The organism is Acidobacteriota bacterium (genome assembly GCA_038040445.1).
Taxonomy (GTDB): Bacteria; Acidobacteriota; Blastocatellia; order UBA7656; family UBA7656; genus Onstottus_A; species Onstottus_A frigus.
Window position 1 is genome coordinate 1 of the sequence record JBBPIG010000008.1, and the last position, 56,280, is coordinate 56,280.

The 56,280-nt window shown below is 56.5% G+C and carries 59 protein-coding genes (1 of these 59 only partly in view); 27 read left to right on the top strand and 32 right to left on the bottom strand.

Annotated elements, in window-relative coordinates; all coding sequences use genetic code 11:
* Window positions 1-305: hypothetical protein (locus tag AABO57_10395; GenBank protein ID MEK6286139.1), on the top strand; the 305-nt coding region annotated here is incomplete at its 5' end.
* Between the two features lie 280 nt (window positions 306-585).
* Here AABO57_10395 and serC read toward each other — a convergent pair.
* The 10 genes from serC to AABO57_10445 form a co-directional block, all read right to left on the bottom strand.
* Window positions 586-1,671: a 3-phosphoserine/phosphohydroxythreonine transaminase gene (gene serC, locus AABO57_10400; protein MEK6286140.1), complete on the bottom strand. Its 1,086-nt coding sequence runs from the start codon at window positions 1,669-1,671 to the stop codon at window positions 586-588.
* 468 nt (window positions 1,672-2,139) lie between these two features.
* Complete coding sequence (locus tag AABO57_10405) at window positions 2,140-2,649, bottom strand: N-acetyltransferase (protein ID MEK6286141.1); 510 nt, start codon at window positions 2,647-2,649, stop codon at window positions 2,140-2,142.
* A gap of 273 nt (window positions 2,650-2,922) precedes the next feature.
* Complete coding sequence (locus tag AABO57_10410; protein ID MEK6286142.1) at window positions 2,923-3,960, bottom strand: hypothetical protein; 1,038 nt, start codon at window positions 3,958-3,960, stop codon at window positions 2,923-2,925.
* A gap of 88 nt (window positions 3,961-4,048) precedes the next feature.
* A complete protein-coding gene (locus AABO57_10415; GenBank protein MEK6286143.1) occupies window positions 4,049-4,837 on the bottom strand; it encodes a hypothetical protein in 789 nt (262 codons plus the stop codon).
* Window positions 4,834-5,634, bottom strand: a complete 801-nt coding sequence (locus AABO57_10420; GenBank protein ID MEK6286144.1) for a sigma-70 family RNA polymerase sigma factor — start codon at window positions 5,632-5,634, stop codon at window positions 4,834-4,836. The genes AABO57_10415 and AABO57_10420 overlap by 4 nt, the downstream gene beginning before the upstream one ends.
* 42 nt (window positions 5,635-5,676) lie before the next feature.
* Window positions 5,677-6,564: a hypothetical protein gene (locus tag AABO57_10425; protein MEK6286145.1), complete on the bottom strand. Its 888-nt coding sequence runs from the start codon at window positions 6,562-6,564 to the stop codon at window positions 5,677-5,679.
* A 113-nt stretch (window positions 6,565-6,677) separates the two neighbouring features.
* A complete protein-coding gene (locus AABO57_10430) occupies window positions 6,678-7,568 on the bottom strand; it encodes a hypothetical protein (protein ID MEK6286146.1) in 891 nt (296 codons plus the stop codon).
* Window positions 7,569-8,003: 435 nt separating this feature from the next.
* Entirely contained in the window at window positions 8,004-8,555 is a 552-nt protein-coding gene (locus AABO57_10435) for an RDD family protein (protein MEK6286147.1), read from the bottom strand.
* Window positions 8,556-8,718: 163 nt separating this feature from the next.
* Window positions 8,719-9,996, bottom strand: coding sequence for an imidazolonepropionase (gene hutI / locus AABO57_10440; GenBank protein ID MEK6286148.1), 1,278 nt, complete (start codon window positions 9,994-9,996; stop codon window positions 8,719-8,721).
* Between the two features lie 156 nt (window positions 9,997-10,152).
* Window positions 10,153-10,677 carry an SRPBCC family protein gene (locus tag AABO57_10445; protein ID MEK6286149.1) on the bottom strand — a complete coding sequence of 175 codons (525 nt, stop codon included), beginning with the start codon at window positions 10,675-10,677 and terminating at the stop codon, window positions 10,153-10,155.
* Window positions 10,678-10,872: 195 nt separating this feature from the next.
* Here AABO57_10445 and AABO57_10450 point away from each other — a divergent pair, with 195 nt between their 5' ends.
* The 3 genes from AABO57_10450 to AABO57_10460 are packed head-to-tail and all read left to right on the top strand — an operon-like array spanning window position 10,873 to window position 13,593.
* The gene (locus AABO57_10450) at window positions 10,873-11,430 is read left to right on the top strand and encodes an HD domain-containing protein (protein ID MEK6286150.1); all 558 of its coding nucleotides are present in this window, start codon (window positions 10,873-10,875) and stop codon (window positions 11,428-11,430) included.
* A gap of 49 nt (window positions 11,431-11,479) precedes the next feature.
* Window positions 11,480-12,088: a hypothetical protein gene (locus AABO57_10455; GenBank protein MEK6286151.1), complete on the top strand. Its 609-nt coding sequence runs from the start codon at window positions 11,480-11,482 to the stop codon at window positions 12,086-12,088.
* Window positions 12,085-13,593: a glycosyltransferase family 39 protein gene (locus AABO57_10460; GenBank protein MEK6286152.1), complete on the top strand. Its 1,509-nt coding sequence runs from the start codon at window positions 12,085-12,087 to the stop codon at window positions 13,591-13,593. Before AABO57_10455 ends, AABO57_10460 begins: the two co-directional genes overlap by 4 nt.
* 35 nt (window positions 13,594-13,628) lie before the next feature.
* On the opposite strand, the gene AABO57_10465 is transcribed toward AABO57_10460, so the two are convergent.
* The 6 genes from AABO57_10465 to AABO57_10490 form a co-directional block, all read right to left on the bottom strand.
* Window positions 13,629-15,515, bottom strand: a complete 1,887-nt coding sequence (locus AABO57_10465; protein ID MEK6286153.1) for a glycosyltransferase family 39 protein — start codon at window positions 15,513-15,515, stop codon at window positions 13,629-13,631.
* 408 nt (window positions 15,516-15,923) lie between these two features.
* Window positions 15,924-16,766 (bottom strand): tetratricopeptide repeat protein, encoded by an 843-nt coding sequence (locus AABO57_10470; protein ID MEK6286154.1) that lies wholly within the window; start codon window positions 16,764-16,766, stop codon window positions 15,924-15,926.
* A gap of 123 nt (window positions 16,767-16,889) precedes the next feature.
* Entirely contained in the window at window positions 16,890-17,099 is a 210-nt protein-coding gene (locus tag AABO57_10475) for a hypothetical protein (GenBank protein MEK6286155.1), read from the bottom strand.
* Window positions 17,100-17,260: 161 nt separating this feature from the next.
* A complete protein-coding gene (locus AABO57_10480) occupies window positions 17,261-18,121 on the bottom strand; it encodes an FhaA domain-containing protein (protein MEK6286156.1) in 861 nt (286 codons plus the stop codon).
* Window positions 18,122-18,293: 172 nt separating this feature from the next.
* Complete coding sequence (locus tag AABO57_10485) at window positions 18,294-19,955, bottom strand: serine/threonine protein kinase (protein ID MEK6286157.1); 1,662 nt, start codon at window positions 19,953-19,955, stop codon at window positions 18,294-18,296.
* Between the two features lie 86 nt (window positions 19,956-20,041).
* Window positions 20,042-21,448 carry a protein phosphatase 2C domain-containing protein gene (locus AABO57_10490; protein ID MEK6286158.1) on the bottom strand — a complete coding sequence of 469 codons (1,407 nt, stop codon included), beginning with the start codon at window positions 21,446-21,448 and terminating at the stop codon, window positions 20,042-20,044.
* Between the two features lie 109 nt (window positions 21,449-21,557).
* On the opposite strand from AABO57_10490, the gene AABO57_10495 reads away from it, so the two are divergent.
* From AABO57_10495 to AABO57_10505, 3 genes are all read left to right on the top strand, one after another.
* Entirely contained in the window at window positions 21,558-21,989 is a 432-nt protein-coding gene (locus tag AABO57_10495; GenBank protein MEK6286159.1) for a DUF5674 family protein, read from the top strand.
* The gene (locus AABO57_10500) at window positions 21,986-22,327 is read left to right on the top strand and encodes a hypothetical protein (protein MEK6286160.1); all 342 of its coding nucleotides are present in this window, start codon (window positions 21,986-21,988) and stop codon (window positions 22,325-22,327) included. Before AABO57_10495 ends, AABO57_10500 begins: the two co-directional genes overlap by 4 nt.
* 129 nt (window positions 22,328-22,456) lie before the next feature.
* The gene (locus AABO57_10505) at window positions 22,457-23,068 is read left to right on the top strand and encodes a Uma2 family endonuclease (protein ID MEK6286161.1); all 612 of its coding nucleotides are present in this window, start codon (window positions 22,457-22,459) and stop codon (window positions 23,066-23,068) included.
* A 6-nt stretch (window positions 23,069-23,074) separates the two neighbouring features.
* On the opposite strand, the gene AABO57_10510 is transcribed toward AABO57_10505, so the two are convergent.
* Window positions 23,075-23,860 (bottom strand): GNAT family N-acetyltransferase, encoded by a 786-nt coding sequence (locus AABO57_10510; GenBank protein MEK6286162.1) that lies wholly within the window; start codon window positions 23,858-23,860, stop codon window positions 23,075-23,077.
* Between the two features lie 181 nt (window positions 23,861-24,041).
* On the opposite strand from AABO57_10510, the gene AABO57_10515 reads away from it, so the two are divergent.
* The 5 genes from AABO57_10515 to AABO57_10535 all read left to right on the top strand — a co-directional run bounded on the left by AABO57_10515 (window position 24,042) and on the right by AABO57_10535 (window position 27,403).
* Window positions 24,042-25,820 carry an acyl-CoA dehydrogenase family protein gene (locus tag AABO57_10515; GenBank protein ID MEK6286163.1) on the top strand — a complete coding sequence of 593 codons (1,779 nt, stop codon included), beginning with the start codon at window positions 24,042-24,044 and terminating at the stop codon, window positions 25,818-25,820.
* Between the two features lie 112 nt (window positions 25,821-25,932).
* The gene (locus AABO57_10520) at window positions 25,933-26,118 is read left to right on the top strand and encodes a hypothetical protein (protein ID MEK6286164.1); all 186 of its coding nucleotides are present in this window, start codon (window positions 25,933-25,935) and stop codon (window positions 26,116-26,118) included.
* A complete protein-coding gene (locus AABO57_10525; protein MEK6286165.1) occupies window positions 26,105-26,449 on the top strand; it encodes a type II toxin-antitoxin system PemK/MazF family toxin in 345 nt (114 codons plus the stop codon). Before AABO57_10520 ends, AABO57_10525 begins: the two co-directional genes overlap by 14 nt.
* Before the next feature lie 229 nt (window positions 26,450-26,678).
* Complete coding sequence (locus AABO57_10530; GenBank protein ID MEK6286166.1) at window positions 26,679-26,897, top strand: ribbon-helix-helix domain-containing protein; 219 nt, start codon at window positions 26,679-26,681, stop codon at window positions 26,895-26,897.
* A 107-nt stretch (window positions 26,898-27,004) separates the two neighbouring features.
* On the top strand, window positions 27,005-27,403 hold the full coding sequence (locus tag AABO57_10535) for a DUF488 family protein (GenBank protein MEK6286167.1): 399 nt from the start codon (window positions 27,005-27,007) through the stop codon (window positions 27,401-27,403).
* Window positions 27,404-27,590: 187 nt separating this feature from the next.
* Here AABO57_10535 and AABO57_10540 read toward each other — a convergent pair whose 3' ends face one another.
* Genes AABO57_10540 through AABO57_10550 form a run of 3 tightly spaced genes read right to left on the bottom strand, consistent with a single transcriptional unit; the run spans window position 27,591 to window position 28,816 of the window.
* Window positions 27,591-27,989 (bottom strand): HEPN domain-containing protein, encoded by a 399-nt coding sequence (locus AABO57_10540; protein ID MEK6286168.1) that lies wholly within the window; start codon window positions 27,987-27,989, stop codon window positions 27,591-27,593.
* Window positions 27,973-28,305: a nucleotidyltransferase domain-containing protein gene (locus AABO57_10545; GenBank protein ID MEK6286169.1), complete on the bottom strand. Its 333-nt coding sequence runs from the start codon at window positions 28,303-28,305 to the stop codon at window positions 27,973-27,975. Before AABO57_10545 ends, AABO57_10540 begins: the two co-directional genes overlap by 17 nt.
* Before the next feature lie 4 nt (window positions 28,306-28,309).
* Window positions 28,310-28,816, bottom strand: a complete 507-nt coding sequence (locus AABO57_10550; GenBank protein ID MEK6286170.1) for a hypothetical protein — start codon at window positions 28,814-28,816, stop codon at window positions 28,310-28,312.
* A gap of 101 nt (window positions 28,817-28,917) precedes the next feature.
* Between AABO57_10550 and AABO57_10555 the strand changes: the two genes are divergently transcribed.
* The 5 genes from AABO57_10555 to AABO57_10575 all read left to right on the top strand — a co-directional run bounded on the left by AABO57_10555 (window position 28,918) and on the right by AABO57_10575 (window position 33,417).
* Window positions 28,918-29,121: a DUF488 family protein gene (locus AABO57_10555; protein ID MEK6286171.1), complete on the top strand. Its 204-nt coding sequence runs from the start codon at window positions 28,918-28,920 to the stop codon at window positions 29,119-29,121.
* 171 nt (window positions 29,122-29,292) lie between these two features.
* Complete coding sequence (locus AABO57_10560) at window positions 29,293-30,567, top strand: DNA methyltransferase (GenBank protein ID MEK6286172.1); 1,275 nt, start codon at window positions 29,293-29,295, stop codon at window positions 30,565-30,567.
* 84 nt (window positions 30,568-30,651) lie between these two features.
* Entirely contained in the window at window positions 30,652-31,563 is a 912-nt protein-coding gene (locus AABO57_10565) for an ATP-binding protein (protein ID MEK6286173.1), read from the top strand.
* Window positions 31,515-32,249: a hypothetical protein gene (locus AABO57_10570; protein MEK6286174.1), complete on the top strand. Its 735-nt coding sequence runs from the start codon at window positions 31,515-31,517 to the stop codon at window positions 32,247-32,249. Before AABO57_10565 ends, AABO57_10570 begins: the two co-directional genes overlap by 49 nt.
* Window positions 32,250-32,265: 16 nt before the next feature.
* Window positions 32,266-33,417 carry a hypothetical protein gene (locus AABO57_10575; GenBank protein MEK6286175.1) on the top strand — a complete coding sequence of 384 codons (1,152 nt, stop codon included), beginning with the start codon at window positions 32,266-32,268 and terminating at the stop codon, window positions 33,415-33,417.
* Between the two features lie 241 nt (window positions 33,418-33,658).
* Here the strand turns inward: AABO57_10575 and AABO57_10580 are convergent, their stop codons facing one another.
* The 3 genes from AABO57_10580 to AABO57_10590 form a co-directional block, all read right to left on the bottom strand.
* Window positions 33,659-33,994 carry a DUF2442 domain-containing protein gene (locus tag AABO57_10580; protein ID MEK6286176.1) on the bottom strand — a complete coding sequence of 112 codons (336 nt, stop codon included), beginning with the start codon at window positions 33,992-33,994 and terminating at the stop codon, window positions 33,659-33,661.
* A complete protein-coding gene (locus AABO57_10585) occupies window positions 33,949-34,110 on the bottom strand; it encodes a DUF4160 domain-containing protein (protein MEK6286177.1) in 162 nt (53 codons plus the stop codon). The genes AABO57_10580 and AABO57_10585 overlap by 46 nt, the downstream gene beginning before the upstream one ends.
* Before the next feature lie 238 nt (window positions 34,111-34,348).
* A complete protein-coding gene (locus AABO57_10590; GenBank protein MEK6286178.1) occupies window positions 34,349-35,311 on the bottom strand; it encodes a hypothetical protein in 963 nt (320 codons plus the stop codon).
* A 254-nt stretch (window positions 35,312-35,565) separates the two neighbouring features.
* On the opposite strand from AABO57_10590, the gene AABO57_10595 reads away from it, so the two are divergent.
* Entirely contained in the window at window positions 35,566-37,269 is a 1,704-nt protein-coding gene (locus tag AABO57_10595) for an amidohydrolase (protein MEK6286179.1), read from the top strand.
* A gap of 65 nt (window positions 37,270-37,334) precedes the next feature.
* Here AABO57_10595 and AABO57_10600 read toward each other — a convergent pair whose 3' ends face one another.
* The 3 genes from AABO57_10600 to AABO57_10610 form a co-directional block, all read right to left on the bottom strand.
* The gene (locus AABO57_10600) at window positions 37,335-38,177 is read right to left on the bottom strand and encodes a hypothetical protein (protein MEK6286180.1); all 843 of its coding nucleotides are present in this window, start codon (window positions 38,175-38,177) and stop codon (window positions 37,335-37,337) included.
* 318 nt (window positions 38,178-38,495) lie between these two features.
* Window positions 38,496-39,377, bottom strand: a complete 882-nt coding sequence (locus AABO57_10605; protein MEK6286181.1) for a ParB/RepB/Spo0J family partition protein — start codon at window positions 39,375-39,377, stop codon at window positions 38,496-38,498.
* On the bottom strand, window positions 39,346-40,128 hold the full coding sequence (locus AABO57_10610; GenBank protein MEK6286182.1) for a ParA family protein: 783 nt from the start codon (window positions 40,126-40,128) through the stop codon (window positions 39,346-39,348). Before AABO57_10610 ends, AABO57_10605 begins: the two co-directional genes overlap by 32 nt.
* Window positions 40,129-40,451: 323 nt before the next feature.
* Here AABO57_10610 and atpD point away from each other — a divergent pair, with 323 nt between their 5' ends.
* From atpD to AABO57_10640, 6 genes are all read left to right on the top strand, one after another.
* On the top strand, window positions 40,452-41,942 hold the full coding sequence (atpD, locus tag AABO57_10615; protein MEK6286183.1) for a F0F1 ATP synthase subunit beta: 1,491 nt from the start codon (window positions 40,452-40,454) through the stop codon (window positions 41,940-41,942).
* Between the two features lie 61 nt (window positions 41,943-42,003).
* The gene (atpC, locus tag AABO57_10620; protein ID MEK6286184.1) at window positions 42,004-42,420 is read left to right on the top strand and encodes an ATP synthase F1 subunit epsilon; all 417 of its coding nucleotides are present in this window, start codon (window positions 42,004-42,006) and stop codon (window positions 42,418-42,420) included.
* A gap of 284 nt (window positions 42,421-42,704) precedes the next feature.
* Window positions 42,705-44,084: a chromosomal replication initiator protein DnaA gene (dnaA, locus tag AABO57_10625; protein ID MEK6286185.1), complete on the top strand. Its 1,380-nt coding sequence runs from the start codon at window positions 42,705-42,707 to the stop codon at window positions 44,082-44,084.
* A gap of 277 nt (window positions 44,085-44,361) precedes the next feature.
* Complete coding sequence (gene dnaN, locus AABO57_10630; protein ID MEK6286186.1) at window positions 44,362-45,477, top strand: DNA polymerase III subunit beta; 1,116 nt, start codon at window positions 44,362-44,364, stop codon at window positions 45,475-45,477.
* A gap of 45 nt (window positions 45,478-45,522) precedes the next feature.
* Window positions 45,523-46,239 carry a response regulator transcription factor gene (locus AABO57_10635; GenBank protein ID MEK6286187.1) on the top strand — a complete coding sequence of 239 codons (717 nt, stop codon included), beginning with the start codon at window positions 45,523-45,525 and terminating at the stop codon, window positions 46,237-46,239.
* A gap of 248 nt (window positions 46,240-46,487) precedes the next feature.
* Window positions 46,488-48,305, top strand: a complete 1,818-nt coding sequence (locus AABO57_10640; GenBank protein ID MEK6286188.1) for a PEGA domain-containing protein — start codon at window positions 46,488-46,490, stop codon at window positions 48,303-48,305.
* A gap of 169 nt (window positions 48,306-48,474) precedes the next feature.
* Here the strand turns inward: AABO57_10640 and AABO57_10645 are convergent, their stop codons facing one another.
* The 6 genes from AABO57_10645 to AABO57_10670 all read right to left on the bottom strand — a co-directional run bounded on the left by AABO57_10645 (window position 48,475) and on the right by AABO57_10670 (window position 54,863).
* Window positions 48,475-49,773 (bottom strand): HD domain-containing protein, encoded by a 1,299-nt coding sequence (locus AABO57_10645; GenBank protein MEK6286189.1) that lies wholly within the window; start codon window positions 49,771-49,773, stop codon window positions 48,475-48,477.
* A 145-nt stretch (window positions 49,774-49,918) separates the two neighbouring features.
* Window positions 49,919-51,427: an amino acid permease gene (locus AABO57_10650; protein MEK6286190.1), complete on the bottom strand. Its 1,509-nt coding sequence runs from the start codon at window positions 51,425-51,427 to the stop codon at window positions 49,919-49,921.
* Between the two features lie 214 nt (window positions 51,428-51,641).
* Complete coding sequence (locus AABO57_10655) at window positions 51,642-52,559, bottom strand: MBL fold metallo-hydrolase (GenBank protein MEK6286191.1); 918 nt, start codon at window positions 52,557-52,559, stop codon at window positions 51,642-51,644.
* Between the two features lie 276 nt (window positions 52,560-52,835).
* Complete coding sequence (locus AABO57_10660; GenBank protein ID MEK6286192.1) at window positions 52,836-53,168, bottom strand: hypothetical protein; 333 nt, start codon at window positions 53,166-53,168, stop codon at window positions 52,836-52,838.
* Window positions 53,169-53,331: 163 nt separating this feature from the next.
* A complete protein-coding gene (locus AABO57_10665) occupies window positions 53,332-54,111 on the bottom strand; it encodes a LytTR family DNA-binding domain-containing protein (protein MEK6286193.1) in 780 nt (259 codons plus the stop codon).
* Complete coding sequence (locus AABO57_10670) at window positions 54,108-54,863, bottom strand: histidine kinase (GenBank protein MEK6286194.1); 756 nt, start codon at window positions 54,861-54,863, stop codon at window positions 54,108-54,110. The genes AABO57_10665 and AABO57_10670 overlap by 4 nt, the downstream gene beginning before the upstream one ends.
* 25 nt (window positions 54,864-54,888) lie before the next feature.
* On the opposite strand from AABO57_10670, the gene AABO57_10675 reads away from it, so the two are divergent.
* The 3 genes from AABO57_10675 to AABO57_10685 all read left to right on the top strand — a co-directional run.
* Window positions 54,889-55,029, top strand: coding sequence for a hypothetical protein (locus AABO57_10675; GenBank protein MEK6286195.1), 141 nt, complete (start codon window positions 54,889-54,891; stop codon window positions 55,027-55,029).
* A 331-nt stretch (window positions 55,030-55,360) separates the two neighbouring features.
* Entirely contained in the window at window positions 55,361-55,780 is a 420-nt protein-coding gene (locus tag AABO57_10680; protein ID MEK6286196.1) for a PaaI family thioesterase, read from the top strand.
* Between the two features lie 89 nt (window positions 55,781-55,869).
* Window positions 55,870-56,280 carry the 5' portion of a Uma2 family endonuclease gene (locus AABO57_10685; GenBank protein MEK6286197.1) on the top strand. 225 nt of this gene lie beyond the right edge of the window, so 411 of the gene's 636 nt are visible here — the first part of the coding sequence; it begins with the start codon at window positions 55,870-55,872; its stop codon lies off the right edge, out of view.

Here is a 56,280-nt window from a genome sequence, read left to right on the forward strand (position 1 = left end):
ACGCAAAAATGAATGGGTTCGTTCATCTTGACGTCAAGTATGGCGATGGAAGTCTTGACAAGCACCGAGCCATAAACCTACCGTTCAATAAGGCGTTCACCGTGGCGCTTGCTGAAATAGGATCCAACTGGCGCAAAAGCATCGTACTTGGTATCTGGAAGGGAGAAGAAAACGATGAAGTGGTGGCGCAGATTTCTCTTTACCAAACATTCGCCACGAAACGAAGCGGAGTTCGTAAGCCTAAACTCTACGCTTGCCGCTCAATTCAATGGCTTCGTCGCGACTCATCTGGGGTGGGCGGCTGACGTTATTCCTGACAATGCGGCGATCCTGATCGAAGTGGAGGGAGATCAGGAATTCAATGAATGGTCACGCAAGCTAGTGCATGCGTCCGTTGAACCGGGGCAGTCAATATTCCCCGTACTCTTCCAGCGCCTTTCGGCCGATGGCGCGAAGATGGAAATTCACCCGGCTATCCTGAAGCGACATCCCGAACGAATCACTGCCGATCTAGCCTTCTAGTCTACTGCCCTTGGATAGCCGCTTTGTGTCCGTGTCATCGTGTCTTTGTGTTTAGCCTCTCGCCTAGCCGTGCGTTCGCTCGAAGTCTTTCATGAACGCGACCAGTGCCTCGACGCCTTCCTTCGGGAACGCGTTGTAGATCGAAGCGCGAATGCCGCCAATCGAGCGATGACCCTTGAGTCCGTCAAGTCCTGCCTTCGTCGCTTCGCCGACGAATTGTTTTTCGAGATCTTCGCTCGGCAGCCGGAACGTCACGTTCATCAGCGAGCGGCAGTCAGCGTGCGCGTGGCCGCGATAGAAGCTGCTCGCGTCAATCGCATCGTAAACCAGTTTGGCCTTCTCTTCGTTACGACGTTCGGCTGCTTCTAGCCCACCTTGCTCGATTAGCCATTTCATCACCAGCCGCATGACGTAGATCGTGAATACCGGCGGCGTGTTATAAAGCGACTTGTTCTTCACGTGCGTGTTGTAGTCCAGCATCGTGTGCATGCCTTGCGGGCTTCGGGCGAGCATGTCGTCGCGAATGAAAACAAGCGTGACTCCTGCGGGCGCCAGGTTCTTTTGCGCGCCGGCGTAGATCAGCGCGTACTTGTTGACGTCGATCGGACGCCCGAATATGTCCGACGAAGCATCGGCCACCAGAGGCACGGCGCCGACCTCAGGGTCGTACTTCCACTCGACTCCGTGAATCGTCTCGTTGGTGGTGAGGTGAACGTACGCAGCTTCCGGGTCGAGTTTGAGTTCATCTTGTTTGGGAACGCGCGTGAAGTTCTCCGCTTCCGTAGAGGCGGCCACATTCACCTGACCGACTCTTTGCGCTTCCTTGATTGCTTTCTTCGACCACGAGCCGGTGCTGACGTAGTCGGCTTTTCCGCCGGCGGGCAGGAGATTCATCGGCACCATCGAGAACTGGAGCGACGCGCCGCCTTGCAGGAACAGCACGTGGTAGTTGTCGGGGATGCCGGCGAGCTTGCGAATGTCGGCTTCGCAACCCTGGATGATCTCGTCGAATGCTTTCGAGCGATGGCTTATCTCGAGCACCGACATCCCGACGCCAGGGAGCGCGACCAGATCACGCTGCGCTTCTTCGAGCACCTCGAGCGGCAGCACCGCCGGTCCGGCTGAAAAGTTGTAGATTCGTTGTGTCATGATTCCCCCGAAATGGGGGATAGGGGGTGGGGCTTAGGGGTTGGAACTGGCCAGCCCCTAACCCCCAGCCCCCAACCCCTCTGGATAGAAAATATACTGATGGGGCTGAATGCGGCCACTTCTGATATTCCTGTTCTCAGCTACGGGTCGAAAGAATCTGTGCTCTTGTGGTTTCAGTTTGAAATACTCATTTTCAGAAATGATAAATACTTCTCTCAATCCGGCTCGTATGCCCTGCCGTATATGAAAAAGATCGGGAACGTAACTCGTTGACGACCGATTCTAACCATTCGGCCAGCACGTCTTCGATTCGGCGCTGCGTCTGGGATGCACCGTAGCCGCGTGACGCACCACTTGGTCGGACACCTGAATTGTTATCTGTTCGCTCATACGTTCACCCTTAAGCTCAGTGCCTCATCAGCATATATCGAGCCGTGTCCCAAGGTCTACCGCCCGCTGCATATCGGATCATACTTTCCCAAACTCTGGATGGTACTTCACCAATCCATGCCGACCCCCGAGCGCATCCGGTTTCAGCTCTGCCACCATGAACACTTCATCACGAACATCATATTCGGATCGAAGCCCTTTCAAGCTGGCGCGAACAAAGCCAAAGCGCGGATAGTACTCCGGATGCCCGAGCACGACGACGATGTCGTGGCCGAGGCCGCTGCACTCTTTCAGCCCTTCTCTCACCAGTTGTGTTCCGATTCCTTGATTCTGATATTCGGGCAAGACCGACATCGGCGCGAGACCCATCGCCGCAAAAGCATGCTCTTCTGATTCAACGGACACCGGGCTAAAGAAGATGTGCCCGACTACCTGATCATCAAGTGTCGCAACCAACGAGATGTATGGCCGCGCTTTCTCGCGAAGCGCGTCTACCAAATCAGCTTCGTTCGGCTGGGCGAAGGCCAGTTGGTTAACGCGGTAGACTGCCGCGTGATCTTCTGTTGTTTCAGGTCTGATGCTTATCAACCGATGCCCTCTCTGAACCTTCCCGAGCTGTGATCTCATTCTATGTGCAGTCGGCCCAGCCGGGGCAAGCCCACCTTCCCGACCTGTGATCTGATTCAATGTGCAGGCGGCCCGGGCGGGTGCAAGCCCACCTACCTACGCCGCTTGATGCCGGAACAAGCATACGCGCCCATTGCGTCGTTTGAGTAGTGGACACAATAGTCAGGCCATGGAAAAAGGCGGAGCGATACGAATCGCTTCCGCCATTTTTCTAATTGAGAGCTCAAGGCTATTCTACTGATCTTTTTTCTCGGTTCCCGGCCTTCGGAGCTCGCTCTCTATCTTGAACCGCATAGGGGACGGCATCCCTTCTTTGATCGTGTAGTCGGACGGCACTTCGAATAGAGAGTGTGCCGGCTCGCTGCGATTGATGCTTGTCAGACGATAGGTGGTTTCGCCCATCCGCGGGTCGCTGTTCTTGCTCATGATCAAGGTTTGCAGCTCGGGTGAGTACCAGCGCTCGGAGATGATATAGATAGGCGCCTCGTTTCCGACTTCGCCGGCAGCAATGGTAGTCGTGAACCTGGTGCCTTCGGCTTCAACGCCCTCGACGGTTTGTTTTCCAAGCGATTCCTTCTTGGTGTTCTTGGGATCTACCCTGGTCTTCATGACTCCAGGGCCGGGTCCCCCCGGTCCAGGTCCGAACCCACCGGGTCTCCCCATCTCGACTCTGATCTCCGTCGTGGCTTTTTGATGCAGTTCGGAGGTCACGCCTCCGTCTTCGCGAGCGCTGACTCTCGCCGATTCGGTCATAAATTTCTTGCCCATGCCGGGGAGGGCGATCTTGCGAGCGATTTTGTTCTTCGCCTCGAGAACATAGTTGACCTCGGCAACCGGATCGTTGATGAAGATCGTCTGCTGCGGTTCGCCTGCCGCGGCATATGCCCCAAGCGCGCCGATCGTCTGCTCGCGGCGCGTGCGGCCTTCGCCATCGCGGTAGACCGCTGCAGTGGTTCGCCGCACTATGCGATTGCCATCGGCTAGCGTTTGCACTGTCTCGGTGACAGCCTGTGCCGAATAGGGCGCGCCCTTTACCAACTTGCCGTCGATACTCATCTCCGAGGAAACGAATACAAACGTGTTGTCACCCTGGCGGGCAAAGGAGGCCTGTCCCGGCTCGGCGATCACGACGCCGCCCTGGGCGACAACGACCTCGCGCGAGGTGGGCGGCGTTCTCTCCTGAACTGCTTGCGCTCCGACGCCGGCGACGCTTGCCAGCACAGCAACAGCGCAAATGATCGTAACAAGCATGCTTCTTCTTTGAGTCGTCATAATGTCCTCTCTTTCAGCGTTATTTTTTCATAAGTCAAAAACAGGCAGTCTGTTAAGGGTGACCAACCGTGGGCGCCCTTACTGGTCTTCAGTGAACAAAGCGAATCGCGCGCGCCAGTCCGTCGTTGCCGACTACGACATCGGCCTTAATGCGCTCGTTGGCTCGCTCCATGTTCATTGGCAACCCGAACGATATGAGCGCGGATCGCGGCAGCTCGACGCGCATGACTTGCCCGCTATCCAATTGAGCAAGGCTATCGCGGTTCATCAGCGGGATGAAGTCCGTTGCTATCTCGAGGTCGCCACTTGACTCGTTGAGACTATCCTCTGCGCGTTGTGATCGACCGTCGTTCTTGATCGCGCCAGGCGTCCCCCTGACGCGGTTCGGCGCGCGATCAACCGCAAATCTCGGTCCGGCAATCGCCGGCGAAGGTAACGGCTTTGGCGCAGCCAGGCGATCATTCGGTGAAGCAGGAGCCGCGGTGCCGTCGGCCTTTTGTGGGACAGGTTGTTGTAGGTCTCGAGATCGCGACGCGCTCAGCCAGAGCGCCATAACGATGGCGGCCGCCGCCGCCACGCCCGCCGCCAGGTACACCCATCTGCGCACTGTTGATCGGGCGCTTGCGAACGGCACAGTCATAGTCGAGTGTTGCTCACGGAAGGCCGCAAGCAGCGCGGTTTCAACGCCCCTCGGAGCTTCTTCAACCGCTTCGGCTACCCGTCGCAGCCCGGTTGTGAGCGCCCGCTCATCAGCGAGCCGCGTCGCACAACCCGCGCACGACGCCGCGTGCGAGAGCGCCTTCTCGCGCAGAGAAGCATCCATCATTTGATCTCTTGCCAGATCGTTGACCACACTGTTTAGCTCGTGACAGTTCATGCGAAACACCTCGCCGGTTTGACTTCCTCTGAAGCCGAGCTGCGAGCACGCGTAGCACGAAGCCGCTCCAGGAGAAGCGCCCGCGCTCGGTGAAGCCGCGACCGCACCGTGCCTACTGCGCAGCCAATCACACCGGCCGCTTCGACGTAGCTCATCTCGTGCAGCTCGCACAACACAATTGCCTCTCGATAGTGCGCTGGCAAAACAAGAATCGAATCACGCAGCTCCTTGATCGTCTCGTTTCGCGTCAGGTCCCCGAGCGGATCACCTTCGGCGATCAAAGCATCGTGAGTGATCGCACCATCCACCTGGGGGTCCGCCAACTGAACAAACAAACGGTCCCGTTCAAGCCTTCGCAAAACATGATTGCGTGCGATCCCGTACAAGTACGCAGCCAACGAGCCTCTGTTCGGATCAAACCTCGCGGCTTCACGCATCAGAACCATGAACACTTCTTGAGTCACGTCCTCGGCCACCGTTTGAGACCCGCTCATCTGAAGCGCGAACCTGTAGACGCCGCCTTGCCGCCGCCGATAAAGCATCGTGAACGCGTCTTCATCTCCGGCCATCATGAGCCGCAGCAGGTCCGGATCGCTGGGAGTCGTTTGCAGAGTCATCTTTTGTCTGTGAACGGCCAGCCCGCCTGCTGACATTATTGATTCACGCCGGCAGGTTGGAAAGTTCCAAAAGGTGGGAGAGACCGGATGTTTCAACCCGATGCGCACGCGGGCATCACGCAGGCGAAGTGCGACGCAAAGCGAGCCGGTGGCGATCGAGCGCATCGCCACCGGACCCATACATGAACAAACATATCTTCACAGCGCGGGAAACGAGCTCATCTATTCTTTCTCGGCAGGCTTCTCGCCCTCGGCGGGCTTCTTTGCGACAGACTTCGGCGCCGGCGGAGGCTTGGGTGTCCAGTATTCACCTCCCGTCTTTGCCCACTCTTTCGACACGTAGCTCATCTTCGGGCTGAATGAGTAGATGGACGTCTCGGTGCTGATAACCGAATCCGCCAGCAGCTTCTGCCGCTTTCTGGCGTTCTCTTCGCCCATGGCTTCCTGGACCGCTCTGCCAACCGCCGGATTCGGGTCCATCTCGGCTAGCGATTTCCGGGGTGTAAAGATCAGATAGGTTCCGTTCGGCATGCCCGCCCTCACCGCGTAGAATACACTGTGGGACTTGGGGTCCGCTTTCTTCACCGCCTCCGCAAGTATCTTTCTTGCTTCCTGGTATTCCTGATCGTGGCCCGGCCTTACCCGCACAGTATTAACCGCGAAGTACCGCATTTGTGAAACGTCGAAGCCGCCTCCAATGGTCAACTCTTCATTCAGAACACAGAGGATGGTTCGCTGGCCGCTCCGGAACTCGGCATCCATCGCGTCCAACCGATCGAAGTCGGCGCTCACTTGCGAGTTCTTCGCGAAATTCTCGCGGTCCTTTTGAAGCGCCGCAAACGAGTCATAGGCACTTACGAACCACGCGTCGGTACCGCCATACGCCGCGGTCATCGCCAAAGAATAGACTGGCCACTTGGCTTTTTGAAACGCGCGAACGTAGCCGGTTTCGAGCTTCTCGTGGGCAGCGCCTCTCCCGGCCTTGATCTCTTCGCGAAAGATCGAAAGCACTTTAGGCGGCCCCGTCGGCGCTGCCTGCTGCGCCGCCGCCTCAAGCGCGGTTGAAACAAACATGCATAAGGCGAACACAAACAACAGACTCTTTTTCATAAGATTCTCCTCCAAACTTTTTCTTCAAGGTTAAGCTGCCTAGTCCTAAGAGGGTGCTTTACGGCCCTCTTTTGCGACGGTCTTCTTCGCAGATGCGCCCTCACGAAGAGTTCCTATCTCTTTTCATCGGTGTTGGCTGGCGCTTTCTTCCTGGCCGGCGCGGGCCCCGGGCTCGACATCGGTTTCAGCGTCCAGTAACCAGGATCGGCGTCCACCCATTCCTTTAACACGTAGCTCAGTTGTGGACTGAAGGCGTAGATGTTGACGTCGTTGAACACGATCGAGTCGCTCGAAAGGCTGGCGATTTTCTTCGTGCCGCTCTCGCCCAACGCGTCCTGATAAGCCTTTCCATGCGGCTGCGGCGCCACTCCGTCTGCCTCCGCGAGAGATTTCCAGGGGATCGCCACAATGTAAGTCCCCACCTGTGCGCCTCCCGTCACCTGATAGACCGCCATGTTCTCATCCACCTTTGCCTTCTCATGCGCGGCTTTGATGATCTTGCGCGCTTCTTCGAATTCGCTCACGTGACCGGGTCTCACACGAATGGTCTCGACTCTCATAAAACGCGAGCGCACTATGTCAACTGGCCCGTTGTAGCTGAGGTCCGGGCGCAGCCGCGCAAGCATATCTCGCTGGGCTGAGTGATAGTCTTCGCCGGCGTGGCGCGTTCGATCGAAGTCGGCTTTGTAGGTCTCGCCGATTTTGTCGAGGTCTTGCTGGGCTTTGCCAAACGCCGCGAATGAATCGAAGGGCCAGAAGTACATCACTTCGTTTTCGTTTCCAGCTACCGGGACCAGCGCCAGGCGGTGATGCGGCGACTTCGCCTTGGCCCAGATTCGGACGGTAGCGTTTGCTTCCATCGAGTGCGCTTCCATCATTCCGGTCTTGATGTCCTCGCGCACTATCTGAAGCACCGGGGGCGGTCCGGGCGGGCCCGTCTGAGCAGCCGCCTGAAGGCCGAACAAGCAAACCACGCACATCGAAAACAAGAATCTCTTTTTCATCGTCACCCTCCTTCGGGTTGTTTGGAATAAAGTTGAAGGGAAAACACAGAATCGCATCCGAAGCGCAGCGTTTCCAGCTTCCACGGTTATGTGCAGAGTCCTCGATGCCGCCCGGTTAATCCTTGACCCCGACGGATCGAGAAATGATTAGCGTGTCTGCTGTGCGAACACCCAGGAGCCGGGCTTCAGCGGGAATGACTAGTGGGTCTACAGCGGGTAGGATTATATCACCAGGTCTGCTTGTCGCAACTTAGCTTCTTCGTTATTCGAAAGTCCCCTTTCTACAGAACAAGGTCGAACCCGCTGTGCGCGGTTTGCTCTGGAACGGTGAAAGATCTAATCACCAGCAAGTGTCCGGCGCTCGCCATTTCAGCGCAAGTGAACGGGCGACGACGGGCTTCAGACGAATGTTCCCACCGTCAACCAGAGCGTGAGTCAGGCCTCGAATACGTGTGTGCTAAGCGCCTTGTCGTGCAGACCCTGTTTCTGGTCGTCAAAGAGTGGCCAAAGATAAAGAAGGAAGCACAGACTCCCTAACACTTGCTTAACAAGCTCGCGCAGGAATGCCTTGCCGAATCCGAGCGGCTGGCCGTTTAAGTCAAGGCACTTGATCTTCATCCATCGCTTTCCGAGCGTCGCCCCGTCTCGGCCGAGCAGATACACGTTGTACAGCCACACGATCAATGTGCCCACAAATATCAGCGCATAGCCAAGAAAGAACATGCCTAAAAAAGCACCCGCAGCGTCGTCGCTTATCCGGCCGCTTGCATCCGCCGAGGACGCCGCGCCAACCATCGCGATCGCAAACAGAATCCAGCCGGGAACAGTCCCAACGAATACGACCAGCCCGTCGAGCAACGCCGCCACGAACCTTTTACCCATGCTTGCGTAGGCGAACTGAGGCGGCGCACCATAAGCTCCCGGCTGCGCGCCGTATCCAGGTGGCGGCGCACCATAACCTCCCGGTTGTTGATATCCGTAAGACATGATCAATTCCTCCCTTTGCTGGATTGCAGTTCGAGTCGCCGGAGGCCCAAGCCTGAGCGCGTCTCATAAACTTTTCATTATCGGGGTAGGGCCTTGCAGCCGCGCGATTATATATAGCGAAACTGCACGCCGCAAACTGTTTTTGAGCTCGACAAACCCGAGTCTATGAGAATGCGTTGCGTGTATCGTTGCGCCTATCCACCACGACGCTGCCCGACTTGATCACAACCGCCGCGTGATTCACCCCGAAAAAGTAAGGTATCTGCCGGTAGTCGGGGCACTCGAACACAACCAGATCGGCTTGCTTGCCTGCCTCTAAGGATCCGAGCCGGCCTCCGCAGTCAAGAGTGTAAGCGGCGTTGATCGTAGCAGCAGTGATCGCTTCCGCTGGAGTCATTCGCATTTGGGTGCAGGCTATCGAGAGGACCATCTGCATCGACGGCGTCGGCGAGCTGCCCGGATTGAAATCAGTGGCAAGCGCTACGGCGATACCTGCTTCGATCATCGCCCGCGCGCGCGCATAGCGAGTGAGCCCAAGATTGAATACCGCTCCTGGAACCAGCACTGCGATGACTCCGGCTCGCGCAAGCGCGGCAATTCCAGCGTCATCGATCCACTCGAGGTGATCGGCGGTCGCAGCCCCAAGCTCCGCCGCGAGACGGGCGCCTCCGCTTAGACTCAGTTGCTCTGCGTGTAGACGAACGCCCAGTCCGAGCTCTTTCGCGCGGACGAGCACCCGGCGCGATTCATCGACGTTGAATACATGCGATTCGCAAAAGACGTCCGCGTAGCGAGCGAGACCTTCGGCGGCGACTCGTGGAAGCATTTCGTCAATCACCAGCCGTATGTAGTCCTCGCGCGCGCTGCGATACTCGTCCGGGATTTCGTGCGCGCCGAGGAATGTGGGAATCAGTTCAAGCGGCGTCTCGGCGTTCAGCCTTTGAATCACCCGCAGGATCTTCATCTCATCTTCGACGGTGAGGCCGTAGCCGCTCTTGGCTTCGACGGTCGTTGTTCCGTGCTCGAGCAGCCAGTGCATGCGCGGCAAAGCCATCTCGAACAGTTCGTCTTGTGAAGCAGCGCGAGTCTTTCGCACCGTCGAGCGGATGCCTCCGCCTTGCGAGGCGATCTGCTGATAGGTGAACCCCGCCGCGCGCATCTCGAATTCGTCCTCTCGGGTGCCGGCGAAAACCGGGTGTGTGTGGGCATCAACGAAGCCGGGCATAACAACTGAGTTGCGCGCGTCAATACGCAGAGCGTCCGGGCGGGCTTGCGGCTTGACCTGGGAAGCGGCTCCCGTGGCCACTATCACGCCATCACGCGCGAGCAGCGCGCCGCCTCTGACAATGGCAAGCTCGCGCATCTCGGCGCCCGTGCGCGGACGCGCTGGACCCGCGAGCGTGACAAGCTGGGAAACATTCTCGATGAGGAGTTCCGCCATCTCTGATTAACCTAACGCAGTAGCCCAGTCCGTGGCCACCGCAGCAGCTTAATATGACTCGGTTTCCCATAGCCTAGGCGTTCACGAGACTGTGTCAAACTCCGGGAATACCACCCCACGGCAGTGGGTGGGATTCCCGGCCTCTTCACAATCCCGCTAGCCGGAGGACGAGAGCTGCACATCCTCACCGTACTTCTTGCCCAGCGCCTTCAAATAGGTTTCGATCGAAGCCGTCGGACTGAAAAACACGCGCGACATGAACCGAAAGATCGGATTGTAGACTTCTCCGTTTTCGGTGATGGTGACGCGGCTTCCGCTGCCGCTCGCTTGCAGATCATAGGTCCAGGTCCCGCCAAACGGCCGGTCGGGATCGGCGATTCGCAACACCAATCGCGACGGCGGGTTCGCCTCGACCGTTTCGAGCGTCATCTTCCCGTTCTTTCCATCTTCTCGCCAGACTCTATGACCGTCGCGATCGGAGATCACTTCAACGCTCTTGACGTCGGCTCGCCACTGTGGAAACGCGGCGCAGTCGGTCATAGCTTGCCACAGAACTTCGGGCGGTTTGTTGATGACGGTTGTCCTCGATGCCGAGTGACCTTTTGGCATGAGAGAACCGATGATAGCCACCACCGCGATGAGCGCCGCGATGACCCCAACCACAATCAGAAACCATTTCATTTCTTTCTCCTTCCATGGGCGTCCCTGGGAGCGCAGGCATCCTTGCCTGCTCGTAGCCTGCTCTTACAGCAACCGGGATTTCCTTGCTTGAGCAGAAGCGGGCAGGCAGGGATGCCTGCGCTCCCAGGCCATTGTGTCCTCCCCCGCTTCTGTGATTATATTGTTCGCCAACAGACAATCAATGGAGGCGCTTGAATGAGCTTTACAAGAATGGACCAGGGCAAGATCGAAGACTGGATGGCAATCGGTCAGGCGGTCACCCAGCGGCAGGCGTCGATGCCCCGCATCATCAAGGCGATGCTGCTTCAACTCGAAGAGCAAGTTGACGGCTTTGCGGTAAACCAGCTCGATCACAGCTTGCAGACGGCTACCCGCGCGCTTCGCGACGGAGCGTCGGAAGAGATGGCCGTCGCGGCGTTGTGTCACGACATCGGCAAGGTGATTTCAGTTGAGAACCACCCGGCAATTGCCGCGGAAATTCTGAGGCCTTACGTCTCGCGCGAGACCTACGAGGTCATTCGCACGCACCAGGATTTTCAGGGGCGGCACTACTACGCACTGATGGGCAAGGACCCCGACGCGCGACGGCAGTATGCGAACGAGCCGTGGTACGAGATGGCTTGCGTGTTCACCGACGGATGGGACCAGTCATCATTCGATCCTGAATACGACACGCTTCCGCTGTCGCACTTCGAGCCGATGATCGATCGCGTCTTCGCAAGTCCAAAAAGAGAGCTGGCCCAAAGCGCATAGACTCGTTGGTTCTTTTGAGCCCGAGCTAACAACTACCGAGAGGTTTCCAATGTTGAGCTTCACCGTCAGAACGAGCATTACGCTGCTTGCCGGCGCTTTGTCCCTGGCGTGCGGGACTCCGCCAACTGTAGTTTCAACGAACGCGCCGCAGGCTGCCGCACCGCAGGCTGCCGCGTCAAGTTCGCAGGGTGAGCTTCGATTAAAGGCCCCTGATGGCTGGGTGAGCGAGCGGCCTTCATCGAGCATGCGCGTGTCGCAATATCAGCTTCCAGCCGCAGAGGGCGACGCAGAAGCAGCGTCGCTCGTCGTGTACTACTTTGGAGCGGGCCAGGGCGGCTCGGTGAACGCCAACCTCGAGCGTTGGATCGGTCAGATGCAGCCACCCGATGGCCGTCCGTCACAGGATAAAGCTAAGACAGAAACGACAAGCGTCAACGGCATGAAAGTCACGCTGTTGGATGTCGCCGGCACCTACGCCGGAGGCGATATGGGCGGAGGCGGAACCGCTCAAAGCAAGCCGAACTTTCGCATGCGCGCGGCGGTCATCGAGACTCCAAAGGGAGCGTATTTCATCAAGCTGGTCGGGCCGGAGAAGACCGTGGCCCGGTGGGATCAAGCCTTCCACGAGTTCGTCAGGTCCGCAGAGTTCAAAGGATGAGCCTTATCAAATGGCGGCTTCTCTTGAGAAGATTTCGCCGTTGGATAGTCGTCGCGCTGGCCACACGACAGACTACACGCGCGAGAACCAAGTTGATTCTCGCCCTGTTGATTTTCGCCCTCGCCTTCGCAGTCCGCTCTCTCCACGCAGTTGATCTTGCTGCCTTGATGTACACGACCGAGCAGCCCTTCAACGGGCTGACTGAGGGCTATGACCTCAGGGCCGTCTCCATTCTAAGAGGCGAAGGTGTACTGGGCCCTTACAACATCGATACCTCAGATACGAAATGGCTGACGCAAGCGCCCGGATATTCCATTTTCCTCGGCGGCGTCTATGCAATACTTGGACGAGATTTCTTCAAACCCCAGCTTGTTCAAAACGCCGTCAACTCGCTCTCGGCAGTGTTGATTTTTCTGATCGCCGGTTCGCTCATAAGCTGGCGCGTGGGCGCCGTCGCGGGCGTGCTTGCGGCGCTGTCTCATCACCTTGCTCACATATCGAATTTCATCCTCCCCGATGCGATGCACGCGCTTCCGGTGCTTGCGGCCATCTATCTTCTGGTGATAGCCCGCCGCGCGCATCACTCGTACTGGCTTTACGCGGCGGCCGGATTGATGATCGGGCTTGGGTCGTGGCTCAGAGCGCAAACGATTCTGCTGGGATTATTCCTGGTCGTGATGCTTGCGATGATCAACACGCGGCGATGGCTTGTGGTGAAGCGCGTTGCGGTGACGGCGATAATTTCGCTTGTTGCGATAGCTCCTATCACGATTCGGAACTATGTGGTATACGGCGAGTTCATCCCCATACAGGTTGGGCTGGGGATTCTTCTCTGGGAGGGCATAGGTGACGCGAGCGGCGATAGATTCGGGGCCGTGAAGCAGGACACGGAAGTAGCGACGCAAGAAGCTGAGTTGTATGGCGACCCACGCTACGCGGGATCGTGGACCACGCCAGACGGCATAAAGCGCGACCGCGATAGAACGAAGCGAAGTCTCGGCATCGCCGTGCGCTATCCGATCTGGTACGCGGGAGTGATGATGCATCGATGCGGCGAGATGCTGAAGTATTCCGCGCACGCGCCGCTGGTGCTTACGGTCTCGCAAGCGAGGTCCGAACAACGCTCGGCTCCGATCAAGCGAGTCTGGAGCGAAATAACACCGGACGACTCCAGCCTGGCCGTTGGCGAAAGCATCTTCTGGATGCGGCCGGTCGTGAGAGGACTTCAGCGAATCGCGAAAGAGACCATGCTGGGCTTCATCATCATCGGCGCGATTATTCTGTTTGCGGCAAGCTGGCGCAGGGCAATGTTCATTTCGATTGTGCCGCTCTATTACTTCTTGTTTCAGTCGGCTATGCACACCGAGTTTCGCTACACGCTGCCAATGCAGTATTTCGTATTCGTGTTTGCCGCGACGGTATGGGTGCTGATTTGCGTCGGCGTGCCGAATGTCATTAAGTCATTCTTCGATAGAAAAGTGAACCGCGCGCCGGCTATCCATTGAACCCCACGGGAGCGGAATAGTAATGGACTGCCTCCTCATATATTGGTGACCGTCCGTTTCAAATACTTCGTGAGTCGAGCCCCCGACATGCCGGTGCAGTAGAGCGCAGCCGCCGCGCATATAAACAAGAAATAATGCATTGGCAGAGTATACCGGTAGTCTATACCGAAGGGCGCATGACTTAATAAATAGTAAACCGGGACCGCGAGCACTATCAGGAGCGTCCGCCACTGGCCAGCCAGTGCCAGAAGCATTATGCCCGTGACGATTAGCAATCTCATATAGGAGGTCTTGAAGAGGTTCTGCTGCAGCGCCCTGATAACTGCGCGCGGCGGACGAGTCCACTGGTAAGGAGTAGGCCCAAGTTCGAACAACTCGGTCCGGCCTAACTTGATAGAGGTTTTGCTCGCTTGTCTCGCATGGTAGCTGATCGCAACCCCGGTGGCGGTTTGATGGCCGCTCGCAAAAGGAATCTCAACAACCGGGATCGCATGCCCGGGTGTCGGAGGGGGTTCGCTTTGTCTCTCGATAGAGCCTGGCTCTTTACTGTTGATAGCGCTTGGTTCCGGCGCCTTCAACAGTACTTCTCGTCCTAACGTAACTCGTTGGTCAGTACTCTTGGCCTCGATAGCCGCTTCTCCTTCCTCAAGTTCGGCTGAGATCTTAAGTATGTAATCAGTGTGCTTCTTCAAAGAACTAGGCGTGCTGAGAAGCAAAGTCTCGTCCGCCCGCCCCGACCCTGAAAGAACAACCTCCTGCCCGTCGTTGGCAAGCGAACCTGCTGCTTTTTGTGAGATTGGGCTGCTCATCCAGTCTTCTGCTGTGATGGACGATATTGGCTGAATCCCGGATGGGACTTCGGTGTTATGTCCAAATGATGGGGTCCAGGAAACGCTAGGAGCTCTGCTGGTGCGAGATGTCAAAGCGGTCGTACGAAAGTCATTGTATCTCACCATGAAAGCCATGCGCTGAATCATGACGCTGACCGCCCATGTGGGATTGGCGCGGAGAACCGCAAGCGCTCTAGCAACGCGCGAATAGTCTCGGTCTATTCCATCTGGGACCCAAAGGCTTTTTCTATAGTCGCGCCTCCCGTGCCATTCCGCATCCTTGATACACACGCCCTGGTCGTAAGCGGCCATCCCGAGTCTGCCTTCAGCATCGTACTCGCCGATGCCTTCGACAAGTAGCACCCCGCTTGCTAGCGTCACCGGCACGAAGCGGTGAAATACAACCCAGTTGCGAATCGTTATAGGTGAAATGACAATCGCCATCGCACAAACAAGCGCTGCTGAGTAGCTCAATCGCTTGCCGCGCTCGAATAACACCGCGATCACCAGAACGAGAAAGGGCGCGAGCAGCAGCGCATTAGACCTCAGCCAACAAGACAGGCCGAGCATAGCGCCAGCGGAAACTACAGTCACCAGACGCGGTCGTTTGTATGCCCTGATGAACAGATAGATTGCAGCTAAAATCGGTAAGATATAGAGAGTGTCAGGGGAGAGCCATAAGGAGTGGTAAGCAAGGTGTGGTGAAATAGCTGCGATTACGCCGGCGATAAACGCTATGGCAAGCGGAAACAACTGGGCGGCGATCAAAAGGATGAACACGTCAGCCAGAGCGGCAAAGAGAATTTGCAGGAGCCTGAGAGCGGCGTAATATCTGTCTGGCGTATCATTACCGTAAATTGCCACAAGCAAGATGGAGTACCCGGGAGGATGAAATAGCATTCGCGCGTCGCTAGGATCGACCGGCTTGCTGGGGAACAGTAGACCTCCGTCATTGAACATCCTCTGCTTCTCTTCTTCGTAGTTGTAGACAAGATTGGTGGCAAGCGATTGCTCGTGAAGAACCTCGCCGCGCATATCTTGAAAGTACAGAAGCCTGACCGCCACAGAAAGAAGAAGCACCGCTGCGCACATAAGGCCTAGCCACCGCCGGTGGCGTCTTTTCCTGAGGCTGCCCTCTGACTCAGATTTCGCAAGCTGCTCAGACAACCAGACTCTTACACTGTTAATTCGTCGCGCGGACATATCTTTAGATTGTATAACGAACTTTGCTCAAACATCCCGCTGACCCGGTTTTGGATTCGAGACAATTGTCGGCAACCTCGCGCTCAGGCGTTTTTCCCGTTCAGCGGGAAATGTTTTACTTGCGGAGCTATGATAGGCAGCTCACTGACCGAAGTGGATATTAAGTTCAGATCAATATGCCACCCGTATCAAGCATCCTCCTTGCTTCATCGCGATAGGGATGAGCCAGAGACTGAATCGTGGAGTCTCCGCGCGCGATTTCGGCTGACGCATCCTGCCAATACAGGAGCCTGACGGCTAAGGCATCCGCGTCAGGTCCGTCTCAGCAGCGATGAATCCGAAGGCGGGCCAGTACTTGCCCGAGGTGATCTTTTGAAATAGCTCTTTCGCCTTAGCCTTGTCGCCGTTGTAAAGATGCCAGTTGGCGAGGCCGTACCCGACAGTCGCAATCTCCAGATCGGTCATCTTGTCGTTGATCAGCTCGGCTTCCTTCTTCAGCCCCTTGTAGAACAACAGCCGGTCAAAGTAGGACCTGTTCTCTTCGACCTTGAGATCGGCCGTGATGCGATCGAGCACCTTCGCGGCGTCTGCGTCTTTCTTTTGCCGGCGATAGCTCATGTAGAGCCAATCGGAAACGGCGATCAGCGAATCGTCTTTATCGACCACCGCCCGGCACCTTTCGTAAGCCGCCGCCGCCTTGTCGAATTTGCCTTTCAGATAGTAAGCGAGCCCCAGGTGATACCAGATGTCATAGTTCTTATCGTTGAGGCGGGCGGCTCGCTCCATATCGGCGACAGCCTTATCGAACTGCCGAGTGGTGATGTAGCGGTGCCCGCGGTGGCGGTATAGCATCGCGTTATTCGGATCCAACTCGAGTCCTCGCGTGTACGTGGCTATCGCATCACGATAGCGCCATACGGTAGATTGCGCGCGGCCGAGAGCAATCAACAACTCGATGTTCTTTGGATCAGCCGCGAGCTTCTTCTCGGCTTCGGCCACTACACCTTTCTCATCAGGCTGCGAATAGAATTTCGCGCCTCGGGGCGAAACAGCTTCGGGTTGGCCCTGCGTCTGGGCCTCGCACACAAGCACAAGCCAAAACATCATCGTCATTGTTGCACGCGTTAATCGAAGGGTCATCTGGCACCTCATAGCCTCAGTCAGGTTAGCCTCGTCTGGGCGAACCACCAAGCCCACCTGCCGCTGTGGCCGGTGAGTTGAACCCTGAAAAGCCGTCATGCCGCCGCGGTCAGCAGCGGATTGTTAGGCACTCGGCGGGCCAGAACCCTCACCGGACTTCCGCCCGCCAGCAACGCCAAGGACGAGGGAGAAGACGAGGAAGACGAGGGAGAGGACGAGGGAGGCGACATTGAGCGGCTCCCCTTTTATGACGGATTTCACCGTTGGAACGAGAAACAGCACGCCGGCGAGTGCGAACAGAATGGTGACGAGCTTATTCTTCCAGACCTTCATGCATTGGCCTCCTGATCACGAACACTCCTGGGGTTGATTCCTGACCCAACCCGCGAGACTGGCCGCAAGGATGGTTGACGTGGTCATTCTTGTCTCCGTAGTTCTCATTGTACCGCGCGCCGCCTAACTCTTTTTTTGCACGGAACCGCTTAACGCGGATATTAAGTCTGGATGGTCAACTCGTAGCTGCAGACCGCGATCCTATCTCCTGGCTTTACAGTCGCGCTCTCGCCAGCGGATATTTCACGGCCATCGTTAATCACGATCGGATTGGCTCCTTTGCAAGTGACGGCGTACTCGTCGCCCTGCTTCGATAACGTCGCGTGCTGGCGGCTCACTTCGAGGTCGCCTTCCAATCTCAGATCGACAGCGACATGCCGCGAGCCTCGCCCGATGGTTATCTCGTCTTTGAAGAACGGCCGCACATCGGGCAGAGCAGCTTCGGCGCCCGGCACTTTGCGGTTGACCCGTACTGAGAAGCTCGCAACGGCAGGTTCGGCAGACTCAGCAGGTTTGCGGGCGCGCACGATGGTAGCCTCATCGTCGACCTTCTCAGTCACCGTGACCAACTCCGCAGGCGCGGGCGCAGCTCGCTTGCGTGGCTTCACCATCGTCTTCTGTGCTTCGGTGTCCCAGACGTGCTGCACGCGGAAGCGGCCCGCTTCCAATCCCGGATCGACGCGAAGCTCAACGGTCAACGTGCGAGTTTGAAAATCGTTGTCGCCGGCAAGCTCTTTTGCGCGTTCGGAGAGCACGTGATGAAGCCCGCGTTCGAGACCTTCGCGCTTTTCGCCCTGCCACTCCCCATCGTCCGCCGGGCTCATGAAGACAATGTATTCGCGGGGCACATAAGTCGGTCCGCCCGGCGGGGTAAACATCTCGCGCTGCATGGAAGCTTCTATCTCGCGCGCCACAGCGACCAGAAAGTCGTCCCATTTGGACCTCGGCTTCGGCTCTCCTTGCTCGTCGAGGTCTTCCTCGCCGTCGATCCATTTCCTGAGGTTCTCTATCCAAGCTCGCATGACTGTCCTCCGAGGGTTTCGGGTTCAGGGTTCCGGGTTTCAGAGTTAAGGGGTGGAGTTCACGGTTCGGGGTTCAGAGTTAAAGTCGGTGGGCTTCCTCAGCGAACCTTGAACCTGAACCTTGAACCTTGAACCTTGAACCCTGAACCCGGAACCCGGAACCCTGAACCGTCTAGTCCAACTTCACGTACTGGCCATCTACCCAACCGCTGTCTGGAGCGTTGTCGGGAGGGCTACCGGCCCACTCCAAGACTTTGACTCGCCGCCATCCTCCACGCTCTTCAACGATCCGAACTCGCGTTCCGGCTGGAAGAGAAACGAGCACCGCGCCCGCCGGATCGCTTCGCAGGTTGACGTTTTGCGCGCCGCCAATTCGCCCGTCCTTCGCCTGCGAACCCGAGAACGGGATCCAGGGCTTCTTCTGATCGGCAAAGTGATAGTAGGTAGACGCGGCAAGTCCGATCAGCGCTGCCGCTAAAAAAATGATGAACACTCGCCGCAACCACTCCGAGCTGATTACAACTCGCAGCTTGCTCAACAAGCCTTGTTCGGCGCGGAGTGTCTGTGCGCTCGTCTGCCTCGCGCGCAGAGTCTTGACGGCGTGACCCTCTCCGGATGATGCAACCGCTACTACTGCATTGCCGTCGCGCGTCTGAATGCGGGGACCGGTCGAAGGTTCGGCGGCGTTCCGAGACCCAAAAGTTTGAGTCGCAAATGAACCGGCATCAGAATCAACGTGTTCCCCCGCTCCCCGGCTCCCCGGCTCCGCGGCTCCCTCATTCGCCAGGCGATGGTAACCGGCGTGACCTGGCAACTCGACAACTATTCTCGCCTTCTGTGGGCGAATGATTTCGCGAGGCACATTCGCCAGCGTTTGGAAGTTGGGAAGCGGGGCAGCCTGCTCAACCATGCTCGTGGCGCTCAAGCGCGCCCGTACTATCGTGGCCTCGTCGTCAACCTCCTCGCCGATGTCTCCAGCCAATCGGACCTTCGCCAGGTTTTCCCAGAACTCCTCCATTGATTGATAGCGGTCGGCGACTCGCGTCGCGGTTGCCTTGGCCAGCACCGCCAGCAGGCGCCCGGACCACGGTTCAGACGCAAGCCCCACGGGAAGCTCGCCGATCGGTTGTCGCGAAAACTGGCGCGGCGCCCGCCCGGTCATCGCGGTGTAGATCGTCTTTGCAAGCGAATAGACATCGGCCGACGGGGTGAGCTTTTCGTTCGCGTCATCAGCCCTGACATCGGGATGATGCTCGGGGGGAGCGTAGACGTTTGTGCCGACACGGGTGATCTCGCTGGCGTCATCGTGAGTCATCTTGGCGACGCCGAAGTCGGCGATTTTCAACACACGGCGGTCCGCGGACAGCAGCAGGTTGTTCGGCTTGATGTCGCGATGAATGACTCGCTCGCTGTGCGCATAGGCGAGCGCCTCGGCCACTTGCTGAAAATAAAACAGCGCGTCGTCTAGACCGACCGGCCGGCTGCGGCACAGTGACCACAAATCTCCCCCGGGCATGTACTCGAGCACGATGTAATGAAAAGGCACGCCTTCAAGATCGGCGGCGGTGCCATGGCCGAGCCTGAGAATTATGTTCGGGTGCCGCACGCGGTCCAGCGCGATGGCTTCGTTCTGAAAGTTCTCAACCAGCGTCTGTTCCAGCTCCGGGTCGGGCGTTCCCTGAAGCGAGGTGTTTAGCGACTTGATGATCACCGGCTCACCGTCGCCCAGTTGATCGTACGCAAGAAAGATCTCAGCATAGCTTCCGCGTCCCAGGCACCGCTCCACTAGGTAACGATCGTCAACCACGCTGTTGTCTAGTCTAAGTTCAGGCACGGATCGGTGTCGAAGATGAGGATCGAGGATAGATGATCGCGTGCGATCTTCGATCTTCGTCCTCTATTCTCTATCTTCGATCCTCCTTATCGTCCGTCATTCATCGTTCCGCGTTCATTCTTGCGTCGTTCTTCGGCGTAGCGCGACAGCGCTGAAGCGGCTTTGGACTTCTCGCCCATCGCTTCATACGCCGCGGCCTGCTGCACGTAAGCATCGTACAACGACGGCTGCCGCGCAGCCGCTTCCTCGAAGCTCTTTGCGGCACTCGCGTAGTTGCGTTCTTCAAGCAGAGCGCGTCCAAGCCAATATAACGCCCGGGCGTTTGAAGGATCGCGCTTGGCTAGCGATTCGAATTCGGCCGCTGCAAATCTATAATCGCCTTTCTCGAATGCCTCTCGTCCGATCAGCAAGGGATCGGCCGCGGCGTTCGTATTCGAATCAGCTTTACGATCCTTGATGAAGTCTGGCGCCCGGAGGCCGGCATAGAATGCTCCGGCGATCAGCACCAGTACAAGCAACGAGTACATCAAGAATCGCGAGCCCGGCCTGCTGCTTTTTGCTTCATAGCGTCCGCTAAGACTGTTGCGGTCGAGCGGGCGGGGCGCTTCGTCCGGATCGGGCCGCGCGCGGTTGAATTCGACCTGAATACGGCCGCCGCGCTCCGGAATTCGCGAAGCCGCCGCAGCTCCGGCGCTCACCGTGCGTTTATCATTCCGCTCGGGGCGCTCGGGCATTCCATCATCAATCGCGATGATCGGGGTCTGGCGTGCGCGGCCCATTTGCACGACGACGGCGGTTAGATTGTCGTCGGCGCCGCGCTGGTGAACTATTCGCTTCAACTCGTCAGCCGCGCGCTGCGGGTCCTTGTGCTCAGCCAGCACCCGCGCGATCTCTTCGTCGGACAAATGACGGTAGATGCCGTCGCTGCATAAGAGGAACCGCGCGCCGTCTCGAGCATCGATCGATTTGATCTCGACTTCTACCATGCTTTCGACTCCAAGCGCGCGATTGATGATGTTGGTGGCAAGCTCGGCTGCCTGTTCGCCAATCATTCGACCGGCTCTGATGTCGTCGTTCAAATCAGTATGATCGACCGTCTCGCGGTGGAAGCGCCCGTTTTCCAAACGGTAAACCCGGCTGTCGCCGACGTGAGCTACAGTGACTCGGCCGCCGTCGATGTGTATCAGCGCGACGGTCGTCGCCATTGTTTTATACGCCGGATCGCTCTCAGCCAGCTCGAACACATCGCGGTTGGCAAAGTCGATCGCGCGGCGTATGAGTTCGGCCGAGGGATCTTTTTTGGAGTTGTGGCTGATGGCTTCTTCGATTGTATCGGCGGCAGTCTGGCTGGCGATTTCGCCTGCGCGCTGACCGCCCACCCCGTCGAACACGGCGAAAAGGCCTCGCTCGGGAATCGCCAGAAAGCGGTCCTGATTGACCGGGCGTTTGGGGTTCAACCCGCGGTCACAGATGTAGCCGACTTTGAGGTCCATAGGTCTCTTAGATGCCGCGAGAATAGATACGCTGGCCGTCAGCCGCTCGTTCGTCGCGTCGAAGCATTTGATTACTCCCCTAGCATCTTAGCACTCCGCAACTGACCGCGTGAACGACGATCAAATGGTGGTGCAAGAGACGATCTTCATTGTCCTATGCCCGGTGTATAATGCCGAGGTGACCGAAGACCCCCACAGCGAAATTGTTATCATCAGCGAGCCTATTAGCACACAGCGCGTAGCCGAGATGGCGGCCGAACGGTTCGGCGATATGGTTAAGGCAGTCGTGGACACCAACCGGCGACTGCTTGCGCTAGGCGGGGAACTGCACTCCGATGAGGAGGCCGCGCTATTGGAGCTGGGTTCAACACAAGCAGACCTGTGGGGTATAAACATCTATCCGGACCAGCAAAGATCAGAATGGATCGAGTTTGACTCCCTCATCAACATCAGGCCAAGACTCGGTAATCGCTCCCGCGGTGTAGAAGACGCCGGCACGCGACAACTGATCTGCGAGATCGTCGATTCCCTCATACGATGAAACCACTAATCCATAGAGAGCTTGCCGATGGACGGTGGTTTACGTTCTCGATATCTGAACAACTGGGCAATGTCGGAAGCGAGTTCGAGCGTGCAGCAAACGCGTTTGAGCGAGGAAACCACGAGCGCTTCGAAAAGGCGTTTGAGCGAATGCTCGAGCTGCTGGACCTCACGGTGGAAGACCCGAAATGGCGAACAGCCTGCCGCCTGCGCGAACTGCTCCGATTGCGCGAGGAGGTGTGCGATGTCTTCCACGGCAATGAAATCTATGGTACGTCAATCGAGACCTTGAAGAAGTACTTCCTGTACTTCGGCATCGCCGCCAGAGCTGATCGATGACAGCCCCGATGTTTCGGTGGTGCTCTTCCTCGCGCAGTTAAGTCGCGCGCGGCCGACAACGCTGTCGTATGACAATTGAGGCTGATAAGGCCGTGTGCTACGATGGCGGCACATCAAGGAAACAAAACCATGTCTACCGCCGAACTAGTCGATTCACAGGTAGCGTTCTCGCCGTTGCTGCGTCACTACACGCTCGGCGAGTTTTGGGAGTTGCCCGAACCGCCGGACCGTTGGCACTACGATCTGATCGGAGGAGTTCTCTATATGGTCCCACCGCCCGATCCTCCGCGCGGCGATCTCGTCTCTAGAATGAATCAATCGCTCGTCGTATTCCTTGACGCGAATGGGAACCTGGGCAGTGTCTACCATCCGCGTGAAGCGATCTACATCGACAGCACCAACGTCGAGCCGGACATGATGTACGTCTCTAGCGAGCTCGCTTCTCGAATGGGGCGGCGGCGAACGTCAGCCGACATCGTGTTCGAATACCTGTCCAAGAGCACGGCGGTTTATGATCGCACCACCAAGGCGGATACCTACCTCGCGCTAGGCGTTCGGGAACTCTGGCTGATCGATCCGACTACACGAACGATCGAAGTGCGGCATTGGACCGCGCCCGTTAGAGATGGTGGTCTGCCTAGATGGGAGGTAGTAGTGTACAGCGAGGGTGAATCAGCGGAGTCGCGGGTCCTATCAGGCTGGCGCGTATCGGTGAACCGGCTGTTCGACGACCTTGTCTAAAGACACTCAATCAAGCCACGTCAGAATTGGCGCCACCGCTCTGTAGCCCTCGCGGTCGGCGATCTCCTCGAGCCGGTCGACCTCGATCTCCCATCGCTCAGCCTCCGACTTCAGCGCGGCTCGCTCGCGGTCACTCACGCCGCCGATCTTCTCGCGTCGCCACAACTCGTGCCGCGCTGCGGTCGAGTACAGCCGGGCGCGCATCAGATCGGGCTCCTCGACGAAACCAAATCGTTGATGCCAGTTCATGCTGGCCTCGTTCGCCGCGTGATAAGCGCTTTTCAAGATCGCCTCGCCGACACTATCAAGCTCATTCATCGCGTCCGACAGCAGAGCCGTCGCGATTCCATGCCGCTGCCAGGCAGGTCGAACGAACAGGAGGTCGAGGATCGAATAGCGCGGCGCGTGCGTGAGCAGCGCGGCGCCCACGATTGAGTCGCAGCCTCGCTCGCGATCGAACCCCATCGCCACCCGAGACGCCAAATGTGGCTTTCCTCGCTCGCCGGCGAAATGACTCCGGATAGCCTTGTCCGCCGCTTCGCAAATCTTCTGTGTCTCCCAGTCACAGTACTCCGTCGAATCGATGAACGCCTCAAGAAATGCCGTCGTCAACTCGGCTGCGTCAGCGCCTGTCGCTCTTCTGAGAACGAGGCTTGTGTTTACGGGTCTCGGCGTAACGGGCATCGCGACGATCACGCCGTGCTCACGCGGCGTGATATGAGCGCGGCCGTCCCAGTACTCGTGCTTCCAGCCGGGCCGCATCGCGAGCAACTCGAACTCTTCAATGCTCATCTGCGGGTGCTCGCTCTTCACAGGCGAATCTTGAATCAAACCGGGCAGGCCACACAACCTCATATCAACGTGTTCGTAGTTCGGCCAACATCCGGGGAGCGCAGACAGGGATGCCTGCACTGGGTAGACCTCCACTTTTGATGAATGGTATTGTCATAATCTCTCAAAGCAGGAGGTAGCCATGGCCAGCCAGCCCAAACAATCGCCCTCGCCGAAGGGCGGCAGCTTTCTAATCGAGGACCGCGCCCCTGAAGACATCTTCACTCCGGAAGACATCACCGAAGAGCAACGCATGTTCGGGCGCACCGCTGAAGAATTTCTACGCAAAGAGGTTGTTCCCCGCGAAGACGAGATCCACGCGAAGGATTACAAGGTTCATCGCGAGCTGATGCGGAAGGCTGGCGAGATCGGGCTGCTGAGCATCGACATACCCGAGAAATACGGCGGGCTCGGATTGCACAAAGTCAGCTCGGCGGTGGTCGGCGAACAGTTCGCGCTTCAGGCTTCATTTGCCGGGACTCATAGCTCGCACGTCAACATCGGCACCCTGCCCATCGTTTTCTTCGGCACCGAGGAGCAGAAGCAAAAATATCTCCCCAGGCTGGCTACCGGTGAGTGGATCGGCGCGTACGCGTTGACCGAACCTCAGTCGGGAAGCGACGCGCTCGCCGCCAAGACCAAAGCAGTGCTCTCGCCCGACGGGCGGCACTACATTCTGAACGGCCAGAAGATGTGGATCACCAACGGCGGCTTCGCTGATCTGTTCACCGTCTTCGCCAAAGTCGACGGCGAAAAGTTCACGGCATTTCTGGTCGAACGCGGGCCGGGTCTGGTCAGCGGGCACGAAGAGAAGAAGCTTGGGCTCGACGGCTCTTCGACGACCGCGCTGATGCTCGAAGACTGTCACGTGCCCGTCGAGAATGTGTTAGGCGAGATCGGCCGCGGGCATAAGATCGCCTTCAACGTGCTCAACATCGGGCGATTGAAGCTGGGCGCGCGATCGGTGGGCACGATGAAGCTTTCGCTTCAGCAGTCGGTTCAGTATGCCAAAGAGCGGCACCAGTTCGGCCAGCCGATCGCCAACTTCGGTTTGATCAAACGCAAGCTCGCCGAAATGACTGCTCTCGCTTACGTCGGCGAGTCGATTCTCTACCGCACGCTTGGAATGATCGACGAAGCTCTCGAGCGAGTAGACAAAGACGACCCAGCTCAAGTGCTCCTCGTTCTCGTGCAGTTCGCCATCGAGTGCTCGATCATCAAGGTGTGGGAGAGCGAGGCGCTCGCCTATGTCGTCGACGAACAGGTCCAGGTGTTCGGCGGCTACGGCTACTCGAAGGACTATCCTGCGGAGCGCGCTTATCGAGACGCGCGCATTGCGCGTATCTACGAAGGCACCAACGAGATCAATCGAATCGTGATCGGCACGCAGTTGCTGCGCCGCGCGGCCGCCGGCGAGCTGCCGCTGTTTGAAGAAGCCGAGCGCGCCGTTGACCTGGGCCGCGCTGCTGATGACACGCTGAATATGACCCGCGCGAACGTCGCTTTCAGCGATGAGCTGCTGCTGGTGAAGGCGGCCAAGGCCATGACGCTGGCGTCGATCGCCGCCGCCAACCAGGCTTATGGCGAGAGCGCTCGCAACGAGCAAGAAGTCATCGCGCTGATCGCCGATATGGTGATCGACGTGTACGCGATGGAGAGCGCGCTGTTGCGGACACAGCGCCTGTTGAACGATCGCGGCGTCGAGAAGTGCCGCGTGCAAGCAGACATCATTCGGGTGTTCGCTCGCGACGCAGCTTTGCGAGTTGAGAGCGCGGCTCGCGCGGTCGCGAGCGAGATCGAAGATGAGAAGTGTGCAGCGTCGATTAGTGAGCTTGCATATCGGTCTCCGATGAAGTCGATAGCGGCCCGCCGCCGCATCGCCGACGCGGTGATCAACACCGGCAGGTATTTCTTGAGTTGATTATCGAAGCGGCTCTCGGAGCGCCGCTGCGACGTGCAGCGCAGCAGCAGGCGGCCTGCGCCGGCTTCGGTCGTGATATATTGAACTTAAATTGAACTTGGGAGTAACCCTAATGAAAACGTTGCAAGAGATCGAGGACGCGATTGAAACTCTGCCGCTGCCGGACCGGTTTCGACTCTACAGCGACTTGCCGCAACTGATCGGTCGTGGCGTTGAGGACCTCGATTGGCAGCGATTGGCAATCGAACACTTCTTCGAAGACGACTCAGCCGACGATGAGGCTTATGATCAAATTTGACGCCGGCGACATCGTTCTCCTGGAGTTTCCATTTTCACACTTGCAGGGACGCAAACGCCGACCCGGATTGGTGCTCGTTAGCGAGGACGCAGATGTATTGCTGGCACGCATCACAACTCAAGCAGCACGGCATTCGTCGGATATCGCATTAGTTCATTGGGCAGCGGTTGGCTTACCGAAAGCTTCGACTGTCCGCCTGACTAAGCTTGCCGCGATTGATCGCCGTTTGGTTCATCGCAGAATCGGCCGGCTGCACCCTGAAGACGCTCGCGCAGTGGCTGAGGCATTGACACAACTCTGTGCGGTCATAGCAGCGGGGCTAAAAACGTAGCTGTGAAACTCGAATCTTGGCGCTTGGAGTTACAAGAGAAGATGAACTACGAACTGTTCACTCGAGTCGCGCTGAATACCGATCTGGCGCAATACCTTGCCAAGATCAAGTTCATGCTGGAAGAGCGATGATGCCAATTACGGAGTGGTGGTCAAAGTACGAACAGCCAGCGTTTTCTTGCGACGCTCCGCTTGACCGCATAGCCGGTTGCCTTTAGGCTTTGACTGTCATGAGCGACACGTTTACGGTGAGTTTGCCGCCTTCAATTCGCAAAGAGCTTGATGCTCTCGCTAAGCGCACAGGCAAGAGCCGAAACCAGGTAGTGCGCGAGGCGGTTCGCCGACAAATCGCCTTGGAGAGGTTCCGCGCGCTACGCGAGCAGCTTGTTCCCAAGGCTCGGGCACGGGGCATCTATACCGACGAAGACGTCTTCAATCTCGTCTCGTGAGAGTCCTCCTCGATACCAACGTCTTGTTCGCCGCCTTTGTCACGCACGGCATGTGTGCGGGCTTGTACAACAAGGATCGAACTACGAAGTCGGCCAGGGTGCTTGGCATGAGTGCGACACATCTCGGGACGTTTCAAGTCGGTTCGCCTCGGAAACGGGGCGAGGGCTTGCGAGTCGGCACAGTGCGCTTTCTGCCGCGCGGGGTGAAGAAAGAAGACTACGCGCGATTGGACTACTTCGACGTCTGGTTTCCGTTGCTTGCCCCAAGCTCAGAGTTGCTCAAGTGGCTGAAGACCCGCGACTGGCCGAGCGAGCAAGCCAGATGGTCGAAGTTCAGAGAGCGCTACGTTGCCGAGATGAACAAGACCGACGCGCGCCAGGCCATCAAGCTTCTTGCAGAGTTAGCCAGAGCTACTCCGTTGAGCATAGGGTGTTACTGCGAGAACGAGTCCGCCTGTCATCGGTCGATACTGCATGAGTTGATCGAACGCGCATCGGACGCTTAGAAGCTCGGCCGGCTTGCTGGCCCTACGAAGTGCGCTGCGTGCGGTCAGCATGTGGATAAACCGCGGATTATGTCATCGAGACTGCTCCGTTTGAAGTCGACCGCTTCTGCAATTGCGTGAAACCGCGCGAGCGACTCGTGCTGAGGGGCACGAAGCGACGTCCAACGTCCTATCTGTTCGGCAAGGTTCACGGGCGAGCCTCCGGCGGAAGTAGGTCCAGAACTGCATCACGAAGCTCTTCGGAGGTGGAGAGGGCATTGGAGACTTCTTCGGAATCGGGATCGAGTGCGTCGTCGTAGCGCATCTCGACTGCGTAAGCGTTTAGTGGAAGCAGCCGTTCGCGGAATCTCTCCAGTTCGGGCGCCTCTTTTGTCGCCAGATTGATCAGCGCGCGCAGGTCATGCGTCCGCGGGTAGTCGACGCCTCGCGACGCCAGCAGTGCCTTCAGCATCTTCGCCGCCGTTTGCTGGGCATGGAAGGCAACCATGTCGAGAGGGGCATCGTGCTCGAATGCGATGCGAGCAATCTTGAGATCGTTTTCGGCCTTTCGGGCAAGGGCTTTCGCCAGGTCAAGATCGCTTTTCATAGAGTACCCTACCCTCCCGAATTGCCCTGGTAGTCACATAGTTCCGGACCCCGGCCCACTCTTCGACCTCCTCAGGCGTTCGCCAGAGAATGTCTATCGGCGTGGAGAGGCCGCCCAGCGCCCGGTAAGCCGAAATGCTCCGTTTGTGGGGGGGCTCCGACGAGTCCTTGATCACGAGGAGATCGACGTCGCTGTCGGGCTTGGCATCCCCGCGAGCTCTACTGCCGAAGAGGATAATGCGGTCAGGATCGATGGCCTCGACCAGCCTGCGGACCATTTCCTGAAGAACGGATTCATCTGCGATGACTTGTACCACGGTCTTATTTTCCCTCCTCGAAGGCGCACTTGGCCAGCAGGTCTCGGGGAATCTTCTTGACCTCAATGTTGTCGGGAATTTTCAGCCCTCTGACGCGGCGACTGCAGTAGATCAACATCGTGTCTTCATGCAGAAAGTTCGTCAGCCATGTTGTTGCTGAGCCACGGACCGTACGCTCGATCTCTGCGAAAACCCGGGCCCGGTGTATAGAGAAAATCAATATCGCTGTCGGGTCAGAAGTCATCGCGAAGTGCCGAGCCAAAGAGATCGAGTCTGACAATGCCCCAACGCCGGCAAAAATCAGACTGTCTCTTTTTGTGGTAGCTCGATGGTCATTTCTCGCTGTTTTCAGCGACTCGCGAATAGTATGCTTTGCGTTCCACGGATCGTCAATTTCAATGGAGTCCCATCGCTCGAACTCGCGATGATTGTTGACCGCTGGAACCCACAGACTTTTCGCGGTGCTGACCTCTGCCGTCTTGTCTTTCTTCAGCTCACCCGATACTTCCACAATCTGATGAAAGAAGACTATGCGTAATTGAACTACTTCGACGTCTGGTTTCCGTTGCTAGCCCCGAGTTCCGCGTTGCTCAAGTGGCTGAAGAGCCGTGAGTGCCGAGCGAGCAAGCGAGATGGTCGAAGTTTAGAGAGCGCTACATTGCCGAGATGAAGAAGACCGACGCGCAACAGGCGATCAAGCTCTTGGCCGAGTTAGCCAGAGCTACTCCGTTGAGCATAGGGTGTTACTGCGAGAACGAGTTAGCCTGCCATCGCTCGATACTGCATGAATTGATCGAATGCGCAGTGGACGTTTAGAGACGCAGCACGCTTGCCTGCATCAGTCTGCGTATGCTTCGGGACGGAAGCATTGTATGACCAACTATGCGACTAACGAGACAACCGTCGTGACGCTGTTGGATAGCAGATGTTTCCAATCCAAGCGATCCTACAGTACAATGCGGCTTCCAATCATTGGGAGCGAATACTGTGCACAAGGCTTACCGGTTCGTACTGGGATTTGACGACGACCTTGTCGCTAGCACACTTGAGCGCCTTGGCGCCTCGAAGAGACATTCTGTCCTAGATCCTTTTTCCGGGACCGGCACGACACTAGTCGAGTGCAAGAAGAGAGGTATCGACTCAATCGGGTTCGACGCGAATCCGGTCTGTGTTTTGATCTCCAAAGCCAAGCTGGATTGGGGCATAGGGGCCCGCCGAATCGAAGAGTCGGTCAAGGACATCGTCAAAGCATTTGATCGCAGGTATGCAGCTTATCTCCGGGCTTATAGACTACGAAAGAGAACAAACCAGTACTACTCACCACTTGAGCATCCGTTGTTCGAGCGAACGACCGCTGGAAGATTTCTTATTGAGTCGGGTATTCTGAAGCGCGGCTGGATGAGCCCTCGCCCTGCGCTCAAAACCCTGCTGCTTACGACTGTGATCAATGAACGCGTCGGAGATACTCGAACTCAGCGGTTCCTGCTGACGTCTCTTCTTGATTTGTTAGTGCCCGAGATTAGCAATATGCGGTACGGACCTGAGATTTACAGGGCAGTAAGAAGGCGAGATGTCGACGTGATAGGTCTATTCAAAGAAAGAGTGCAAGCGAATCTTTCGGTTCTGAATGAACTGCGCCAGGGGTGCCGCGCGTTTCCTTCATCTAGCGTCTCTCTGGGGGATTCAGTAAACGGCGGCCTAAATACCATACGAGATAGCTCGTTAGATTTCGTGGTCACCTCACCTCCCTACCCTTCAGAACATGATTACACTCGCCTAACAAGGCTTGAGTTGATCTTCAGTGGCTTTGTTTCTGAGAAAGCGGACATTCGAACTATTAAGCAGAGATTGCTGCGTTGCTGCACGCGCAACATATATTCGGGAGACAATAAGTACAAAGACATCTCACGATTCCGCAGTGTTCGGGGTCTTGTAGACAGAATTAGCGAAGAGGCCCAGAACCATTCCCATGGCTTTGCCAAGCTATACAGCCGCGTAGTAGAAGAATACTTTGGGGGAATGTTTTGGCACTTCCAGCACATTGCTCGCGTCTTGCGCTTAGGTGGCAGGTGCGCCTACATTGTCGGAGACCAGGCCTCCTTCTTTTCGATTCAGATCAAGACAGCTGAGCTACTCTCACGAATAGCAACATCCAAGGGTGTCGGGCTCCGCGAGATAGAGGCGGTTAGGCTCAGGCCGCTCAGGGGAACAACGGGACGGCAGAACTCCAACTATGAATGGCTTCTCATCCTTGAAAAGTGAAGATTCCTTCGCGTGTCGGGAGCGCACAAAAAGAAACCGTGCCGACGGGATCACTGCTGGCTAGCGCAGAGGGGGGAGAACACTATGGCTAAGATCAAAGTACACGAGAAAGCACTCGCACACCTTAGTCGAGGTCTTTACAGAAGCCCAGCCAGTGCCCTTCGCGAGCTGGTGAGCAACGCTTGGGACGCAGGTGCTACCGTTGTTCGCATCAATACAAACTACCCCTTATTTTACCAACTGTCCGTAGAGGACAACGGAGCAGGATTCACTAGAGAGGATTTCGAGAACCTAATGGAAGGAGGCGTCGGGAACAGCGAGAAAAGAACAGCAGCCGAACCCGAGCCTCTTCCATTTGACCGCCCCCTTATTGGCAGGTTGGGAATCGGGTTGTTGGGTATAGCTCAAATCTGCGGTGCGTTTACCATTGTTTCCAAGCCTAGTCACGGAAACGGGTTCAGAGCGAGCGTACGCCTCTACGATTTGCTAAAGGAGCGCCTCGACAGAAAGGATAGCGAGCTTGTTAAGGAGGTCGAGGTCAAGGAGGCGCAGTCAGAGACTGCACCTAAGCCCGACGAGAGCGGGCAGCAAACGATAACAGAAGTTGATATCGGAGAGTACTCGTTCGAAGACTACGACGAAGCTGCCTATAAGAGAGGAACGCGAATAACGGCCGACGACGTTCACCCTACTTTTGTGGATACATTTCAGAAGTCGCTGAAGTTTGAGAAATTCAAACCGCCGCCGCTCGACTGGTCCAAGGCTCTAAAAATTGCTTCGTCCGTCCATTCATTACAGGAGCTCGGAGACTATTGGAAACTACTATGGGAGTTATCGGCGTCATGCCCGCTCACCTTGGCGAGCAAGCACTGCCGCGCAAGCTCGTTGCGGATGAGCAAGTCAAGCTTGAAGGCTACAGGTTTAGAGTGTTTGTGGATGGGAGACAGTTGTTCAAACCAGTCAGGCTTCGCGGCAACCCTGGGGGATATACGATAAAGGCGATAGAATCGCAGCACGTCAAAATCTATGGCAAGAACCTTACGTTCCACGGGTACATCCTTGTTCATGAGGGATTGAGCATCAAACCCGACGAACTCCGTGGCATATTAATCAGGATCAAGAACGTCAGCATCGGGTACTACGATCCCTCAATGTTGGACTATAGATTCAACGAAGGTCCGAGAAGCCGCTGGCTCACTGGTGAGATCTTCGTAGATGAAGGCTTAGAGGATGCTCTGAACATCGACCGAGATAGCTTCAACCGCTTTCATCCTCAGTTTCGGGCTATTCAAAACTATGTCCACAAGGTGCTTCGAGAAGAAGTGTTTCCTGAAGTCTATAGGAAGATTGAGGACCGATCCTTAGATCGAGAGATTACAAGAGAACAAGCCCGTGAAGAACGGCTGGCCGCGACGATTGCTAACGTTGTGAATTCACCCGTCAAGGTACGTGAGCGGGCGAAAGCTCAACCAGATGAGTTGCCAACAGTCGAGATAGTAGACAAACCTAACGCGATGGAAGTTGTCTTGCCGCGTGTCGATGAGTTAGAGACAAAGCGTCCCAACCGGCAGCTTGCTGCCGCGATGCTAACTATTTACGAGGTCGCTCTGCGGGAGAGAACTCGCGACAAGCAACGTTCTGCATTTACGAGACTCCTGCTCGATTTACTCTCTAAGTGGTAACGGGATAACTACCGGAATGTTCAAGTACGAAGATGATCTCCTAAAGCACTATGTCAGGCTGGAGGGGTGGCTGCCAGCGTGCAAGAGGCGCCAAAGATTTGTTCGTTCGGCGGCGAGTAAGCCAAAATCCCTTAGGCGTCTGCGATATTTTACGTTTTGCGCGGTGGGGGCGGTGGACGTGTTGATGCTCGACGTTGAAAAGGTAATCAGGGTGTCCAGCGACGGTAGGTTCGACACCGTCGCATTCTTTGACAAGGACCCTGAATCTGTTGCCGAGACTCTTAAGAGAATCCCTGGGGCTAATGGGTTCCCCGGGGACTTCACTACCATAGTTCTTATGGAAGACCCAGACGAGGAAACAGTGCTAGCAGATTCTCAGGTTTTAGAAGCACGCCGCGAAGAGTTAGATGAGTATCTCACCCGCCGCCGCCAACTACGGCTCGGGCAGCGCCGTGATTTCATCAGACTTTTCCCTTTCGATGTAATCAACCTCGACTTGGAGGAATTCCTGTTTAAGCCTAACGACCCCTTACCAGGTAGAGTTATCAACTCGCTTCGCAAGGTCTTCGAATGGCAGCGACGTCCCGTGTCTACAGTTCCGCGGCAATCTACGCAGAGTCTTAGTGGATTCAGCCTGATGTTTACGACTCAAATCGGGCCACCCAATATCGGTGAGGACTACTTGCGAGAGTTGCAGGAGTGTCTTGAAAGTAATCTCGCCGATGATACAACACTCGGCGAGGCACTGGCTGCTCGCACTGGTTACGGTGACGTGGCGGCGCTCCAGCAGGGAAACTTCGACAGTTTCTTTGAGCTGTCCGTGCCTAAGACGATTGCCGCAGTTTTAGAAGAGGAGGACTGGCACGTTGACCCAGAGCGCGGCATAACCATCTTTGAATTCGAGCGTCCTTGGAAGCAAGGCACCTACAAGATGTTACACTTGGTTATGGACGTCACGCGAAACAGTCCACCAAGAGAAAAGAGAGCTCCAGGAAGGCGGTGTAGACAGGCGCGACTGGCCTATCGATCTGTCGTACGCCAGCTATTCTCTGATCAGGTGGATTTGGTGACACCTGAGGCTTTAGATGAGAACTTCTTGCGCGCTAGCCTGGAGCTAATCAAAGCGCGAAGAAGAGAATATTATTCAGAGGAAGAAGACAACGCCTAAGCTTTCCTTCCGCGAGAACTGCCCCTTCTCGCCGCCGAGCCCTCGCTGGCTACTGGTTTGGCGCGGGGCCGTTAACAAAGATTAGGAATGCTCGCGAGATGTGCAGCGGTGAGTGGCTTCACTTTCATTGCTTGCTGAGAGAAGCCAGGCGGTTTTGTCGCTTCAGATGGAGAGCATCCATTGATTGGATTGAGGAAAGCGTGGCCGCTGAAGCAGTCTTAGCAAACACTTGTGACACATATTAATTCAGAACCCAGACGCCGCTCTCATGAATTGCGTCGTACATCGCGTCCGGCGCGAGATCAGCGCCGCCGGGCCACTGGACCGCGCCCATGACGACTCGCGCGCCAGCGAACACGGCGGGGTGGCGTAGCGGCTCGAAGACTGTGCCGTCGACCTTACTACTACTGAGAAACTCCCGCATATCTACCTTCCCCGACGTGCCATCGACGAACGTCACTTGCAATTGCTCGTTCGGTAACACGGTCACCGAAGTCACTCGCCAGGGGACGGTGTGACTGATCTCGGGCGCTACTTCAAAGGCTCGATCGGTCTCGGGGTTTGCAGTTGACTGCATAGGTTCCAATCCTCCATCAGTTCTTCACGATGCTCGGCCGCCCACTCAAGTACCAAAGCCATCGCGCGGCGCGGCAACGTACCCCGCAGCACGCTAAGGTCGCTAAACAGTATCACGCAAATACCGCCGGACGGCAGTCGGGGGATTGTTCATCCACAGCCTACACCAGCGGCGCACAAGAGGCTTTCGGAGTTCCTCTCGCGCGCGCCCCTCGCGCCGCGAGGGGCGCGCGGGAGAGAAACCAAAGGAGAGGAACTCCGCTCTTTCCTGTAGGCTGTGCATGAACGATTCCCCAACTGCCGTTGGGGGGATTTAACACAATCTCTGCTGTTGGGGGTATTGGACGTGCTGGCCCTACTGTTTCGGTTCGGGCGGCTGATACAGATCGAGGATGCTCGCGAGTTGTGCAGCAGTCAGTGGCTTCACGTTGAGTTGTTCACTCAAAAACGCCAAGCGGTCGCGGCGGGCTTCGGCGTTCAACGCATGTGGCGCGTCGTACAGCTTGAACCGCTTGGGCTCGCTCACGATTGCCGCGTACTGCCGTGCTCCATCCGGCGTCAGATACTTTTCCTCGGTCGCGTACTGCATGAAGACCACCGCTGGCGCTGCGTGAGACACGAACTTGCCGGGATCAAGCCAGGTGTACTTGGCTATAAAAGCGTCGAACCGTTCCGGGCCTATCTTCTGGCGATACTCCTCGTAGTTCTTCGCTTTCATGTCCACTTCATCTGAGAGGCCGCCGGCCATCAGCACAAACGCTGCAAAGCGCCTATCGATGCCGCTGAGGAAGCCACCTACCGTCGCGTTGTAGCTGTGCCCGACGTATGCGATGCGCTTCGGGTCGACGTCTTTGCGGGCAATTAACAAGTCGACGCCGCGCCGCATGTCTACGATCTGCTGCACGAGGTCATCGGCTTGCTGGTCGTTCAGAGGTTCGCGGTTCTCTACGTGACCGGGACGCGCTACAGGTCCGTCTGTGAGCAATGAGACAACACCCGAATGGGCGAGCGCCACGGCCTCGTCGAGAAACTCTTTGCGATTGCGCATTGGCGAGTTCTCCCAGTACCAGTGTCCCCAGATCACGGCGGCGAACGGGCCTGCGCCTTTCGGCACGACGAGGTAGGCGGGAACGCGCCCACCTTTTGGACTCGCGTAGGAGATGTCGTGGATGGCGATGTCCCCTCGTCGCTCGACCCCGATTTCTTTGACGTCGAGTTTCGTGTTCTTATCGTAGTCAAAACGGCGAAGCAAGTCCGCGTCTTGAGCGAACAACGGTGAAACACTAGTCAACAGAATGAGAGTGAGTGTGAGCCACATCGTCGGACCTCCTTATAGTGATGAGCCAGAGGCGAACGGTCCATGCAGTTGGGGATCATACACGCTTACCTGATGCGCTGACTACAGCCCTACCGTTGCCCCGCCAACCGAAGGCGCCCGCCGGCTTAGACTGTGAAATTTGTCGTGATAATCGAGGAATCGGATTTCAGAACGGTCGCCGCTCTCGCTTGACGGTCTTAGACGGCTGTGAAAAAGTGCTCGCGCGCACAAACTACAACGGAAAGGTGACGAACATGAAAGCCAGTGCTCTCGCCCTAATCGCAGCGCTGCTCTTGCTTGCATCCGTAAGCGCGAAACCCGAGGCCGCCCCAGAAGCAGCCGATATCGTGTTCAAGAACGGAAACATCTACACCGTCGACGATCGCCGGCCGCACGCCGAAGCCGTCGCGGTCAAAGCGGGCAAGATCATCTTCGTTGGCTCGAATCCGGACGTGAAGGCTTACGAAGGCAAGGGCACGCGCGTCGTTGACCTCAAAGGCAATACGGTTGTGCCTGGCTTGACGGACTCGCATTATCATCTCTCCGGAGTTGGCGCGCGCGAGATGAACCTGAACCTCGAAGGCATCACCAGTCTCGAGGCGTTTCTCGCCAAGGTCAAAGAGCGGGTCGATCGAGCGAAGCCAGGTGAGTGGGTTACCGGCCGCGGCTGGATTGAAACTTTTTGGAAGCCGCCGGTGTTTCCAACCCGCGGGGATCTCGACAAGATTTCGCCGAACAACCCGGTTGCTCTTACTCGCGCCGACGGGCACGCCTCGATAGCAAACAGCGCAGCACTGAAGGTGGCGGGCATAGATAAGAACACCCCCAATCCGTTCGGCGGAGAGTTCTTGAAAGACTCGAAGACCGGGGAGCCAACCGGAATGTTGATCGACAGTGCGCAGGGACGGGTGTCGATGCACGTCCCGCGTAGCGCTAAAGACGAGGATGAGCAAGCTCTGCTTATCGGGATCAAAAGAAGCCTCGAGCTTGGTTGGTGCGAGGTGCAGATCCCAGGAAACAGCTTTGGTGAAGTCGAGCTGATCAAGAAGCTGTTCGGCGAAGGAAAGATCAAACTGCGCATTTATGACGCGGTGAGCGGCCCCGGACCGAGCGCGCAAAAGCTTCTCGCCGAAGGGCCAGTCATTGGGGCCTTCGACAATCACTTTACGGTGCGAGGCATCAAGGCGTATATGGACGGCGCGCTGGGATCGCGCGGGGCGGCTTTGCTCGAGCCCTACTCGGACGCTCCAAACACTTCGGGGTTTTTTACTACTAAAGAAGATGCCTTACTGCCGATGTTCATTGAGGCGCTCCGTCAGGGAATTCAAGTTGAAACTCACGCCATCGGAGATCGAGGCAATCGCACGATTCTTGATCTGTACGAGAAAGCTTTCAAGGCAGTCCCGCCTGAACAGCGCAAGATTCGCGAGCCGCGCTGGCGAGTCGAGCACGCGCAGATCGTCAGTCCCGTCGATATCCCGCGCTTCGCAAAGCTCGGTGTGATTCCTTCCATGCAGCCTTCGCACGCGATTGGAGATCTGCACTTCGCGCCTAGCCGGCTGGGAATGAAACGGCCTGAAGGCGCTTATGCGTGGCAGAGCTTCATCAAGTCGGGGTCGATTATCCCGGGCGGCTCCGACGCGCCGGTGGAACGCGGGGAGCCGATGATCGAGTTTTATGCCGCCGTCGCCCGCAAGGACCAAAAAGGCTACTCGGGTGAGGGTTGGCATCCCGAGCAAGCCGTGTCGCGCGAGCAGGCTTTGAAGATGTTCACGATCTGGGCAGCGTATGCTGCATTCGAGGAGAAGCTGAAGGGATCGATTGAAGTAGGCAAGCTCGCCGACATGACCGTTCTGTCAGCGGACATCATGAAGATCGCAGAGCCTCAGATATTGAAGACGCGGTGCGTGATGACAGTGATCGGCGGCGACGTGGCCTATGAAGCCGGCGCCAATTGAGCCAACCCGAGGACTGAGCAAACGACCTGTCGTCCTGCTCAGTCCTCAGTCCTGACGGCCCATGCCTACTTCTTCTTCGCTTCCCACTTGCCGGTCATCTGACCCGCAAAATCGAAATCGCCGACGATTTTTCCGTCCTTGACGGTCCCGGTCATTCCGATTGCGCCGTTTGGCGTGTCGAGCGAAAAGCTGATCTTGCCCGCGCTGTACGTGCCTTTGCTCAGAGGCGCCGCGCCCTGCGCAGAATCGGATGTGCCGGTCACCTTGTCGCCTTCGAGCTTGAGCTTGAGGGTGAAGGGGATCGATGTGCCCTGCGCGTCAGCGGTCGCCTCCCATTCCCCAGTTATGGGATCGCCAGGGACGGCCGCCGGGGCTGCCTCCATCTTAGGAGCAGCAGGAGCAGCAGGAGCAGCTGCTGGAGCAGCAGGAGCAGCAGGAGCAGCAGGAGCAGCAGGAGCAGCAGGAGCAGCTGCTGGAGCAGCAGGAGCAGCTGGAGTAGCACCCACTGCCGCCCGCTTCAGCTCTAGGGCGCCGCCCTGGCCGCCGAGCTCCCACTTCCCGCTGATCTTGTCGCCATCAAGCATCGCGGTGACAGTGCCTTCATTTCCGCCGGCATCGAACTTCATCACTATCTTGCCGTTGTCGAAGGTACCGCTGGTGATCGCGGCCGGGCCCTGTGGGGTGTCGATCTTGCCCGAGAGCTTGCCGTTGTCATTCTTGATCTCGACGGTCAGCGGAATGTCGCCCATCTGTTCGCTCTTGGCGACGCCTTCGTACTTGCCCGACAGTGAATCTTTGTTTTGAGCAGGCTGATTAGTTGATTTGTTAGACGAAGCCGCTGATGCGACCGCTGAGAGGGTCACCAGCACGGCGATGAGCAGGGGGGTCATAAGCTTTCGTGACTGCATCTTTAGTTCTCCTGACAAGGGTATTCGGCTCTGGAACTCAGGCCAATCTACGGTGGCAGAGTGACCAAAGTTCTGAGGCCAGTATTTATACAGGAAAAACGGCGCGTACGAAAGGTTGAAACCAAAAAAAGAATGCGGAGTCTGTCGAGCCCGTCATCTCGTCTCTGATCGGCCAGCTTACTGAGTCCGGCCAGCATTGAGGCTCGTGCTTTCTGCTGACCCGTGATATATACCACCAAACGTCTTCTCAGTCGTCGCTTGTTCGACGTGCTCGTTCATGAGGCCGGACAACGACTTTTGACGCCGAGTTGATCCGGCTCAGCCTCCCTGAGGGGTCCCTGCGTGCGTCCGGACCAGGGAGTCAAACAATCGCGCGAGGTCGTCATTCGAGGAGAATCTTATTTCTATGATCCCCCCGTTTCTGGCCAGCTTTATCTTAACCGGCGCGCCGAGTCTCTTGCTCAGTTTCGTTTCAGCCGCGAGGACATTTGCCACCTCGGGATTATTGCTTACAGTAAGTCTTTTTTGGGTCGAACCGGAAGACACGCCCTGTGCTCTTTTGACAAGCTGCTCCGTTTCCCTAACCGAGAGCGTTTTGGTTACTATCTCTCCGGCAAGTGAGACTTGTTGCTCAATTGCGTCAACTGAAAGTAAGGCCCGGGCATGCCCCATTGACAACCTGTTTTCTTCGACCATTTTTTGAACTTCGAGCGGTAGCTTCAAGAGCCGGAGAGCGTTAGTTATCGAAGACCGGTCTTTGCCTACGCGCTGGGCCAGGTCTTCCTGCGTGAGATCCCTGCTCTCCAATAGCTTCTTATATGCATTTGCTTCTTCGATCGGGTTGAGTTCTTCGCGCTGAATGTTCTCGATCAGGGAAAGCTCCCAAACATTTTCTTCCGGGATCTCCTTAACGAGGCAAGGTACTCTATGTAGTCCGGCTCGCTGGGCCGCACGCCATCTCCGTTCTCCGGCAATTATTTGAAACCGGTCGCCGAGGGGCCTAACAACAAGAGGCTGGATGATCCCATTATGTCGTATCGACTGCGCTAACTCCTCAAGCTTGTTTTCCCTAAAAACACCCCGTGGTTGGGCATCTGCCGGGTCGATCCGGTCTATATCTAACTCCATGAAGTCCTGGCCGAGGGGTGAAACCTGCGCGAACAACGCGTTAAGTCCCCGGCCCAGCGCCTTTCTTGACATTGTTTATCACCTCTTTTGCTAGTCTGACGTAGCTCTCTGCTCCCTTTGACCTGATATCGTAGAGGATGATCGGCTTGCCGTGGCTGGGGGCCTCCGCCAATCTGACGTTTCTGGGAATGATGGTCGTGAAGACCTGTGATCCAAGAAAATCTCTGAGGTCAGACACCACTTGCGCAGAAAGGTTCGTCCGCTCGTCAAACATCGTCAGCAGAAACCCTTCGACGGTCAAGCTGGGGTTTATGGTTCTGCGAACTCTAACCAGAGTATCCCACAACTCGGATACGCCCTCCAAAGCGAAGTACTCGCACTGAATTGGGATCAGCACTGAATCTGCAGCGGCTAGGGCATTCAAAGTCAATAGCCCCAGGCTCGGTGGACAGTCGATCAACACGTAGTCGAAGTTCAGAGCGAAAGGAGTGAGCAGTGCTCTTAGCTTAAATTCGCGATCCGGGAGGTCTACGAGTTCGATCTCGGCCGCAACCAGAGTCTTTTCGGACGGGATAATCTTGAGATTCGGCAACTCGGTGTCCAGGACTATATCATTGAGCGGTTCGTTCATTATCAGCGAGTGGTAGAGGCTTCTGCGGGATTTCCCCCTGAGGCCTAAACCGCTGGTGCTGTTGCCCTGAGGGTCAGCATCGATGATCAGCACCTTCATATCGGCGACGGCGAGGGTCGCGCCAAGATTAATGGTAGTCGTGGTTTTCCCGACGCCTCCCTTTTGGTTCGCAATCGCTATTATGCGCGCCATCGAGCGTTACGATATCACAAAACCCCCGTCCTCCAAACGAAAACCTCGAATCTGGTGGTAGATAACGAAGCTCAGAACTGCTTCAGTGTTTCACGTGAAACCCTTTCCTATTTAACTTGTGGGTAACTGTTGGTGCTCTAGGAGGCTGGTGGCGTTCCGTTTAGGTGGTTAGAATGGCAAGGTGAGGGCAAAATCTTAGAAATGAGTGGCAAAGCTCGGTCGGCTGTGCTATTTTAATTCGCTTTTTGGTAATACTTTGCGAGTAGGCGCTCATAAGGAAGGATATTTACCGGGTTAAGCCCGGCTAAGGGGATAGAAAAGAAATGGCGAAAGAGGGAAGGGTCTTACAGGTAATCGGTCCGGTCGTAGACGTTGAGTTTGAAGAGGTGGAACTCCCCTCGATATATCAGGCTCTACGAATTGTGAGCGACGGCTTCGAGGTTCCGGAGCCGATAAGCATCACGGTTGAAGTCCAGCAGCATTTGGGGGAGGGGCGGTGCCGCTGCGTCGCTATGGAGCCGACCGAAGGCCTCATACGAGGTATGAAAGCAGTGGATACTGGGGGACCAATAACGGTTCCGGTTGGGCCTGCGACCCTGGGTCGGGTGTTGAACGTCATCGGCGAGCCGGTTGACAAGCTGGGTTCCGTCGTCTCGGATCAACGATATCCTATACACCGCCACGCGCCGCCGTTTCAGGATCAATCAACCGAACTCGAGATGTTTGTAACCGGGATCAAGGTCATCGATCTCTTGGAGCCATTTCTCCGGGGGGGTAAAATTGGCTTGTTCGGGGGGGCCGGCGTAGGCAAAACCGTGCTGATAATGGAGCTCATAAACAACGTGGCTCTAAAGCACGGCGGCTTCTCAGTATTCGGGGGTGTCGGCGAAAGAACCCGTGAAGGAAACGACCTTATTCGCGAAATGGTGGAATCCAGAGTCGTTAACTTTGGAGAGTCTTTCTACGAGCATATGGAAAAGACTGGTGAGTTCGACCTCAAACACGTAGACATGAGCGCGATTCCAAAGTCCAAAGCTGCCTTAGTTTACGGCCAGATGACCGAACCGCCCGGCGCCCGCCTCCGCGTGGCGCTGACAGCGTTGACAGTGGCCGAGTACTTCCGGGACGAAGCCGGAACCGACGTCCTGCTGTTCATAGACAATATCTTTCGCTTCACACAGGCGGGGTCCGAGGTTTCTGCTCTACTGGGGCGCATGCCCTCGGCCGTAGGTTATCAGCCAACGCTCGCAACCGAGATGGGAGAATTGCAGGAAAGAATCACTTCGACAAAGCGCGGATCTATCACGTCCGTGCAGGCGATCTATGTTCCGGCGGACGACTACACTGATCCAGCGCCCGCGACAACGTTTGCACATCTCGATGCGGTAACGGCACTATCCCGACAGATTGCCGAGTTGGGCATTTATCCAGCCGTGGACCCGCTAGCCTCCACTTCCAGGATCCTCGATCCCAGGATTGTTGGAGAGGACCATTATGATGTTGCGCAGGAGGTCAAGCGTATCCTTCAACGCTACAAGGATCTGCAGGATATCATTGCGATTCTCGGGATAGACGAACTGTCCGAGGAGGACAAGCTGACGGTTGCGCGCGCGCGAAAGATTCAGCGGTTTCTCTCCCAGCCCTTCCACGTTGCCGAACAGTTTACCGGCAAGAAGGGCAAGTTCGTAGCGCTTGAAGACACTGTACGCGGGTTCAAAGAACTAATTTCGGGGAATTACGATGATCTCCCAGAACAGGCGTTCTTTATGGTGGGGGGGATAGACGAAGCCGTCGAACGCGCGCGGGCTATGTGACGCGAGGATACTGCTTTCGTTTCTTTACCTGGGCTAACAGTAGGCTATCGAGAGAGGGTGCATGCCGCAAAGAATTCACCTTGAGGTTGTAACTCCAGAGCGCAAGGTTTTCGAGGCTGATGTCGAGCGCGTGGAGGTTCCAGGTCTCGATGGGGAGCTCGGCATACTCCCCGGACACACCGAACTGGTGTCGCTACTAAAGCCCGCCGGTTTATTGACGTACCACATAGCTGACGAAATCGGCGAGATGGCAATAAGCGACGGGTTTGTCGAAGTGAGCGCCGACCGCGTAACCGTGCTTGCGAACAAAGCTACTCGCCCCGAAGATATCGATCTTTCTCGGGCACTGATGACCAAGGAGCAAGCCGAGCAAAAGATGCAACGCGCTTTGGCCGATCCCGGTGCCGACATCGCAGGTGCTGCCGTCGAACTAGAGCGCGCCTCTGTAGAACTGCTAATCGCGCAGAGGTCACGATGAGAGCGCGTGTGACGCCTTGCACGGTGTGGTTCATTACCAAATTATAGTCGTTGAGTTTTTCGAGCCCGTTGTGTTAATCTTCGCCGTCCTTGATCCGGCTCTTTCAATCGTCAGAGATCGACTCTTAACAAAAAGGGCTTCCGCTTGCGAGAGCCAATGCTGTCGGTTTGGTGCTGCTGCGCCACGAGACAGGGTTTCGCGAGCTGTGATATTTGAAACTCGTTCCTGGCAGCGGGTTCCGCGTTATGTCTTCAACTGGCACCTTGCCACCACTGGCCCCTACAATGCATGCTGACTTGCTTTCATCGATACTCCACGCGATCTCAAAACGGGTGAACCAACAGAGCTTCAATATGTGGTTCAAGCCCGTCTCTTCAGCGCGGAAGGACGATTCAACAATCTATTTGGGCGTTCCAAACGAAGTCTTCCGAGATTGGATAACCAATAACTACTTTGATGTCATCGAGGAGTCCCTTCATGAGCTCGATCTCGACGCTTACCAGTTGAGGTTCACGATCGCCGAGACACAGCCGGTGGAGTCTCGTTTGGAGACACTCAGCGATAGTCCATCCAGATCGAACTCGTTCCCGGCGAATGACCAGGGTTTCAGCGCGGGAGTCGTTAGGGCTTTAGAGAGCGAGCCCGTAGAACTTCCTCTCAACGCAAAATATACCTTCGATACGTTCGTCGTTGGCTCGTGCAACCAGTTTGCGCACGCTGCATCCCTGGCAGTCGTCGACATGCCATCGAAGACCTACAACCCGCTTTATGTATACGGAGGTGTCGGCCTTGGTAAGACTCATCTTATGCATGCGATTGGACATGCGATAAAGCAAAGAAACCAGAGCCTGCGCTTGACCTACCTATCGTCTGAACGTTTCATGAATGAACTGATCAACGCTATCAGATACGACAAGACCATCAAGTTCAGAGACAAGTACCGGAACATCGATGTGCTCCTCATGGATGATATCCAGTTTTTAGCAGGTAAGGAGCGCACACAGGAGGAGTTTTTTCATACATTCAACGCTCTGTATGATGCCCAGAAACAGATCGTTATTTCGAGCGACTGCCCGCCCAGGGAGATTCCGACCTTAGAAGAGCGTCTGCATTCCAGATTTGAATGGGGCCTGATAGCCGACATCCAGCCTCCCGATCTCGAGACTAAGGTCGCCATTTTGAAAAGGAAGGCCGACCTGGACAAGATCAACCTCCCGGATAGCGTAGCTCTATTCATCGCCAGCAAAATCAAATCAAACATAAGGGAACTGGAGGGCTCTCTAGTCAGACTCACCGCTTATGCGTCACTTAAGGGTTTGCCCATGGACCTCGATCTGGCACATGAGGTCCTTCGCACAATAATCGCAGAGGAATCGAGCGGCGTTTCGGTTGAACTCATTCAAAAGACCATTGCTGCGCACTATGGGCTCAAGGTGGCGGACCTAAAATCGAAGAACAACTCTAGGAAGATTGCGGTCCCGCGGCAGGTCGCAATGTACCTGTGCAAGACGCTGACAAAGGCTAGTCTTCCGGAGATCGGACGCGAGTTTGGCGGCAAGCACCATACGACTGTGCTGCACAGCGTTAACAAGATAGCGCAGCTTTACGGGAATGATCCGGATTTCCACAAGGCTATTAACAACCTAATCGCGGATTTTAAATGAGTTATCCATCTTTTTCCACAGCTTGCCTTATTCAGATAGCTGAGGACGTATCGAAGCAGACGGTGTCGATGTGACCATCAATCGAGCCTCCTTACTCTTGATATCTTTTCCACATGGCTTTCCACATGTGTGGTGCCTGGGTAGCCCCCTTCATTTCCGGGAGATACATAAGGACATCCACTTTTGCACAGGGTCTATTACTAATACTAAGAATATTACTCATGATTTCGTCTTGTAGCAGTACCTGAAGCACCAACACTCACACAAGAGGTGCACCATGCAATTCACCGTTTCAAAGAATGCTCTCTTAAAAGAGCTAAATCTTCTCCAGGGAATAGTCGAAAAGAAAAGCACTATTCCGATACTGTCAAACGTCCTGATCGAAACCGCGAACGATTCTACGATTTCGCTGGTTGCCACAGACCTGGACGTGTCTCTTCAGACGGAGTGCGCCGCAGAGTCCGTCCGACCGGGGTCAATCGTTCTGCAGGCGAGAAAGCTGTTTGAAATTGTTAGAAACCTGCCAGACGCGGAAATAAACTTCGCGAAAGAGGACAACGACTGGGTCAGAATTCTTTGTGCCTCATCCGAATTCAGGATAGTAGGTCAGGCAAAGGAACATTTCCCGTCGACTCCTCGGGCAGACAAGGCTGGAGTAACAATTCCGGCAGCAGTGATTCATAGCCTGATAAACCGGACTGTTTTTGCGATCACTCAGGAGGAATCGCGATACGCGCTCAATGGATCCCTTCTGCTTTTCGGTGAAGGGAGGCTGCAGATGGTAGCGACTGATGGTCACCGGCTGGCGTTGGCCGCTGCCGATGTCGACAAGGCTGAGGACGGCTCTGAACATTTGAAGGTGATAATTCCGAAAAAGGCTCTGATCGAACTTGCCAAGCTGACGGCGGGTGCGGAAGGAGGGATCGAGCTATCTAGAGACGAAAATCACCTATACTTTGAGATACAGAACCGCTATCTCACATCGAGGATGCTGGCCGGACAGTTTCCAAACTACGACCTTGTCTTGCCAAAGAACAATGACAAGTCGATCGCTTTGAATGTAGATCGGGTGAGTCAGGCTATAAGGCGCGTAGCACTCATGGCCGATGAGAGAAGTCACGGAGTGAAAGTCGATCTTACCAGCGGGAAACTGAGTATAACATCACAAAGCGCTGACGTGGGCGAGGCCAAGGAAGTGATACCTCTGGATTATACCGGCGACAACCTGAGCATCGGGTTCAACGCTCAATATGTTCTGGATTTCCTCGGCGTCGTTGGCACAGACGAAGTGTTGTTCGAGTTCAAGGACGAACAGAGCCCCGCCTTGTTGCGGCCATCTGGGGACGGGCAAGCGGATTACAAGTACGTGGTCATGCCAATGCGCCTGCTCTGATTTGATTTCGTGACGCGGCGCATGCAAGCCGCAACTCATGACGGTATGTCCAAAAGCCCGGGCAAAAGAGTTCTCATAGTCGATGATAACAAGTCGATCCGTACGATGGTCGCGGACTATCTCGGCGCCAGAGGCTATGATGTTATTCAAGCCGTAGACGGGATAAAAGGACTCGATTCCGCGCTCTCTTCAGAAGCCAATGTCATAATCCTTGATGTAGTCATGCCGGGCATAGACGGCGTAAGATTATGTCGGCTTCTTAGGGATAAGGGCGTGACGACACCCATAATAATGCTCACCGAAAAGGCCACCATTGGAGACAAAGAAGCCGGGTACAGTGTGGGCGTCGACGATTATCTCGCGAAGCCTTTCAGTGCTCGTGAACTCGAACTCAGGATCGAGGCGCTGCAAAAGCGAAGCCAATCTGCGACTCAACAGCCGGAGCAAAGCATTGTTAAACGCGGTGAGCTTGAGATCGACTTCGGGAAACACAAGGTCAGGGTTGCTGGTAAAGAGGTCGTCCTAACGCCAATCGAGTTCAACATTCTCAAGCTGCTCGCGTCCGCTCCGGGCAAGGTATACTCGCGGCAAGATCTGCTCAACGCTATCTGGGATACCGCCTACGAGGGCTACAAGCGCAATATCGATCCTCACGTCAATCGGCTCAGAACCAAGATTGAAGAGCACCCTAAGAGACCGAAGTATGTTCTAACCGTCTGGGGCATTGGCTACAAATTCAACGACGCCCAATCATCAGATTAGAAGACGCGCTTTCGACGGCTGAGATAGTTCTCGTTGGCGGCCCCCTTCCGGTTCTAAAGACGCCGCGAAGCTCGCACAGACGAAAGCTCGTACGAAAGTTGCTGCTCCTAGTCCGATACTGTATCCTTAGCGTAGCTTTTGAGACGCAGGAAGCCCCGGTTTGCTAGAATCTGTTGGGTAAACACGACTTGTAAGGCGCGATAGACGGTGACCGACACCACGCCGGCTGGTTTTTTGACGAGCGGACGATGTTAGGCAAGAGCAGTCCTATTCAAGGCAGAGTACCCGACCACGACGCCGCAGACATCGGGGCGACAGATACACCCTCGGGTTCCAGCGCAGGTGATTCAACAGAGGCGGCCGCGCGCGCGGTCAACGCAAATCACCCTACCTCTGACATTGAGACCGCGTCCGCGGGTATGAACGCGCCAGACGCCTCGACGGGAAATCGATGGTGGGTACTGGCGTTGGTTTCTGCGCTTATGCTCACAGCGCTGACTGCGTCTGGTATATATCTCGTCACCAAGAAACCTTCGACCGTTGATCAGGTCGTCATACTTACGGTGCCGTCCGGCGCCGAGATCAGACTCGACTCAAAAGACTACGGACATTCTCCGGTCAAGCTCGAACGGTTGGCGATTGGGACATACACATTGACGATCGCCAAAGAAGGGTTTGAACCGGTCGTGGAGACGATAACCGTTGCCGAATCCGCGTCGCTCGAATTCAAACTCAAGCCGGTGCCGCCATCGGAAGCAGTTGGGCTCCCTGCTGAAGAAGCTATCAGACAGTATCAGCAGCAAGCAGAAGAGGCCCTGGCGCGAGGCAACTACGGGGTGCCTTATGATGGCAGCGCGCGCAAGTACGCCGATCTCATTCTTAATCTCGATCCGAACAATAGTTTTGCTCTGGAAATGCGCGAACGTGTTCGCAAGACGGCGCACCAGTCGGCGGAATCCGCGCTCTCGCGTGGTGACCATGCTCAGGCCCAGGAGATATACGCCTTCCTGGTCGATTACTACGAGAGCGACGAAGAGGCGCGCGCGGCTGCTGCGAGGCTTGAAACCCAACTGTTGGCGCGGCGCGGCGAAGTTCGCGAGATGGTGCGCAAGGCCGATGAAGCGCTCCAAGCCGGCCGCCTGACCGATCCCCCTCGCGCAAGCGCTTACTATTACTCAAAGCAGGCGCTGGCCATCGATCGCCAGAACGACAAGGCGCGCCAGATTCTTAATCAGGTGAAAGAGAAGCTGGCGGCGGCGGGTGAGCAAGCTTATGCGCGTGGTGATGTCGAGGCCGGAATCAAACAACTCGATCAGGTCGCTCAACTGTTTCGCGAGGATAAACAGATTCGCGCGCGCGTCCGCGAGCTGCAGAGCACTCGAGCACCTGAAGCTGCGAAGCCTGCCGATGCCAATGCCCGCCGTGTCCGGGGACTTGACCATTACCTCAAAGAAAACTTCAACGACGCAATTCTTGACCTCGAGTATGCTGTCTTTAACGGACGAGGGACGCCCGATGTCGTGTTCGCACTAGCGCGTTCCTACATGAGAATCGGCCAACTAGATCAGGCCGAGTCTTATTTTCTCAAAGTTCCGCATAGCCCGGCCGACCCCTATCATTCCTCCCTAGCGGCACTCGGCGATATTGCGTACCAGCGGGGCGACTCTGCAACAGCGGTCGAGCGATGGAAGGAAGCCCGCCAGTTGGGAGGCAGCACGCAATACTCAGTAGCGACGCTCGAGGACAAAATAGAGCGAATCGAAAAGAAGCAGCGCGAAAAGGCCGCTGAACCCACGCCTCTTACGATACCGGCAAAGCATCTGCACGGGTTTCTCGGCGGCTCGTGCAGCGGAACGATAACGATCAACTCCACTGGCGTCCGTTATGATGGAGAGCATCCCTATTCATACAGCATTGCAGGCGTCGAGGTGCGCACAACCAAAGATGAGATGACGATTCAGTTTCAGAAGGGCTCCCAAAGGTTTAAGGTCGCGCGAACCGATGCTGAGCGCTTCCGCGAAACGCTTTCTCGTTATAAGCAGGCATACTCGCCATCCAAGAACTGAACATCCATACATCCGGCTGGCCTGGGTGCTACCCGCACAGGGAATTGACCACGCGAAAATCTCGAGTATAGTTGTTCGCGTCACCTTCGAGGTGACGAACGAGCGAAATCGAACAGGCGCTCAAGCTTCCATTAATCTAAAAAACGATTCCATTCCAATAAGGAGGTGGCTACCCGCCGCCTCGCGCCTCGCTTGCGTGTGCACTTATGAGAAGCGAGATCTCGTCGGCTACCTCGACCGGGACGCAGACGCGATCAATGCGATAGCCGCGCATGCCTCGAACCACTTCTGAGACTTCGCTTATTTCCCGTATGGAGGACTGCGGTCCGGTTTCAACGTAGATCAGGCTTTTTGGGTCAACGCCCACGGTGGAATAGTCACCGTAGTATGGAACGTCGGTCGCCCGATCGGTTATCAGATAGTACTGCGGATCAAAGCCTGCTCGCCGAACAATCTCACCCGCGCTTATCCAAAAGCTCTCTGGTACGGTGGCCGCCAGGTCGATCGCTTTGAACAACCTGCGATGTATCAGGCGAGTCGCCAGGTCCGCGAGTATCTCATCGTCATCGCGCGACCACTCTTTGAGCCGAAACATCACATCGGTGTCGTCAAGCTGCAGGTATTCGCGAGTGCCGACCTGTTGCCCTGTTAGCATCTTCTCAAACACAGAACCGGGCATACGAAACCCCAGAGTGCCGCGCTCGATCAGCGTGCGCGCCCGGTTCAGCGCCGAAATCAACACGGCCTCCGCCGATCGCAGCGTCCGATGAAAGTAGACCTGTCGGAACATGTAGTAACGCGCCTGCAGATACTCCTCTACTGCATACAGACCTTTCGACTCTACGTAGATTTGATCGCGCGATTCATCTATTCTGAGCGCGTGCAGCACCCATTCCAGGTCATACATTCCGTACTTCGCACCGGTCATCAAGCTGTCGCGCAGAAGGTAATCCATCCGATCGCAATCAAGCTGCGAAGAGACTAGCTGCGAGACAAACGCCGGCGAATAGCTGTGCTTATACAGCAAAGCTAGTTTTGCCGGAAGCTCCCGATCAAAGCTGCTGAGGATTTGGTTAACTTCGGTTGCCTCATCCAGAACTATACGCCGCGTCCAGTCTTCGTGATGAAAGTGAAATACCTTCTCTACCACGTGCGAGAGGGGACCGTGCCCGAGGTCGTGAAGCAACGCCCCGGCCCGGCCGGCGACGCGCGCCTCGTCGCTAATCGGGTGATGCGAGCCCAGCAGCTTCAGCGCGCGAGTCATGACCTGCATCACGCCGATCGAATGAGTGAAGCGGCTGTGCTCCGCGCCTTGATAAGTGAACATCGCGAGACCTAGCTGCTTGATCCGGCGCAGCCGCTGGAACTCCGCCGAGTCTATCAAGTCGACCATTAGCCGGTCTTCGGAAGCAGACTCGTCCAACGAAATGATGTTGTGAAGCGGATCGCGATAGTTTCGTTGAGGCAATGCCGACCTCTGCCACGCTCTGGTTGTTATCCCTTCGAGATATTACCATAGCGAAACCCATTTGGAGTGCGCCGCCTTCGATCAGCATGTCCGGCGGCATAACCTCGGCGGCGCTTTGGCCTGGCGCACCACGACGTGTTCAGCTCTAGTCGGCGCTCGTCTCAGTCTCGGTGACCGGCGAACCCGCCGGCGAAACGCCGTGCTTGCTTATCTCGTGTGCGAGGCGGCGAGCCATAACGCTGTGTCTTCTCCCGTAGCCGAAATATATTGCGAAGCCGATCAACAGCCAGACGAACAATCGCAACCAGTTCTCCGCGGGCAACGAGAACATCAGCAGCAGACAGATCGCGATTCCGAGTATCGGTACCAGCGGAACAAGCGGAGCGCGAAATGGGCGCTCGGCGTTCGGGTGCGTGCGGCGCATGATAAGCACCGCCGAGCACACAATCACAAACGCCAGCAACGTGCCAATGTTGACCAGGGTCAGCAATACATCGATCGGAAAGAGCGCGGCCGCGGTTCCGACGAAGATGCCGGTGGCGATCGTCGATTTCCAAGGCGTGTGAAAGCGTTCGTGAACCGCGGCGAAGAACTTTGCCGGCAGTAATCCGTCACGCGCCATCGCCAGCAGTATCCGGGCTTGACTCAGCATCGTTACCAGCACCACCGAGGTGATTCCGGCAACCGCGCCTAGCGAGATCAGCAATCGCGCCCACGTCAGGCCCTGCTGTTTGAAAGCGTCGGCAACCGGCGCGTTGATGTCCAGCTTGTTGTAAGGGACCATTCCGGTCAGCACTGCCGTAACGGCGATATACAGGACCGTGCAAAGCACCAGAGACGTGATGATCCCGATCGGCACGTCGCGTCGAGGATTGCGAGCTTCTTCGGCATGCGTGGACACGGAATCGAAACCGATATACGCGAAGAATATCAGCGCACCGCCGGCCAGCATTCCCAGGGGCTGCCCCCCCGCGTCCGTTTGCCCAAGGATAGTCTTGCCAAAGAAGCTGACGCCGGTCAGACCGTAGGGTGAAAAGGGATGCCAGTTGTTTGGATCAACGTAGAACACGCCAACTCCAATCACCAACTGCACGATCGCCAGTTTCACGACCACCATCGCCGCGTTGAAGCTGGCACTCTCTTTGATGCCGATGACCAGAATCACGGTGACGATCGCTGTGATGACGATCGCCGGACCGTCAAGCAATGTTCCGGTTGTCACCCACTTCCCGAGCTCGGCATCGAAATCAACCGGCGCGCGGCTCAGCGCCTCTGGAAGCTTGAGCCCGAATATGCCGATGAGGTCCTGAAAGTAAGCCGACGCGCCGTGAGTAACAGTCGCCGCGCTGACCGCGTATTCGAGCACCAGGTCCCAGCCGATTATCCACGCGAACAACTCGCCGAGCGTCGTGTACGCATACGTGTAAGGAGACCCGGCTACCGGGACCATCGCAGCAAACTCCGCGTAGCACAACGCCGCGAATACGCAGGCGCTTCCTGCGACGACGTATGACAGCATCAAGGCAGGACCGGCGACGTTGTGAGCCGCGGCGCCGGTCGCAACGAAGATACCCGCGCCGATGATCGCGCCAACTCCCAGGCTGGTTAGTTGAATTGGTCCGAGCACGCGACGCAAGCGGTGTTCGCCCGCCATCTCGTCGAGCAACAATCTGAGCGGCTTCTTGGCGAACAGTTGGTTCGCAGAAGACGCGGCCCCGCCTTGCGCCCCGGCGGGTTCGTCTTGCGAGCTTAAAGCTCGGACTTCTGATGCCAACGGTGATTTCCGCATTCCAAATCCTCCACGCGGCCTAAGGTTCAGGCCGATAGTTCCCGCCAGATTTGAAACGTTCACCGATGGCCGAGCGCTTCTAGCGGGGTTTGGAAAAACTCTGATAAACGATGTTGATCCAGGTTTTGGTGTTGATGAATCCACCGCCCCAGCTTTTCCACTTTTCGGGTAGCCCTTCTGTCTGAATCTGCTCGAGCGTCTTTCCCGCCTTCATCCGATCACGCACAATGCCGATCGTTTCGATTAGCATCGCGTGAAACGTCTTGAGGTCGTCGATCGTCGCGAGCGGACCGTGACCCGGGATGATCTTCGCGCCCGCGGGTATCTTCGAGATCGCGGTTGCCACGTTCTGTTCGTACCCTGCAACGTCTCCGCCGCTGTTGAGGTCGATGAACGGAAACATCCCGTTGAAGAAGTCATCGCCCATGTGAACCACGTTCGAGCGAGTGAAGAAGATTATGCTGTCGCCGTCGGTGTGCCCGCGCGGGAAGTGGATGACTCGAATCTCCTCGCCGTTGAAATGCACCGAAAGCGACTGATCGAAGGTTATGACCGGGAGCGCTTCCTTGGGCGCAGGAACCGCGGTACCGCCCGCCGGCTTCAGCTCACCCGAGAGCCGCTTGCGAACATTGTCGTGAGCGATGATCGAAGCTTCCACGCCGAACTGCGCATTGGATCCCGTGTGGTCGCCGTGCCAATGCGTATTGAGCACGTACCGCAGCTTGCCCTCGCCCAGCGCCTTGAGCGCCGCGCGAATCTTGTCCGCAAGCGGCGCGAACTGATCATCGACTATCAGGATTCCATCGGTTCCGACGGACACGCCGATGTTGCCGCCCGAGCCTTGCAGCATGTAGACGCTGCCGGCGACCGGGCTCGACTTGATCTCAACTTTCGACAGATCGCCTTGCGCTCGCGCGATTGCGACGGGCAAGCACACGATGATGGACAGAACCAGCGCGGTGTAACGACTCCTGTGACCAGCGATGTAACGAATCATGGATTGGCCTCCGTTTTAATCGGGATGGGTGCAGCTCGATGCTTCGAGGACTATACCCCATCCACGGCGCAGAGTTGAACGACCCTGCGCTTCGGCCACTCCGAGTTCTTGCCCGACATTTATCGTGCGCGGCGACTATAGGCCGAATCTGGGCGAGAGGCTATTGCATTGTCACGAAGGATTCAAATTGAGGAGCGGAGTGCTCGAGGAAGGAATTAACTGCTATTCATATCTATTCTTGTGAACGATCGAGACAGAGGATAGTTGGCTAAGGGATCAGTCCCGCGATGCGCCAGTACGGTCTCGCAAGCGGCCCGCTTGTCGAAATCGGCTCTTGATGAGCCGGCCTCGAACGTCGAAGAGCTCTGGACGTGCGGCGCGCGCGAGAGCCATGGAATTCGACAGCATTGTCTCGTCAACTTCTTCGCCGAGTCTCTGCAGTTCTGCCCGCTCTGCCTTGGTGAGCTTACCGTCGGTGTTCTTGTCCAGCAGCTTCGCGAGACGAGACTGTTTGCTGAGGGGAAGTCTGCGAAGGTGCACGGTGACGGTTTTCTGTTCGGGCGCGGTCGAAGCAAGCAGTCGTTCTGCAAGCTCGCGCCGCAGTCTCAACGGCAGACGCTCAGCGGCAGACAGCCAACTCTCAAAGCTTCGTTTATCTGAGCCACGATGCGACCCTCTCTCGTCCAACTTTCGGTTTGTGCGATGGCTCGACGTTACCAGCCCAATCCTCGGCCGGTCAATCTTTGTAAGGTTAACGAACTACACGCGCGGGTCAAAGCGCGCTACCGAGAAGCTCGCCTAGTTTCTTGCGGCAACTGCGGCTCAACATCAATTCGGTTCCGTCCTTCAGGATGACGCGATACTCGTTATGAAACCACGGCTGCAGCTCGCGAACGCGCTCGATGTTCACGATCGTCGAGCGATGGATGCGCGGGAACTTCTTCGGATCGAGCTGGCCTTCCATACTACCGATCGCTTCTCGCAGCAGGTAAGACTCCTTGCCGGCGTGGAGCCGAACGTACTTGCCTTCGGCCTCGATCCAATCGATCTCTTCGGTCTTCAGGAAGAACGCCCGGCCTCCCGCTTTGATCACCAGCCGCTCGATGTGACTGGGCTTTGCTTTTAGTTCGGCCAGCAGGGCAAGCGTCTGCCGATTCAGATTGTCTCCGCGCTCGGAAGCAAGGCGGGACTTCGCGCGTTGCAACGCTTTTTCAAATCGCGTGCGGTCGAACGGCTTCACCAGGTAATCAACGGCTGAGACCTCAAATGCCCGTAGCGCATATTGATCGTAAGCGGTCACAAAAATCACAAGCGGGATTTGCGGCTCCGCTATCGATTCCAGAACATCGAAGCCGTCAATCTCCGGCATCTGCACATCGAGAAAAACCAGATCGGGGTTCTGAGCGCCGATCGCGGCAATGGCTTCGCGTCCGTTGGCACTGTCGGCGAGGATCTCAACCTCCGGATCGTGGGCAAGCATCCGCCTGATCTTGCGGCGTGCCAGGGGCTCGTCGTCGACTATCAGTACGCGGATTCTTCTGCCTGCCGTCATCTTATCGTGACCTCTTCCTGCTCGCGAACGACGCCCGCCGTTACGAACGGGAATTCCAGCATCACTTGCAGTCCGCCTTCCGGAGCGTCCGACAACTCAAATCGATGAGCCGCTCGATACAACTGTTCGAGCCGGGCACGGGTGTTCGTCAGCCCCAGCCCTTCCTTAATTCGTCCGCTCGAAGCTTCGCCGCGGTGCAGCCCGCGTCCGTTGTCTTTCACCTCCAATTGAAGCGTGTCCCCGGACCGCTTCGCGTTAATCTCAATCTGTCCCGGAGCGATTCGCGAGACGATCCCATGCCTGATTGCATTCTCGACTATCGGCTGCAGGATGAGGTTCGGCACGCGCGCGTCGAGCGTCTCCGGCTCGATATTCATAATCACGGTCAGGCGATCGTGGAAGCGCACCTGCTCGATCTCGAGGTAGCACCTCAAAAACTCCAGCTCTTCTTGAAGCGTGACCTCTTGCGCGCCCGAGTTCTCGAGCGTCATCCGCAGCAAGTCTCCGAGCCGCGCCAGCATTTGATCCGCGGCGTCGACGTCTTCATCGAGCAGCGCGGAGATCGAGTTGAGAGTGTTGAACAAGAAGTGCGGATGCAACTGCATCTTCAACGCCTGCAACTGAGCCTCGGTCACTTGCAACTGGGCCTCGGCGAGCTCGGCCTTCAGACGTGAGATCTTCACCTCTTCTTCCTGATGGCGCCGGTAGTAGTCGATCGCGTAGCTGACCAGGAAGATCGTCCCGTAGCTCATGAAGCCGGTCGGAAGATTGAACAGGATGTCGGACCTCCCACACCAACATCTGGCCAAGCGACGGCGGTTGCTTGAAGATGTCGACGTAATGCTCGGCGAAGAAATAATAGTTCAGGGTGAAGGACAAACCTATGAGCATCCACACCGCCAGCACCAGGACCCATAACGTCGAATATCGCCTTAGCATCGCTTGCCCCTTCGCGTGGCTCGCACCCGCGTTGAAAATGGTTGTCTATGATAGCGCGAAATCGCAAACTCAAGCACGACTTTGTTGAGCGCGTGATTTGCGAGCCAGGCATTGTTTGACCACCGTGCGCCAAGGCGATAAGGTTTGGTGTTTCCGGCTAGCGACGAAGAAAGTTCAGAGTTCAGCCTGCTCAGGTTTCGAGGGCAAGCTGAAGCTTGAACTCTAAGGTTCAGAGTTCAGCCTTCAGGCTGCTCAGGTTTCGACGGCAAGCTTGAACTCTGAACTTGGAAAAGCGAACCCGATGCTTAGAATGTCAGCAGAAGAACTCGAGCAATTCCTCTACTCGCATTTTCCGGACCCTGAGCATCGGGCCTTCACGGTCGAGCGGGTCGATGAGATGTTCGCGCAGATTCGAATGCGCTACGATCGCCGGCACCTGCGGCCGGGCGGAACGATCTCAGGGCCCTCGCTGATGATGCTATCGGACACAGCGATGTACATGGCGTTGCTTGGAATGATCGGCCCGGTAGCGCTGGCAGTCACTACGAACCTGAACATCAACTTCCTGCGCAAACCGGCGCAAACCGATGTCATCGCCGGTTGCAAGCTGCTGAAACTCGGCAAGCGGTTGGCCGTCGGCGAAGTGACTATGTTCTCAGAAGGGGACCCCGAGCCGGTGGCTCATGCGACGGTAACGTACTCAATCCCCCCAGAACCAAATCCGACGTAATCGGTGGATTTCTGGAACACTTGCATGCGCTGCTCGACTGAATGACAATCTCTCAAGTCGAGCCGATAGAGTTCGCCGGAGGCAGTTCAATGTCAGTCGCGCAATCAGAGGCACGTCATACGGTCGAAGAATACTTAGCGTCGGAGCTAGTGTCCGAAGAGCGCCACGAGTATCTTGACGGGCAGATTTATTTGATGGCCGGCGAGAGCCCCGAGCACGCCGACATTTGCTCTAACCTGGTCTTTAAGCTCGTCGGTCAGTTGAGAGACACGCCTTGCCGGGTGAGGTCGAAAGACACGAAGGTTCGAAGCGGTGCTTCATCCATGTCTCGCAAGTCGGCCAAGGGGTTGTTCTCTTACCCTGACTTAGTTGTGATTTGTGGAGAGCCGCAGTATTACGACGAGCATCGCCACGTCGTGATCAACCCCAGCGTGATCATCGAAGTGCTATCAGACTCGACCGAAGCCTTTGATCGCGGCGCAAAGTTTCTACGCTACCGG

What these genes read in the sequence shown, in the direction of transcription:
- serC (MEK6286140.1), bottom strand. Translation starts at nt 1,671, where the DNA reads ATGACACAACGAATCTACAACTTTTCAGCCGGACCGGCGGTGCTGCCG.
- AABO57_10410 (MEK6286142.1), bottom strand. Translation starts at nt 3,960, where the DNA reads ATGACGACTCAAAGAAGAAGCATGCTTGTTACGATCATTTGCGCTGTT.
- AABO57_10415 (MEK6286143.1), bottom strand. Translation starts at nt 4,837, where the DNA reads ATGAACTGTCACGAGCTAAACAGTGTGGTCAACGATCTGGCAAGAGAT.
- AABO57_10420 (MEK6286144.1), bottom strand. Translation starts at nt 5,634, where the DNA reads ATGGGTCCGGTGGCGATGCGCTCGATCGCCACCGGCTCGCTTTGCGTC.
- AABO57_10425 (MEK6286145.1), bottom strand. Translation starts at nt 6,564, where the DNA reads ATGAAAAAGAGTCTGTTGTTTGTGTTCGCCTTATGCATGTTTGTTTCA.
- AABO57_10430 (MEK6286146.1), bottom strand. Translation starts at nt 7,568, where the DNA reads ATGAAAAAGAGATTCTTGTTTTCGATGTGCGTGGTTTGCTTGTTCGGC.
- AABO57_10435 (MEK6286147.1), bottom strand. Translation starts at nt 8,555, where the DNA reads ATGTCTTACGGATATCAACAACCGGGAGGTTATGGTGCGCCGCCACCT.
- hutI (MEK6286148.1), bottom strand. Translation starts at nt 9,996, where the DNA reads ATGGCGGAACTCCTCATCGAGAATGTTTCCCAGCTTGTCACGCTCGCG.
- AABO57_10445 (MEK6286149.1), bottom strand. Translation starts at nt 10,677, where the DNA reads ATGAAATGGTTTCTGATTGTGGTTGGGGTCATCGCGGCGCTCATCGCG.
- AABO57_10450 (MEK6286150.1), top strand. Translation starts at nt 10,873, where the DNA reads ATGAGCTTTACAAGAATGGACCAGGGCAAGATCGAAGACTGGATGGCA.
- AABO57_10455 (MEK6286151.1), top strand. Translation starts at nt 11,480, where the DNA reads ATGTTGAGCTTCACCGTCAGAACGAGCATTACGCTGCTTGCCGGCGCT.
- AABO57_10460 (MEK6286152.1), top strand. Translation starts at nt 12,085, where the DNA reads ATGAGCCTTATCAAATGGCGGCTTCTCTTGAGAAGATTTCGCCGTTGG.
- AABO57_10465 (MEK6286153.1), bottom strand. Translation starts at nt 15,515, where the DNA reads ATGTGCGCAGCGGTGCTTCTTCTTTCTGTGGCGGTCAGGCTTCTGTAC.
- AABO57_10470 (MEK6286154.1), bottom strand. Translation starts at nt 16,766, where the DNA reads ATGACCCTTCGATTAACGCGTGCAACAATGACGATGATGTTTTGGCTT.
- AABO57_10475 (MEK6286155.1), bottom strand. Translation starts at nt 17,099, where the DNA reads ATGAAGGTCTGGAAGAATAAGCTCGTCACCATTCTGTTCGCACTCGCC.
- AABO57_10480 (MEK6286156.1), bottom strand. Translation starts at nt 18,121, where the DNA reads ATGCGAGCTTGGATAGAGAACCTCAGGAAATGGATCGACGGCGAGGAA.
- AABO57_10490 (MEK6286158.1), bottom strand. Translation starts at nt 21,448, where the DNA reads ATGGACCTCAAAGTCGGCTACATCTGTGACCGCGGGTTGAACCCCAAA.
- AABO57_10500 (MEK6286160.1), top strand. Translation starts at nt 21,986, where the DNA reads ATGAAACCACTAATCCATAGAGAGCTTGCCGATGGACGGTGGTTTACG.
- AABO57_10505 (MEK6286161.1), top strand. Translation starts at nt 22,457, where the DNA reads ATGTCTACCGCCGAACTAGTCGATTCACAGGTAGCGTTCTCGCCGTTG.
- AABO57_10510 (MEK6286162.1), bottom strand. Translation starts at nt 23,860, where the DNA reads ATGAGCATTGAAGAGTTCGAGTTGCTCGCGATGCGGCCCGGCTGGAAG.
- AABO57_10515 (MEK6286163.1), top strand. Translation starts at nt 24,042, where the DNA reads ATGGCCAGCCAGCCCAAACAATCGCCCTCGCCGAAGGGCGGCAGCTTT.
- AABO57_10520 (MEK6286164.1), top strand. Translation starts at nt 25,933, where the DNA reads ATGAAAACGTTGCAAGAGATCGAGGACGCGATTGAAACTCTGCCGCTG.
- AABO57_10525 (MEK6286165.1), top strand. Translation starts at nt 26,105, where the DNA reads ATGATCAAATTTGACGCCGGCGACATCGTTCTCCTGGAGTTTCCATTT.
- AABO57_10530 (MEK6286166.1), top strand. Translation starts at nt 26,679, where the DNA reads ATGAGCGACACGTTTACGGTGAGTTTGCCGCCTTCAATTCGCAAAGAG.
- AABO57_10535 (MEK6286167.1), top strand. Translation starts at nt 27,005, where the DNA reads ATGAGTGCGACACATCTCGGGACGTTTCAAGTCGGTTCGCCTCGGAAA.
- AABO57_10540 (MEK6286168.1), bottom strand. Translation starts at nt 27,989, where the DNA reads ATGAAAAGCGATCTTGACCTGGCGAAAGCCCTTGCCCGAAAGGCCGAA.
- AABO57_10565 (MEK6286173.1), top strand. Translation starts at nt 30,652, where the DNA reads ATGGCTAAGATCAAAGTACACGAGAAAGCACTCGCACACCTTAGTCGA.
- AABO57_10575 (MEK6286175.1), top strand. Translation starts at nt 32,266, where the DNA reads ATGTTCAAGTACGAAGATGATCTCCTAAAGCACTATGTCAGGCTGGAG.
- AABO57_10580 (MEK6286176.1), bottom strand. Translation starts at nt 33,994, where the DNA reads ATGCAGTCAACTGCAAACCCCGAGACCGATCGAGCCTTTGAAGTAGCG.
- AABO57_10590 (MEK6286178.1), bottom strand. Translation starts at nt 35,311, where the DNA reads ATGTGGCTCACACTCACTCTCATTCTGTTGACTAGTGTTTCACCGTTG.
- AABO57_10595 (MEK6286179.1), top strand. Translation starts at nt 35,566, where the DNA reads ATGAAAGCCAGTGCTCTCGCCCTAATCGCAGCGCTGCTCTTGCTTGCA.
- AABO57_10600 (MEK6286180.1), bottom strand. Translation starts at nt 38,177, where the DNA reads ATGCAGTCACGAAAGCTTATGACCCCCCTGCTCATCGCCGTGCTGGTG.
- AABO57_10605 (MEK6286181.1), bottom strand. Translation starts at nt 39,377, where the DNA reads ATGTCAAGAAAGGCGCTGGGCCGGGGACTTAACGCGTTGTTCGCGCAG.
- AABO57_10610 (MEK6286182.1), bottom strand. Translation starts at nt 40,128, where the DNA reads ATGGCGCGCATAATAGCGATTGCGAACCAAAAGGGAGGCGTCGGGAAA.
- atpD (MEK6286183.1), top strand. Translation starts at nt 40,452, where the DNA reads ATGGCGAAAGAGGGAAGGGTCTTACAGGTAATCGGTCCGGTCGTAGAC.
- atpC (MEK6286184.1), top strand. Translation starts at nt 42,004, where the DNA reads ATGCCGCAAAGAATTCACCTTGAGGTTGTAACTCCAGAGCGCAAGGTT.
- dnaA (MEK6286185.1), top strand. Translation starts at nt 42,705, where the DNA reads ATGCATGCTGACTTGCTTTCATCGATACTCCACGCGATCTCAAAACGG.
- dnaN (MEK6286186.1), top strand. Translation starts at nt 44,362, where the DNA reads ATGCAATTCACCGTTTCAAAGAATGCTCTCTTAAAAGAGCTAAATCTT.
- AABO57_10635 (MEK6286187.1), top strand. Translation starts at nt 45,523, where the DNA reads ATGTCCAAAAGCCCGGGCAAAAGAGTTCTCATAGTCGATGATAACAAG.
- AABO57_10640 (MEK6286188.1), top strand. Translation starts at nt 46,488, where the DNA reads ATGTTAGGCAAGAGCAGTCCTATTCAAGGCAGAGTACCCGACCACGAC.
- AABO57_10650 (MEK6286190.1), bottom strand. Translation starts at nt 51,427, where the DNA reads ATGGCGGGCGAACACCGCTTGCGTCGCGTGCTCGGACCAATTCAACTA.
- AABO57_10655 (MEK6286191.1), bottom strand. Translation starts at nt 52,559, where the DNA reads ATGATTCGTTACATCGCTGGTCACAGGAGTCGTTACACCGCGCTGGTT.
- AABO57_10665 (MEK6286193.1), bottom strand. Translation starts at nt 54,111, where the DNA reads ATGACGGCAGGCAGAAGAATCCGCGTACTGATAGTCGACGACGAGCCC.
- AABO57_10670 (MEK6286194.1), bottom strand. Translation starts at nt 54,863, where the DNA reads ATGAGCTACGGGACGATCTTCCTGGTCAGCTACGCGATCGACTACTAC.
- AABO57_10675 (MEK6286195.1), top strand. Translation starts at nt 54,889, where the DNA reads ATGTCGGACCTCCCACACCAACATCTGGCCAAGCGACGGCGGTTGCTT.
- AABO57_10680 (MEK6286196.1), top strand. Translation starts at nt 55,361, where the DNA reads ATGTCAGCAGAAGAACTCGAGCAATTCCTCTACTCGCATTTTCCGGAC.